The organism is Vagococcus allomyrinae, from assembly GCF_017829975.1.
Classification (GTDB): Bacteria; Bacillota; Bacilli; order Lactobacillales; family Vagococcaceae; genus Vagococcus_D; species Vagococcus_D allomyrinae.
The window spans coordinates 57,672-115,342 of record NZ_JAEEGA010000014.1 but is presented as its reverse complement, the minus strand read 5'-3'; the positions used below and the strand labels follow the sequence as shown (position 1 = coordinate 115,342).

Below are 57,671 nucleotides of genomic sequence, written 5' to 3'. Positions count from 1 at the left end.
GAAACTGGCGCTGAAGGAGACTCTCGAACAATTTTCAGGACTCTTAATCGGCAGCAGTGCTGGTGCCATGATTCAGCTAAAAAACTACCACATCACCCCAGACGCTGATTACGATTCTTTCAGTTACCAAGAAGGACTAGATTTAATTACTGAGTTTGCCATTGAAGTTCATTTTGAAAACTCAGCAGTCCAACAAGCTTCTATACAACGTGTCTTGACTGAAACAACGATTCCTTTGCTTTACGCCATTGAAGATCAAGGTGGCCTGATTGTTGATCAAAAAGTGACGGCCATCGGTAGCGTCCAGCTTTTTCAACGCTGATCTTTTCAAACTTTTTTTGAGATTCCCCTTGACCTTTACGTTGCGTCATAGTTTACAGTAAGGATGTCAGTTACGATAAATGGAGGAAACAGATATGGAATACACAATTAATAAATTGGCAACACTAGCTGGTGTCACCACCCGAACCTTACGCTATTATGATCAAATAGCTTTGTTAACACCTAGCTACACAAATCAATCAGGTTACCGCATATACGGGCAAAAGGAAGTCGACAAACTGCAGCAAATCCTTTTCTTTCGCGAACTTGACTTGAGTTTAGAGCAAATTGCCACCATTCTTAATCAACCAGATTTAGATTATCTGACATTATTAAGCAGCCATCGTGAGGCTCTCGTCATCAAAAAGCAACGACTCACAGCCTTGATCAAGACGATTGATTCAACGATTGCTGTCCAAAAAGGAGAAATAAAGATGACCGATACCCAAAAATTTGACGCATTCAAACAACAATTAGTAACTGAAAACGAAACGAAATACGGGACTGAAATTCGAGGAAAATATGGAAATGAACAAATTGACGCCTCCAATGCAGCCCTGATGAACATGACAGCAGAGGACTACCAAACCATGCAAACCAATGAACAACAACTACTGACATTACTGGCTGACCACAGCACCCTCGTGGTGCCTTCAGAAAAAGCGGCTGAAATCTTCAACTTACACAAAAAATGGCTCACTCAAGCATGGAGCAAGAAAAAATATTCAAGAGATACCCATAAAGGACTTGCTGAGATGTATGTGGCGGCCCCTGAGTTTACTGCTTACTACGATTCAAAAGCAGGCGAAGGTGCCACCCAAGTCTTAAATACAATCATTCAATACTACGCCTAAAAGTCAGTTTCCTTTGTCAAGTCCTCTCTTTTTCGTTATACTAGATTGATAGAGAAAGAGAGGGACGTTTCAATGATTAATGTTAAGTATTTTGTGACAACAGGGCCCGCAGCCGAAAACTGCTATTTAATTTACAACGAAGAAAACTTACTTGTGGTTGACCCAGGGAATGATGCTGAACTGATTAAGAAGTATATTCAAGAGCTTAATAAGAAACCTGTCGCCATCTTATTAACCCACACTCATTATGACCATATTGGAGCAGTTGAAGAGATTCGGCGCGCTTATGGGATTCCTGTTTATGTCAGCCCCTTAGAACAAGAGTGGTTAGGAAATCCTCAATTAAATTTATCTGGCATGGGAGGGCAACCCATTATTGTCTCACCAGCTGAACAAGAATTCACGATGACTCAATACACACTTGGAGGCATGACCTTTGAAGTTGTCCCAACCCCAGGGCACTCAATTGGGGGCGTCAGTTTCATCTTCCACAGCGACCGCTTTGTGGTGACCGGTGATGCCTTGTTCGCCGGTAGCATCGGCCGTACCGATTTGTTTACTGGAAACACGGCTCAGCTATTGGAAAGTGTCCAGACACAATTATTTACACTGCCAGCTGATTATACGGCCTACCCTGGCCATCGTGGCCCAACAACGATTGGGCAGGAAATCGCCACCAATCCTTTCTTCAACTAAAATTAGAAGAATACAAAGAAAAAGTGTTGCTTACAGATAACTAAGCAACACTTTTTTCATTAGGTAATAATAATGATCATAAACACTAAACGCCCTCCTTTCACTCATTTTAATTTCAGACATAAATTCATGGTTCAAAATAAGTATGACGCTTGACAAAATGATCAGGTACCTTTACAATAAAATATAGACAGGTACCTGATTATTTTTCACTATCCTGCTACTCATTTCAAAACGCGTTTGAAACGAGTAAAAGGATAAGCACAAACTAGCTTTAACATTCAAGCTAGATTTTATCTCAAATTCAAGGAGGAATTTTAATGTCCGAAGAACCTATTTTTACAAATGAAGAGTTAGTCGAGCGTTTTATAACTTTAGAAGCATTATTACACCGTCACTTCCAAAAAAATCGCCCAGGGCGTGGTCCAGCTAATAATCCCCATAGAGGACAGGGTCGCGTTTTATCTCTATTAAAACTACAACCCGTTATCACGCAAAAGGAATTGTCTTTCTTGCTAGATATGCGGCCTCAATCTCTTGGAGAGTTATTAGGAAAATTGGAGAATGCTGGATTTATCACCCGTAAACCCGCTGAAGAAGATCGTCGCATCATGACCATCACCTTAACGGAAGCAGGTAAAAAGGCCGCCGAAGAGTTAGCAGAACCTCAAGCTGAAACATCCATCTTTGATCATTTATCAGAACTGGAACAACAACAATTTGGACAAACCATGACTAAACTAATTGTTGAACTGGAGAAAGAAATGCCAAAAGGGGCTCGCCGAGGGTTTGGTGGCCATCGAGGAGGCCCAGGTCATTGTGATCCCCGCTCTATGGGTGGATTTGAAGGTCGTCGTCGTGGCAGACCTCATCCAGAAGCGCCCCTACCACCAGATTTTGAAGGACATGGTCATTTCCCTTTTGGTGGCCCAAGATTTGACGGTCCCGATTTTGACACTCAAAGACCTGATTTTCCCCAGCCTAAAGAGGAAGATTAAGCAAAAAAGCCCCACCTCCTTAGCAAATTGCTCTGCTAAAGAGGTGAGGCTTTTTCTATTTCTGTTGAACATTTTTCTCATAATAGCGATAACCAGCTAAACAAAATAAAAAACAAATCACGATAAAAATAGGGACATACGTATAATTGGACACAATCCCGCCGACAACAATGACCAGACTACCCAAAATACCAAAAACAGGCGCAATCAGTCCTTTAAAAAGGCTTTTTATCTCTCCTTGACGCTTCATTTGAATGATTTTAACGTATAAAATCGGGTAGCACATATAGCCAAAAACAATTGCTATTTCACTAATATCGCCACCTGCTAAAATACCAGTTTTTTGAGTCAAATAGTGGACAACCATCCAAAATAAAGAACAGATTAGCGATACTCTAAAAGAAGCAAAAGACAATTGTTTTTTTAAATCCATTTTAGCAATTTTTTCAGACTGAGGAATCATGCCTTTACTGGCTAAGGCTTGAGGCATTCTTAAATTTCCCAGAGTAACCCCATTAGTAACCCCTAAGACAGAAATGATCACAAACAAGGTGATAATCGTTCCGCCACTTGGCCCTAGCAACCACTCACCTACAGCGTAGACCGCCTGATCACCTGCAGCTAAAATATACTCTGAGCCCAACAGTTTGTTCATACCTAAGAAATACGTCACATAAACCGCTAGAACAATCAGCGGACCGATGGTTAAGGCTAGCGGCATCGTTCGCTTAGGGTTTTTAATTTCGTTGGTAATGCTCGTTGAAATCGGCCAACCATCGTAAGAAAATGCCACTGGTGCCAAAGCTGCCAACCAGCCCCAGCCAACATTGGTCAGAGGAACAGCCGTTAAATCTGCAGGTAGTTCAGGATGCCCTTTTGTCCAAAAGAAACCAATTACCGCAATTCCGATTAAAGGAACCAATTTGACATAGGTTGAAATCACTTGGAAATAGCCACCTAACCTCAATGAGATAAAGTTCATGCCGTAAATCAGCAACAAGTAAACCACCCCAATCAAAACTTGCCACTCTAAGCTATTGGGCAATCCTAAAACAATCAACGTATAAATCCCTGCCGCCCAGGCAACGACGACATTAATCGTTGGAAAGTATAAAAATGTTTGGAACCAGCCGAAGGCGCTGGCCATTTTGGGAGAGATAAAGGCTTCAAAATAACCGACTAAACCACCACTTTTATCTGTTCTAATCGATAGTTCTGTTAAACTAATGCTACCAAAAATAATGCTGAAGGCGCCTATACATAAGACTAAAACGCCCAGTAAGACACTGCCACCAGTCATTCGCAAGATATCATCTGCCTTAAAAAATATCCCCGACCCAATACAAATCCCCACAATCATGGTAATAGCTGTCATAAGTCCGTAATGTTGCTCTTTTTTCATCTAATTTCTTCCCTTATCCTCATTATAATATCGTCTGATTATAGCACAATTATCAAACTATATACATCCTGTTAAATAATCAAACAGATAGTTCCATTGGATAATTCGCATAAGCATCCGCCAAGAGTGGTACTTTCAGCTTTTTTCTGGCTGAAAGTTTAACGGGAAAGGATGATTATTTAATGGGAACTAGATATAAGCACACTATGATATTTTCCATCAGGTTCTCTCATCATTTATCACTAAATTAACGGTGAGTCCTTAACATTTCTCACCCATTCATAGTATACTAAGGACAAACAGCGACCACCATAAGGAGATTAACTATGACTCAACGTTATAATTCAGAAGATACCATTGACGATATTCTGACTGCCGCTAGCCATCTGTTCATCCAAAAAGGGTATGAAAAAACCAGCATCCAAGATATCGTCAATGAACTAGACGGCTTGACACGCGGCGCCATTTACCATCATTTCAATTCAAAGGATGACATTCTTGAGGCAGTTGTTAAACGGCTGGTCCTTAATCCCAAATACATTGAGCGCATCATTCAGCAAGATCTGACTGGACTAGAACAACTGCAACAGTTGCTTTTAGAAGGGATTTCCAACGACGAGTCCCTAACTAATTTTTCTGCCAGTTTCCCCTTATTGGATAATCCTAAATTTTTTATGATGCATGTAAAAAATAACAATGAAATTCTAGTCCCTTACATCGAAAAAATGATCATTAGCGGCAATCAAGACGGCTCACTCCATGTGCCCTATCCTAAACAAATGGCGGAAGTCGTCATTTTGGTCTTGGTCACTTGGTTCACTAACGCCCTTTTCCCAACAGAGGTAACCGACATTTTGCCGAAAATCAACGCCGCAAAACACGTTCTCAACTCAGTTGGTTTGAATATCCTCAGTGATGAGATAATGGCTGAAATAACACGAAAACTCGTTACTGCTCAAAAAAAATGACCCATGAATAAACAAAAAAACTGATTGACGTTGGCACAGCAGCCATCGTTAATCAGTTTTTTTGAGCAGTTCCGTCAACAGTCTTGCTTCTTTTTCACCAGCAATCGCCACTGACTGGATGTCAGCTAAAGATTCCCCCTTTAGCTAGTTCCCTTTTTACCCCTTTAATCCGTTAATTACTACGACGGAAACCTTCAATAATTGCCGCCGTTTCTTCAACGGCTTTATCATCGACCACCACCACTTGAGCGTTCAGTTTCTTGAAGACATCTTCCGCATATTGAACTTCTTCTCTAATCCGTTCGATATTAGCATATTTAGACTCACCGCTAAGGCCTAAGCCGTTTAGGCGAGACTGTCTGATGGTTAAAATTCGCTCTGGGTCGGCCGTTAAACCGATAATTTTATCCGAAGGAATCTCCAAAAGTTCATCTGGCAAAGGAACTTCTGGAATTAAAGGCAGGTTAGAAACTTTATAACTCTTGTTAGCCAAGTACATGCTTAAAGGCGTTTTGGATGTCCGAGACACGCCTAAAATAACGAAATCTGACTGTTTGAATCCGCGAGAATCCTTGCCATCATCGTACTTAATAGCAAATTCGATAGCGGCAACCCGCGTAAAATACTCTTGATTTAGCTTGTGTAGCGCACCGGGTTCTTCATTAGGAATGACCCCCGTTTTCCCTTGAATCAACGTCGTTAATGGGGTCATGTAGTCAACATAATCAAGGCCCGTTCGTTCTGAAAAGTCTTCAAGAACTTTGACTAAATCACGGCTTACCAGGGTGGCGACAACCACCGCTCGCTCTTTTAAGGCATCAGCTAGAATCCTAGTTAAATCGGCTTCATTGTTGATAAAGGGAAACCGCCGAATATCAGTTTCATCAATATCTGGAAATTGCGCCATTACAGCTGAAATAACTTTCTGGGCAGTCTCACCAACAGAGTCTGAGACAATAAATAAGTTTGCTTTGGTCATTTTTTTCATTCCTCTTTTACTCTTCTTTATTTTTTTCTACTTCGTAACCAGCTGCTACAAAGTGACTCAATAACTTACTTTTTGATACTTTGCCAATTACTTTCGCACTACCTTCTGCTTCAACAACAGGTAAGGAATCAACTTGTTGATGAATAATCAAATAACCTGCGTCAATGATCCGTTCCTTTGGTGTAATGGTAATAATATTGGGCACCCGCGTCATGATCATGGCCACCGGTGTTTGACTGATGTTGCTATTGTTCACCGTGGCACGCAATAGATCTTTACGAGATAATAACCCAACAAAATCGCCGTTCTCATCAATAACATACAGACTTCCCGTATTATGCATGAATAGATCCGTTATGGCATCTTGAACGGATGTCCCCTGTTTAATAAAGACGGGAGGAACCATGATTTCTTGAACTTTCAAGTGGAATAATTCTTCATAAAGAAGCGGTTCAATCGTTTGTCCCGAATAGATATACCCTACCCTTGGCCGAGCATCCAGTATCCCCGTCATGGTCAGTAATGATAAATCACTTCTCAAGGTCGGCTTGGTTAAACCGAGCTGCTCCGCAATTTTATCGCCACTAATCGGTTCATTGCCTTTGACTATCTTAATAATTTTTTTCTGTCTTTCTGATAGCTCCATGTCAATCCCTCGTCTTATTAGTTAATATATCCATTATATAAGACGTATCATTTAATTACAATAGGTTTTATAACAAATTTAAAAACCCTATAAAAGAGTCACAATTTTAACTAATTAGGCAATAAGTCATTTTCTCATCAAATACGACCCACAAAAATGCAACGAATTTTTGTGGGTCGCCGATCTCATGGGACTAACGCGCTTGGCGAATCGCCGCTTGAGCAACTGCCAAGCGGGCAATTGGCACGCGATAAGCTGAACATGAGACATAATTTAAACCAAGCTCTTGAAAGAAATCAATTGATTCAGGATTCCCACCAACTTCACCACAAACCCCAATTTTCAAATCGGCTTTAGTTTGTCTTCCTTTCGCTACCGCGATTTTCATCAGTTCTCCGACACCTTCCAGATCCACTTGTTGAAAAGGATCACTTGCTAAGATGCCTTCTCTTTGATAATAGGTGATAAATTTACCAGCATCATCCCTTGAATACCCATAAGCCATTTGGGTCAAATCATTGGTTCCAAAGCTAAAAAACTCGGCACTTTCTGCCAACTGATCGGCAATTAAACAGGCTCTCGGCAGCTCAATCATCGTGCCGATGGTATAATTAATAGCGACTTTTTCTTGGGCTAAAACTTGCTCAATAACGTCAATCAGCAACGCGCGCAAACGAACCAGTTCTGCTTTAACACCTACTAACGGGATCATTATTTCCGGTTCCACCTTAATCCCTTGCTTTGCCAGCTGGCAACTACTGCGGATAATCGCCTTAACCTGCATCTCGTAAATATCTGGAAACGTCACGCCCAAACGACAACCCCGATGCCCTAGCATCGGATTAACTTCATGAAGTTCAGCTATTCTTTTCTGTAACACAGCCAACTCGATATTCAGTTCTTTAGCCAATGCCTCTACTTCTTTTACTGAATGGGGTAAAAATTCGTGAAGGGGTGGATCCAATAAGCGAATCACCATTCCCCGCTCCCTAGTTACTTCAAAAATTGCATAAAAGTCAGCCGTCTGCATCTGTAGCAAGGTCTTTAACGGCATTTCTCGCTGATGACGATTCTCAGCCAAGATTAACTGACGCATGGCCTTTAAGCGCGGCCCTTCAAAAAACATGTGCTCCGTTCTGGCCAGACCAATGCCGGTCGCACCAAAATTAAGGGCAGCTCTGATTTCCTGAGGGGTCTCAGCATTGGCCCTAACCTTCATAGTGGCAACCTCATCCGCCCACCCCATCAACTCTTGAAAGACCTGACTTTCTTCATTACTTTCAGTTGCAATTTCACCAAGGTAGACAATCCCATGACTACCATCCACGGAAATAATCTCCCCTTCTTTAATAACCCCACCTTCATAGCGAATCGTTCGAACTGTTTCATTAACTTCCAAATCGCCACAACCGGCCACACAACAAGTCCCCATCCCACGGGCAACCACTGCGGCATGGGAAGTCATGCCACCGCGACTTGTCACAATCGCTTCGCTGATGCTCATCGCTTCCACATCTTCAGGGGAGGTTTCTTGACGAACTAGGATCACTTTGTGTCCCGCTTCCACCAAAGCCTTAACCCGCTGAGTATCAAAAGCCACCACACCTGTGGCTGCCCCAGGACTAGCTGGCAGTCCATGACCGATTTCCTGAGCCTTTTGCAGTCCATCCAACGTGAATACCGGATGTAATAGTTGATCAATCATAGTTGGTTGCAGCCTTAAGAGGGCCTCTTCTTTCGTAATGACACCTTCCATCACCAAATCGTGGGCCACCTGAAAGGCGGCACGAGCTGTCCGCTTGCCATTGCGGGTCTGCAGAAAATACAATGTGCCTTCTTCGATTGTAAATTCGATGTCCTGCATATCCCGGTAGTGATTCTCCAATAAACGGGCTGTTTTCTTAAATTCATGGAATACTTTTGGCAAGCCTTCAGCTAGCTGACTAATTGGTTCTGGCGTTCGAATGCCCGCTACCACATCTTCACCTTGCGCATTTAACAAAAACTCACCAAAAAGCTGGTGTTCTCCCGTGGCGGGATTGCGTGTAAAAGCGACACCTGTCCCACTTGCCTCACCACTGTTTCCAAAAACCATCGCTTGAATATTAACAGCCGTTCCTAAATCATGTGGCAAGCCATTGAGATTACGATAGACCATCGCCCGATGATTGTTCCAGGATCTAAAAACCGCCTCAATCGCCAAAAAGAGTTGATCAATCGGAGATTGAGGGAATTCTTGATGGATCGTCTCCTGATAAATGTCTTGATAAGCCTTGACAACTTGCTTTAAATCTTCTGCTGTTAATTCCGTGTCTGACTGGTAGTCGTACTGATCTTTCAAATAGTCCATGTATTGCTCAAAACGATTTTTATCAATCCCATACACCACGTCGCCAAACATCTGCAGCAACCGGCGGTAACAATCATAAGCAAATCGCGGATCACCGGTTTTTTGAGCCAAGCTTTCGACCGTTTGATCGTTAAGACCTAAATTTAAGATCGTGTCCATCATGCCTGGCATCGAAAAAACTGACCCACTGCGCACTGAGACTAACAGCGGATCAACAGCATCATTCAATCTTTTCCCATGAATTTCTTCCAAAGTTCTTAAGCCATTCAAAATTTCTTCTTTTAATTCTTGAGATAGTTGTTCTTGCTGGCCGAGATAAGTCATACAAGCCGCAGTACTAATGGTAAACCCTGGTGGAACTGGTAATCCAAGATTAACCATCTCTGCTAAATTCGCTCCTTTGCCCCCAAGAATCTCCTTCATTTCCGCATTTCCTTCATGAAATTGAAATACATGTTTGGTCATATAAGCTTCTCCATTTCTAAATAAGACGTATTATTAATAATAAATACACTATATATGACGTTCTATTAAAAATCAATAGTTTTCAACTAATTTAACTATTTTTAATCTTTTGCACCTGTTACTGCTCAGACTGTGCTATAGTGAATTTAACTAACAGATGAAGGTTGTGACTAACTATATGAGGTCAGAAGTAATTCTCTATCTAACCAGACATGGTCAAACGATGCTCAATGCCACACAGCGAGTTCAAGGCTGGGCCGATACGCCCTTAACCCCAGAAGGACGCCAAGGAATCATCTCACTCGGAAAAGGTCTTAGAGACATCCCCTTTACTACGGCCGTTTCCAGTGATAGTGGCCGAGCACAGGAAACCGCCCAGCTTATTTTAAAAGAACAACCGAATCAGATTGAACACCTCTCCGACTCGCGCATTAGAGAGTGGAGTTTCGGCAGTTTTGAAGGAGAACTAGAGTCAACTTGGTTTCAACTAATGGCTGAACATCACGGCTTTCAAACAGCTGAGGAATTGCTAGCCTTGCCGCTATCATACGAGCAGATAGCCGGAACCATTGTGGCCTTGGACGAGCGCAGCTGGGCCGAACCTTACGAAGTGATCGAAAAACGGATTCTAGACGGCATGACGACCATTGCTCAACAGACAACTGGAGAAGTTTTAGTTGTTTCCCACGGCTTGACCATCGCACATTTTCTGTCACTTATCTCAGATGACGCCATTTTCCCCTCACTCCAAAATGGCAGTGTTTCAAAAGTTCATTATGTCGATGGGAAATTTACCGTCTTAAGTGTCAATGATCTGAGTTATTTAGAACTGGGTAGCAAATAAAAGCCGGAGCGGACAACAATGAGGGGTCGTTAGTCGTCATTGTCAATAACCAAAGAACACGACAGAAATGAAGCTCTGTCGTGTTCTTTTAATATCTCTAGCCCAAGTTTTCACCATTTGAAGCGATACAGTCTTTGTACCAGTAGAAAGAATCTTTTGGTGTCCGCGCCAAGCTACCTTGGCCTTGATCGTCTTGGTCCACATAAATAAAACCATAGCGTTTGCTCATTTGAGAGGTCCCACAACTGATTAAATCAATACAGCCCCAAGTCGTATAGCCCATTAACTCAACGCCATCCATAATGGCCTCTTTCATCTGTTCCACATGCTTCTTAAGGTAATCAATCCGGTAATCATCGTGAATCTTGCCGTCTGCTGAGACCACATCTTTAGCGCCTAAACCATTCTCACACACAAAGAGCGGCAACTCATAACGATCGTACAATTTCATCAAGGAAATACGCAAGCCAATTGGGTCAATCGGCCAATCCCATTGGGTTAATTCTAAATATTCATTTTTTATCGGGCTATCGAAGGATCCTGCTAATTTTGCTGCGTCAGGACGGGCTTCTGTCACATGTGACATATAATAACTAATCGCTACAAAATCAACTTTCCCCTCTTTAAGAATAGCTGCATCCTGCTCTTCCATGACAATCTTCAAGTTATTATCTGCAAAGTAACGGGTCATATAGGTTGGATAAGCCCCTCGTGCTTGCACGTCTGGGTAGAACATGTTTAACTGATTTGATTTTAAGGCTTGCAATTGATCTTCTGGTTTCGTGGTTTTGGCATACGACTCAATTTGGTTGATCATACAGCCAATTTGCGCTTCTGGCATGATCTCATGGGCTGCTTTAACCGCCAAAGCACTGGCTAAAAATTGGTGATGAGAGGCTTGATAGGTCGCGGCTAACACGTTATCAACTTTGTCGGCTAATGTGCCAGCCCCTGTATATAAGCTATTTAAATTCATGTTCATCTCGTTAAACGTGATCCAATATCTCACTTTTTTAGCGTAGCGGGTAAAGATCACCCGAGCGTAGTTTTCAAATAAAGGAATCAACTCACGGCTAACCCAACCATTGTATTTTTTTGTCAATTCAATTGGCATTTCGTAATGAGACATGGTTACCAATGGTTCAATGCCGTACTTGGCACACTCGTCAAAGACCTTATCATAAAAAGCTAAGCCTTCTTCATTTGGCTCTGCTTCCATCCCTGTCGGAAAAATCCGCGCCCATGAAATCGAAATTCGAAAGGTTTTAAAACCCATTTCTGCAAATAGCGCAATGTCTTCTTGGTAACGGTGATAAAAATCAATGCCCCAACGTTTCGGGAATAGATACTTTTCTGGCTGCTCCGTGTACTCGGCTAATTCTTTTGAACTAACGTTAAAGGTAAAGTTGTCGACTGCCCCTTTGGCATATGGATCTTTATACGCCGCAAAGTCTGACGTTGATAACCCTTTGCCTCCTTCATCGAAGGCCCCTTCAATCTGGTTAGCGGCAGTGGCCCCTCCCCATAAAAACCCTTCTGGAAAACCTGTCTGTAAGTTGTTTAGCATGTTTCGTTCCTCCTATAAGTGATAATTTATTAGTTAATGTTTTGTTTCAAAACAAACTCCCTAGTTAATGAGCATCAGTAATTTTGTTTCACCAGCGACGACTTTGGTCTCTGCTGTGTGAATCACGTCAAGAAATTGTGAGGCATTGGTAATCACCACTGGTGTTACCAAATTGTAGCCTTGGGCCTTGATGTCGGCTAAATCAAAGCGAAGTAAAGCATCTCCCCGTTTGAATTTTTGGCCATCTTTGACCAATAATTCAAAACCTGCTCCCTTTAGTTCCACCGTTTCTAATCCGATGTGGATCAGCATTTCCACGCCTTCAGTCGAACGCAAGCCGATGGCGTGATTGGTCGATGTCAACATCATCACTTCCCCGTCGAAAGGCGCTTTAACCAGACCTTCGGCAGGAACAATCGCCACCCCTTTGCCAACTAAGCCTTCGGCAAAGGTGGCATCTGGCACCGTTTCAAGAGGCAAGACACTTCCCGTCAGCGGGCTTAGTACTTCCGCCGGCCTTTCTTTTGTCACTGTCGAAGTAAGGATTTCCCGTGGTGCCGCTTCTGAAGCAGTTTCTTCATCAAATTTCAACAACAGCGTGACGACTAATGACACGGTAAAGCTTGCGGCAATCCCAATAATGGCCATTAGGAAATTATTCGTGCCTTTTTCAATATAAGAGGGTAATGACATAATTCCCGGTACTGCAAAGGCAAAATTCTTAACATTAAACAAGCCGAAAATTGCCCCGCCGACTGCCCCCCCTGCTAAACTAGCATAAAATGGTTTCTTCAACTTCATCGTGACGCCATAAATCGCTGGCTCCGTAATCCCAAAAATGGCGGGAATTAAAGTCGAGAATGACAGCTGCTTCATCTTTTGATCTTTCGTCTTTAAAAAGACCCCTAAAACCGCACCGGATTGAGCCAAGTTAGCCACAAAGTTCATCGGCAATAACATGATGTCGTAGCCGACTTTTTCAAAACTAGCAAAGGTGCTAGGGAAGAAGGCATAGTGCATGCCTGTAATGACGATCAATGGCATTAAACCACCCATCAACATTCCGGCAAAAGGTCCTGCCACATCAAACATGACCGCAAAGAAACGTTCCAGATAGACACCGATATAATTCCCTAGTGGGGCGATAAACATCAACATTAAGGGTGCCGTAATCAGCAAGCTTAACAACGGTGTAAAAATAATTTTCAGTGATTTTGGCACTATTTGATCGACATATTTGTGGACATAACTCAGTAACAACACGCCTAAAATAATCGGTAAAACAGATGAGGCATAACTATTCATTGGGATGCTAAAGCCAATAAACTTCAAGCTACTAACCTCGCCCCCGGCAGCATATTCCATTAATTGGGGATACATCAAGATCCCAGCTAGCGTAACTGCTAGTGAAGCATCCGTTTTAAAGCGCTTCGCCGCCGAAAAGGCAATCAGGAAGGGCAAAAAATGAAATGGGGCATCTGAGATAAAACTGAGAATTTCATAATTAGAGCTAGTTTCCGACATCAGCTTGGTCGCCACTAATAGCGCCATTATCCCTTTAAGTAAGCCACCACCGGTAATTGCAGGTAATAATGGGGTAAAAATACCGGATATGGTATCTAATATCCGCTCAATTAGATTCCCCTTAGCTTGCGAATTGCCATCTTCTGTCAGTTTCCCTTCAAGCAAGGCACTTAATTCTCCATAGACACTGGCGACTTCATTGCCAATAATGATTTGAAATTGACCACTTTGAAATTGAGCGCCTAAGACGCCATCTAATTGTTTAATCGCTTCACTATTAATTTTGTCTTTTTCTTTAAAGTTAAATCGTAAACGGGTAATACAATGCCAACTTTGCTTAATATTTTCCGCGCCGCCCATCTGTGACACGATTTCTTGTGCTAATTTTTTCTTATCCATCGCTCTGCTCCTTTTTTTCGTCGAGGTCGACCGCCTTCCTAACTAGGTACCATAATTAGCAAGTAGAACGTCCCTGATTATGTGTAAAAAAATAACCTAAACAAAAATTTACATAGTAAACCACCTTGGTTACTCCTGCAAATTTTTGCTTAGGTTAATGCCTATTTTCAGTGACACGCCCGACGCAAACATTTATTTTGTTTTGTTTTCTTTAATAATTCGTTCAATATGAATGACCAAATAGACTAATTCGTCTTCTGTGATGCGCCAGCCATACTCACGTTCAAGCATCTCTTTAATCATCAAGCCACAAGCATAGCTCTTCATATAGCGCTCTTGAATGATTTCTTTAAGGGTGACATCCATCTCCACTGTGCTGCTTTCATCGCTCCGTTGACGGGCGATAAAATAACGCAAATGAGTGATAAAACGCGAGTAGTTAATCGTCGTCTTATCCAATGTCACTTCGAATAAAGACTGGATAATCTTGACAATATTTTTAGTCACCGTCGTCACTTGAATGGTCTCGCCCATGGTTTGATTGTCCATTTGTGCATTGACTAAATGCAAAGCGATAAAAGAGGCTTCAGTCGTTGGCAACACGATGCCCAACTCCTTTTCAATCAGCTCTAAGGCTTCTAATCCCACCTGATACTCTTCAAAATAAAGATGAGGAATTTCCCATTGAAAAGGGGTATCAATATCAAGTCCTTGTTCCTTGCGATCCAAGGCAAATCTCAAATGATCTGCTAAGGTAAACAAAATACCTGAATTCAATTTTGGCTTCAGCTTTTCTTCGCCTAAATCAACGATTTTTTCAGTAGTTGCTAAAATCTCAGGTGAAAGTCCTTCTAGTAACTGACCGGCTTGATGATTAAGGTCTGATAGAAAAATTTTCGTTGCCAACTTTTCATCTACCTTATCCCCTTTTTTGCGCTTAAACCCAATGCCAGTGCCAAAAGCAACTAATTCTTCATCGCTTTCTGTTACAGCTAAAATAATGTTGTTATTCAATGATTTTATTACTGTCAGCATCTGGTTTTCCCCCTAGAACATAAAAAAACACCAACATCGAATTGACATTTACAAAATAATAGCCACGGCTACTTTTGCAAAGTAATTGATTTGGTGGTGCCTGATCGTATCAGTAACACTCCTGTATCTAACTTAATAACAACTTTATCATAAGGAGTAACCGTTGTCAATCATATATTTTTTTATATTTCGATCCACATTTGAATGATTGCCTTCACCATTAACAGGCGGGGGTGATACGCCTAAAAAAAACTGACGCAAACACTTGCGTCAGTTTCTCAGATTAATTCATTTTGATTGTTTCGCCTGTTTCAGCCGCTTTAAAAATAGTTTCAATTAATACTAAACAATCGCGAACTTCCGGATTTTTAACGACTGCTTCTGCCCCTTCACGGACCACTTGATAAAAATTATCATAAAACGAATCAAACTCAGCCGTAACACTTGGTAACTCACGACACTCTGTCATTTCTTCTGATGGTGGTGCCATGGTTTTCGTCAAGCCTTGTCCTGCTTGAATCGGAGTTGGTTCATGCTTCACATCCGTCTCACGTTGTAAGACTAACTCACCTGATAAATCCCAATCGTTAATCACGCCCGTTCCTTGATAGCCTTTAACGTACCAACGAGGTAACTTAATAAAGTTACTGGTCCCTACTTCAATGTGAGCACGAACGCCATTTTCAAAGATGATGTAACTCATAAAGCCATCATCCGCATCATCGCCTAAAACAAAACTTAAGTCCGCTGAAACGCTCTTAATGGGGCTGTCGACCATAAATAGTAATTGATCCAGTAAATGGACGCCCCAATCTAATAGCATGCCGCCTCCTTGAGCTTTCAAATGACGCCAGTCACCAGGAATGCCATTCGCACCGTGAACGCGGGATTCAATTTGGAAAAGGGAGCCGATTTCTTCGCTCTTGTACAAGTCACGAATAATCAGAAAATCGGAATCCCACCGTCGATTCTGATGGGTCATAAAGACTTTACCAGCTTCTTCCGCTACGTTGACAACCTCATCGAAGTCCGCCACGGACATCATCACTGGTTTTTCACAGACCACGTGTTTGCCTGCTCTTAAGGCGTCGATGACCAGTTGTTTATGGGAGTCATTAGGGGTCGCCACTAAAATAGCTTCCACATTATCATCCGCTAAAACAGCCTCAAAAGACTCATAAACCTTAAAGCCTTCTTCTTTTGCAGCAGCTTGTCTTTTCTCGTCACTATCATAGGTTCCGTATGTCGTGACAAATTGGTTTTCGCCGATCAGGCCGCGAGCATGGTAACTTCCCATCCCGCCAAACCCGACGACAACAAAATTAATTGGTTTCACAAAAATTAGCTCCTTTTAAATGATTAGTCGGATAGTCCTCGAAGCAGACGCTTGAGGACTAATTGATTTAATGATAAACGGTTAAGCCCACCACATATCCGTTGGCATCTCGTTAATCATGATCGATTTTAAATTCGTTACGGCTCGGTTAAAGCCTTCATCAATTGACATGATTGGGTCTTCGTGCTCGATACTCAAAACATAATCGTAGCCGTAAAGACGAAGTGCACTGATCATATCGGACCAATCTTGTAAACTGTGGCCACAACCAACTGAGCGGAACGTCCACGCTCTCGTTTGGACATTGCCGTATGGCTGCATGTCGGTTAAGCCGTACATGTTGATATTATCTTGATCCAAATAAGTATCTTTGGCATGGAAATGATGAATCGCCCCGGCCTTTCCAAGGATCTTAATCGCGCCAACTGGGTCAATCCCTTGCCACCACAAATGTGATGGGTCCAAGTTACAGCCGATAGCTGGGCCGGTTGCTTCCCGTAATTTTAACATCGTATAAGGAGTGTGACACAAGAAACCACCGTGTAGTTCAATCCCAATTTTAACATCTGCGGCTACGGCGATCTCATTGATCTCTTTCCAGTAAGGAATTAACTTGTTTTCCCACTGCCATTCGTAGCTGTCGTTGTATTCCGTTGGCCAAGGTAAAACAGGCCAGTTAACAGCCGTGTCCGTTGCGTTACCGCCACTAACACCTGAGAAACAGTTAACCACAGGCACAGTCATCAATGAAGCCAATTTAATCGTTTTGCGCAATAATTCATCCGCTTCCTTGGCCACTGCTGGGTCTGGTGAAATTGGGTTATGGTGACAGCTAAAGGCGCTGACCGTCAAGCCTTTTGCCGCTAATTTAGCTGCGTACTCTTGACGCGCTTCTTGACTGGCTAACAAGGCATCAATGTCACAGTGAGCAGTACCTGGTGAACCACCTGTACCGATTTCAACTGTTTGCAAACCTGCCGCTGCTACTTTTTCAATCATCTCATCAAAATTTAAGTTGTTAAATAAAGGGGTAAATACGCCTAATTTCATCATTAAAACTCCTTTTCTATTTAGGTTGAATGTGGTTTAACGGTTGGTGATTGCCATAAACCGGATAGGTATTCGCCGTTGGATTAGCCCAGCGCACAGCATTTTTAATCACCCGTTGGACATCTTTATGGTAATAAGAGGGATACGTCTCGTGACCTGGTTGGAAATAGAAAATTTTGCCATTGCCCCGTCGGTAAGTACAGCCACCACGGAAAACTTCGCCGCCTTCATACCAGTTAATAAAAATCAGTTCATCTGGTACTGGAATGTCGAAGTGTTCACCGTACATCTCTTCGCGTTCTAATTCAATGTATTCGCCAATCCCTTCGACGATCGGGTGACTTGGGTTGACACTCCACATCCGGCAAGTCTCATCGGCTTCACGCCATTTCAAGTCACAGCTGGTGCCCATTAATTTCATGAAAATTTTCGACATATGAGCCGAATGTAAGACAATTAAGCCCATTCCTTCTAATACCCGTTGATGCACTTTAGTGACAATCTCATCACTGACTTCCTGATGGGCAATATGGCCCCACCAAACAAGCACATCGGTGTTCCCCAAAACCTCTTCAGTTAACCCGTGTTCTGGTTGGTCTAAGGTCGCTGTTTGAACAGTAAAGTCTTCTTCGAGAAATGCTTTTAATTGGCCGTGAATGCCTTCTGGATACACGGCACGAACCTCTTCACTTTCCAATTCATGACGATACTCATTCCAAACAGTTACATTTATCACTAAAATACCTCTTCGACGATTTTGCGTAAGTTTTGAACATTGATTTCAGCACTTTCAATCGGTGGGTAAGCTTGGAAGGCTTCTTGTTCCACAACTAGCCACTCAATCTCGTTCTCTTTAGCAAACTCTACAAAACTTCTAATCGGTAAAATGCCAGTACTAATTTCTGTACTTTCGGTTGTGTCGCCATCTTTGCGCATTTCTTTAATGTGTAACCATTTAATAACAGCTTGATTGCGGGTCATCCATTTAATGGCAATTTCCCCAGCAAATTCAACCCAGTAGGTATCGACTTCTAATTTGATGCCAGGAACAGCTGCCACCATCGCTTCCAACACATTAACCTCTGGCACTTGGGTAAATTCATGGGCGTGGTTATGATAGCCCAGAGTTAATCCCTCTTCTTGCAAACGCTGTTGAATCTCAGCAAATTTAGCAAAATGAGCTTGCCAATCAGCCAGTGTTTCGCCTTGTTCCCAAGGGATGATCACATTTTGATTGCCTAAGGCTTTTTCATAGGCAATCGTATTTTCTAAGTCATTCACTAATTTGTCAGCCGGTACATGGGAACCTGAGACTGCCAGACCAATTTTATCAAGATGGGCTTTTAGCTCTGCGGCCTCTGTCTCGTAATAGCCGGCAAATTCAACGCCATCATAGCCAAACTCTTTGACTTTGGTTAAAGTGCCTAAGAAATCTTTGGCACACTCTTCTTGAATACTCCATAATTGTAAACTAATTTTCGCCATTTCGTCTCACCTCGTCTTATTTATTTAGGAAAACAGGTTCGCCCGTTTCAGACGATTGGTACATCGCTTCTAGGATTTCTGTTACGACTAATGCTTGTTCTGGTAAAACAACGGGATCTGTGTCATTGATAATCGCATTGATCCATTGTTGTGCTTCTAAAACTTCTGGGCTGTTAGTTGCCCCTTCATAAAAGGCGACTCCTGCTGCTTCAGTGTCAATTTTCTTCTCATATAACAACCCGCGGTCTTCGCCGTTAATTTGGAGCCCATCTTTCATGCCGGCCCCACCTTTAGTCCCAGACAGGGTCGTCGTCGCTTCAGATACGTCCAAGGTATTTAAGGCCCAGCTCGCTTCCAAGAAGATCGTCGCACCATTTTCCATGGTCACAAAACCAAAGGCTGAATCTTCCACTGTGAATTTTTCAGGGTCCCAAGGGCCCCAAGCATTAGCTGCATTTTTCGTTTGAGATAATTTATGATAAGCATTGCCGACAACGTATTTAGGTTTGTAGTTATCCATCATCCATAAGGTTAAATCAAGAGCATGGGTGCCGATGTCGATTAGTGGGCCGCCACCTTGAGCTTCTTCATCTAAGAAAACACCCCAAGTCGGCACCGCACGACGACGAATAGCGTGGGCTTTTCCTAAGTAAATTTCGCCTAATTCGTTGGCTTCACAGACTTGATGTAAGTATTGCGAATCTGTACGGAAACGATTTTGATAGCCAATCGTTAATTTCATACCAGTCCGTTTAGAGGCTTCGATCATGGCACGAGCTTCTTCAGAGGTTTTAGCCATTGGCTTTTCACACATCACGTGTTTTTTAGCTTCCATCGCATCAATTGAAATAAATGAGTGAGAGATATTTGGTGTACAAACGTGAATCACATCAATTGACTCATCTTTTAATAGTTCTTGATAATCCGTATACGCTTTCGCGTCAGCCGTCCCAAATTCTGCTTTAGCTTGATCAGCACGTTCTTCAATAATGTCACAGAACGCCACCATTTCAACTTCCTTCACTTGTTTTAAAGCTGGCATATGTTTGCCATTGGCGATACCGCCACATCCAATAATTCCTACTTTTAATGTCATAAAAAAAATCCTCCACATCATTTTTGTATTTGTTTGATACCACTACTATACAAAATAAGGTGAAGGATTTCTTCCTTAGATTTACGGACTAATTCCCGAATATTGACTTTTGATATTTTAATGGGGACATGCCCACATTCTCTTTAAAAACATGATGAAAGGTCTTTACACTGTTAAAGCCTGCTTTCTCCGCCACCTCGATCATCGGCATTTCCTCTGTTGCCAGAATCGACTTTGCCATATTAAGCCGATATTCTGTCAAGAAGCCAACAAAGGTCGTACCAGTGTTTTTCTTAAAGAAGCGGGTGAAGTAGTGGGGACTAAAACCGACATATTTGGCCACTTCTTCTAAGGTAATCCCTTGATTATAGTTGGCTTCAATTAAAGCAAAAACTTTATCCATTCGCTCAAGTGTCTCTTTATTTTTCATGGAGTCATCGTTTAACGCTTTTTTCATCAAATGTGATTTTTCAGGAACTTTTCTTGAAAGTAACATTAATATTCCATATAGATGTTGTTGCGTAGCAAAGACATACCCTGGCTGAACGGCCAATGTTTCATCGTACAAGGATTGAAGATGCTGACACATCTCCTTTTCAACCTCTCGTGGCCAGTTTAAACTCCAGTTTTCACGGCTAGCGAAAACATCTTTTAAACTGTCGCCATTCGCCATGCTCTCAATCCCTTCATTAAACATCTTGCTGTCAAATTGGTAGACCAGCCGCTCACTTTCTGGCGTGGCTAAAAAATAATGGGTCGCCCCACTATCAAAGAAAAAAATCTGCCCTTCATTCACGGCGATTAACTCATCATTAACGCCTATTTTTATGGTTCCCTTAATCACATAAATAATTTCAATCTCTTTATGCCAATGAGGATAAACTAAGCCTTTTCCGTAATCAATAAAACACCGAAAGGGGAAACGATTATCCATTTTAGGTATTTCTAAATATTTACTGACACTCACCTTTATGACCTCCTAACACATTTGCTTTACCCACAGGCATTTTTTTCAGTACCAATGTATTTAACAATCGTCATCTCATACATTTTACCTGAAAATGGTGAAAATTGCTGTTCTTTTCTGGAAAACAACCACCTTATATGATTAATTTTTTCAATTTATCATTGGAAGTAGCACTTGAACAATAAAAAAATTAGTTGTGGCTTTTAATCAAAAAAAAACTGCAGGCACGAACTGCCTCAGTTTCAGTCGTAAACTTATTTAGTTCCAGATTTTTATGAGCCCTTATCCTAAAAAACAATTCCTCAACTGACGAGTGACGCCGTCACCCATTCGCCAATTTACTAGTTTTGATTCGTTATTTATCAAAGCTACCTCTGATCGGCCCTCTACCTTTCGCTTCGCTTTTTCCATCAACTGTTATGCTAAAAAAAGTAATTCCTCAACCGATGAGTGATGCCATCACTCATTAAATAACAAGTGTAAATAGATATAAACTAACTAAACCAATAGATTCCATCTGTTAAACTGACAGACAACCAAATGAGTGACGCCGTCACCTATTCGCCAATTTGCTAGTTTTGATTCGTTATTTATCAAAGCTACCTCTGATCGGCTCTCAACCTTTTGCTTCGCTTTTTTCATCAACTGTTCTGCTAAAAAAAGTAATTCCTCAACCGATGAGTGATGCCACCACTCATTAAATAACAAGTGTAAATAGATATAAATCAGTTATTCTAGCAGATTACATCTGTTAAAGTGACAAACAACCAAATGAGTGACGCCGTCACCTGTTCGCCAATTTGCTAGTCTTGATTCGTTATTTAGCAAAGCTACCTCTGATCGGCTCTCCACCTTTTGCTTCGCTTTTTCCATCAACTGTTCTGCTAAAAAAAGTAATTCCTCAACCGATGAGTGATGCCATCACTCATTAAATAACAAGCGTAAATCGATAGAAACTGACTAGACCAACAGATTATATCTGTTAAACTGACAGACAACCAAATGAGTGACGCCGTCACCATTCACCAATTTGCTAGTTTTGATTCGTTATTTAGCAAAGCTACCTCTGATCGGCTCTCTATCTTTTGCTTCGCTTTTTTCATCAACTGTTCTGCTAAAAAAAGTAATTCCTCAACCGATGAGTGATGCCACCACTCATTAAATAACAAGTGTAAATAGATATAAATCAGTTATCCTAATAGATTGCATCTGTTAAAGTGACAATCAACCAAATGAGTGACGTCGTCACCTGTTCGCCAATTTGCTAGTCTTGATTCGTTATTTATCAAAGCTACCTCTGATTGGCTCTCTATCTTTTATTTCGCTTTTTTCATCAACTGTTATGCTAAAAAAAGTAATTCCTCAACCGATGAGTGATGCCATCACTCATTAAATAACAAGTGTAAATCGATAGAAACTAACTAGACCAACAGATTATATCTGTTAAACTGACAGACAACCAAATGAGTGACGCCGTCACCATTCACCAATTTGCTAGTTATAGCTGGTTATTTTATCACTTATTTATTGGACTTTTCCACTAGTTAATACCAAACCCTTTAACTCTCGGATTAATCATTTTAGAAAGAGAGGCAAAGCTCCAATCGCCTTCGCTTTTCAGTGATTTAGTCTTGCCAATTGAACTAGCAGACAACACAGCGACGTTTTCTGCCCTTCGACTTTCAGCTAGCTGAAGGTAAAACCACGACTCTTTTTGGCAGAGCCCACGAATCCCCCGAACCACATATTTGATCAGTTAAATATGATAGATACTAAGCAGAAATCTTTTATGTTCCACACTTCGAACATATCACATTTTCAGATAAAAGTCAATACCTTTTTCAAAATAACGCAACACGCGTCTGACTATTCCCAGCCATTAGCTAAGAAGTCAGGCTTTTGATACTCAATTGTCGACTTCTTTTAGACGCTAATCAACAGGTAAACTCCGCTACTTTTCGCCTGTTCATTACCGATTAAGTGCATCCAGCTCATCATTCACCTCAGAGAAATGAACCATGAAACTTTTTGCCACACTCTAAACACTGATAGATCACGGCCCCTTCAATTGCACACCATACCCAAGAGAACTATTTGAGATATTTGACTTATCCTCCTTATTTTTTAAGGATATTCCTGTATACTTAGCCTATATGATTGAGACACAAATGACTGAAAGGAACTGAAATATGGAAACTGCTTTTTATGAAACTGACCTTTGCCCTGATCCCGAATTGCCGTTGCTGCTACACAAATGTTTGATCGACAGTGAAGTCCTTCCCCATTGGCATACAAATATTGAATTGCTTTATATTCAAGAAGGCGAAATGATCATTTCAATAGATGGTCAAGACCACTCGGCTTTAGCTGGAGATATCATGTTGATTAATTCCAACTGTCTCCACACATTTAGAACAATTACCCCAACCAGTCGTTATCGCTGCTTAATAATTGAGGAATCATTTATTAGCCAGCACCAATTAGATTATACATTAGTCAATTTTCAAACGAAAATCAATCAACCGGATATTCTGACCCTCTATTTAAGCATGATGGCTGAATTCGATCAGCAACGCCCTTGCTATAAAACGATGTTACAAGGGATGTGTCTTGAAATGATGTCCCTGTTGTTTCGCGAATTAAACTACTCGCCTTTGCCAATTTCCCAGCGAGCACCTAGTAATGCCAAAGTGGAATTGACCAAACTAGGCATTGATTACATCAGCCATCACTATCAAAAGACGATTGCCATTGACGATATCTGCCTGACGATCGGCGTCAGCAAATTTCATTTTTGTCGTATTTTCAAAGAAGTCACTGAATTGACTGTCAATGAATTTATCAATCACTTCCGTTGCACTCGCGCTCAAATCTTACTACAAAAAAAGGGAGCTGTCATTGCAGACTGCGGACTGGCTTGTGGCTTTAACGATCCTTCCTACTTTGCTAAAATTTATCGTAAACACTTCGGCTACCTCCCTTCTGTTGAAATTAGCAAAACACAAACCCCTTAAGTGGTTTGTGTTTTTTTGTTAACATAGCAAGATCGTCCTATCAGAGAGCAAGTTTCCATCTTATTTACTGCTAAAAAAAAGGCTACACTAGTAGCATCAACTATCAACAAAATTTAGGAGGATATGACATGTATAAATTTCCGATTGGCGTCATGTTGGAATCTTTTAGAACTGACTATGAAATCGCTTTAAAAAGAGCTGTAGAAGTTGGCGCTCAAGGCATTCAAGTTCACGCCTTAAATGGTCAACTGACGGCCCGGAACTTAACTAACCAGAAAACAGCTTTATTTTTATCCCAAGTTCGCGAGTCTGGTCTGGAAATTTCCGGATTAGTCGCAGATTTAATGCTCCATGACAAAAGCAAATACCCGGCCATCATCACTGAGGCCAAACAAGTCTTGGATTTGGCGAAAGAACTTGGCACCAACATTGTTACCACTCACATCGGGGTGATTCCCGCGGACCCAACCCACGATCGCTTTAAATTAATGCAAGAAGCTTGCTTTCAGCTGGCAGAATACGCCAACAGTCTTGACGCTCATTTTGCGATCGAAACAGGTCCTGAAATTGCCACTACCTTAAAACAATTTCTTGAGCCATTGCCTGGCCGAGGGGTAGCGGTCAACCTTGATCCCGCTAATTTTGTGATGGTGACTGGCGATGACCCGGTAAAAGCTGTCCACACACTTAAAGACTATATTGTTCACACCCACGCGAAAGATGGTCGAAAGTTACTTGACCGTGACCCTGAAGTTCTTTATGGCATGAGCGGCACTGTTGAAGATGAAATCCAAAGTGGCCAAGCCTTTATCGAGCTACCTCTAGGGAAAGGGGACGTTGATTTCCCTAATTACCTAAAAGCTTTAACCGACATTGGCTACACAGGTTATTTAACCATTGAAAGAGAAGTTGGCGAGCAACCTGAAAAAGACATTGCTGAAGCTGTCACCTTCTTGAAACAACAAACGAATCAATAGGAGAGGAACATCACAATGACAACTACTTTAAAAATCGGCATGATCGGCACTGGGTCAATTGCCCACGAACACATTCAAGCGTATCAAAAAATGGACAACGTCGAACTGGTAGCCTTTTGCGACATCAACCCCAGCCAACTTAATCACATGGCAGACAGGTATGGCATCTCTGAGACCTATTCTTCAAAAGAAGCGCTCTTAGCCAATGCAGACATTGACGCAGTCAGTGTCTGCACTTGGAATGCAGCTCATGCAGAATGCGCCATTGCGGCATTAAATGCTGGGAAACACGTGCTCTGTGAAAAACCAATGGCCACATCAGTCGCTGATGCGCTTGCCATGGAAGCCGCAGCCAAAAAGAACGGCAAACTATTGATGATTGGCTTTGTTCGCCGCTTTGGCAACGACGCCCAAATTGTCACTGATTTTCGCGATAAAGACTTTTTCGGTGAGATTTATTATGGCAAAGCCACTTATTTACGCCGTAATGGGAATCCTGGCGGCTGGTTTGGTGATAAATCACGATCTGGCGGAGGGCCGCTAATCGATCTTGGCGTTCATGTGATTGACCTTTTAAATTACTTAATGGGACAACCAAAACCTATTTCGGTCTATGGGGCTACTTTCCAAAAGCTATTTAACCGTCCTGATAGTAAAGACACAGTGGCCTATTCGTCATCCACCACTGATGAAAAAGACATCTGTGATGTGGAAGATTTGGCTAGCGCCATGATTCGTTTCGCTGACGGTTCTGTTGTGTCAATTGAAGCCAGTTTTAGCCTAAATCTTAAAGAAGACCAAGGCAAAATTGAACTGTTCGGCACAAAAGGTGGTGCCAGTTTAGCCCCACAATTGGAACTTTACACGGATATCAATGGCTATATGACCGATATCCAGCTGAAAACACCGACCGCTTTAGACATGAACGGTCTCTTTTATAATGAAGTCGCTCACTTTGTCGATTGTGTCTTAAACAACACAGAATGCTTAACGCCTGCCGCCGACGGTGTGACCATTATGCGCATTTTAGACGCCATTTACCAATCAGCCGAAACCGGCCACGAAGTTATGATTTAATCAAGCAACTCACTTAATCAGGAGGTAAGGATCACATGACAATTATTGCAGCAAGCACCTATAGTTTTAACCAGTTAATCTCAGCTGGTGAGATCTCCCAAATCGAAAGTATTGCCTTAGCAAAAGATCTTGGCTTTGATGGGATTGAAATCGTTGACTTGATCCACGACAATGCCCAATCTGATCTTGACTATGCCCAGTCTTTACGAAATGAATTGGATCGCTTGGCTTTCCCTATTACTAACTTTACCTTTGGCGCGGATTTTTTAAATGGCTCTGACCATGATTTCGAGCGTGAGGTCGCCCGTATTAAGCAGATGATCGACATTGCTGAAGTCCTCGGCGCTAAAAGTGTGCGCCATGACGCCACTAACGGTCGACCTGGCGACTCATTTGCCCAAGTTTTGCCAACGATTGTTAAAGGCTGTCTTGCTATCACGGAATACGCCGCAACCAAAGGCATTACCACCATGGTTGAAAACCACGGCTTGTTCTCCCAAGATAGCACTCGCCTTGAAAGCTTGTACACGGCAGTTAATCACCCCAATTTTAAACTGCTCGTGGATATGGGAAACTTTTTATGTGTAGATGAAGACCCAACATTGGCTGTTAGCCGCCTCGCTCCTTACGCTGGCTATGCCCATGCCAAGGATTTTCACATCAAGTCAGGCAATGACTCTCATCCAGGCGAAGGTTTCTTTCAAACTCGCGGTGGCAACTTTTTGCGCGGCGCGATCATCGGTCATGGTAACGTCGCCGTCGCACAATGCTTGCGAATTCTTAAACTGGCAGGCTATGACGGGCCAATTGCCATCGAATTTGAAGGAATCGAAAAAAATATGGAGGGATTACGCATTTCACTGGCTAACTTAAGACAGTATACCGCTTAATCTGACCAGCCAGCGAACGATAGTTAAGAACTATTGTCCGCTGGCTTTTTTCACTTATTGAGAAATTTCTTAAATATTTCTAGTTTTATTTGGTTTTTTGCTCAAACATCGGTATACTGTTTCTATATAGACAGCTATAGGGTTAACTAGGTCTATAGAATTTATTTTGGAAGGAATGAAATGATGGATTGGTATAATCTATTTAAAGCCGTTATTCTAGGGATTGTCGAAGGAATTACCGAATGGCTTCCAATCAGCAGTACTGGCCACTTAATTTTAGTCGATGAATTCATTAAATTAAATGCTTCAGCAGATTTTAAAGAAATGTTCAATGTGGTTATTCAACTTGGAGCTATTTTGGCTGTTGTGGTCATCTTTTTCCACAAACTAAATCCCTTCTCGCCACAAAAAGACACTGTCGAAAAGAGAAATACCTGGGAGTTGTGGGCAAAAGTCATCATTGCCTGTTTGCCGGCAGCGATCATTGGGATTCCTTTGGATGACACCTTTGAAAAATATTTTCACAACTTCTTCTCCGTCGCTTTAATGTTGATTATTTATGGCGTACTGTTTATCGTAGTAGAAAACTGGAACAAAGGTCGAACACCTAAATGTACTGATTTGAACCGCTTCACTTATAAAGCAGCCGTTGTTGTTGGACTTTTCCAAGTCCTTTCATTGATGCCAGGAACCTCCCGTTCCGGTGCGACCATTATCGGAGCTCTCTTGATTGGTGCTTCTCGTTTTGTGGCAACTGAATTCTCCTTTTTCTTGAGTATTCCTGTCATGTTTGGCGCTAGCTTCCTTAAAGTTGTCAAATTCTTGTTAAAAGGCAATTCATTCAAGTTTGATGAAGTCATGATTTTACTTGTCGGAAGTATCGTCGCTTTCTTCGTTTCGATCGTCGTTATCAAATTCTTATTGAGCTATATTAAAACCAATGACTTCAAACCTTTTGGCTGGTATCGCATTATTCTTGGGGCTATTTTAATCGGCTATTGGTTAATACAAATGTAAAAAGTGTAAAAAAGCTGACTGTGGTCAGCTTTTTTATTTACTTCCAGTTTATAATAATTACATTTTTAATGATAATGATTATCGTTATCCATATTCATATTTAACTTCAAAAAACTCTTTAAAACAGTATTATAAAAATAAATATGACAAAAGATAACAGTTCTCATTATCAATTAGCTATTATTCATTATCACTACTGTCTAGACTCTGATATCCTATGGGTGTAGAGGAGATGATTCAGATGAAAAAAATTAGTCATGAACATAAAGTTATTTTAGCCACGATTATCTGTGGCATATTGATGGCCGCTGGTTGGCTAATAGAAAAAAGTGGGGCCTCTTATTTTCCAATGGTTTACCTCCTTGGAATGGTGATTGGCGGATTTTATCAAACAAAAGAGGGCTTACTGGAAACCTTCAAAGACAAACATCTTAGTGTTGATTTATTAATGGCCCTAGCAGCCATCGGGGCGTGTACGATTCAGTACTGGTTTGAAGGCATTATGCTCACCTTCATTTTCTCACTTAGCGGCTCCTTAGAAGAATACACGACGAATAAAAGTAAACAGGAAATTGCCAGCTTACTGGAGATGCAGCCAGAAGACGCCCTGCTATTACTTCCCGACGGCGCAACAAAAAAAGTCGCTGTCGAAAGTTTGACAGTCGGTGACTACTTACTTGTTCCTAAAGGCGCTAATATTCCCATCGACGGGAAGGTTAGTAAAGGCTTAGCCATCTGTGATGAGGCCTCCATTACCGGCGAATCATTTCCTGTGGAAAAGCTAATTGACGAAGACATTTTTGCTGGCACGATTAATGTTGGCAATAGTTTTGAAATGATGGTGACCAAAGAAAGTAAAGATACACTCTTTAGTAAAATCATCCAACTAGTTGAAGAAGCTCAAAATACGCCTTCAAAAACAGCTAGCTTCCTTAATAGAATTGAAAATACATATGTCAAAGTGGTCCTACTGATGGTGCCATTGATGATTTTCATTCCTTACTTTTTCTTAGGGTGGTCTTGGAGTGAGAGCTTTTACCGTGGAATGGTCTTACTAGTGGTCGCTTCTCCCTGTGCCTTAGTGGCTTCTGCCACACCGGCAACATTAGCCGCCATTTCCTCTGGCGCCCGCAATGGCGTTCTGTTCAAAGGAGGGATTTTCCTAGAGCATCTCGCCGATCTCAAAGCCATTAGTTTTGATAAAACAGGGACATTAACTGAAGGAAAACCAGTGGTAACCGATGCTTGCTTTTTGGATACTGCCTTAAAGGAACAAGCTATTAATGTGATTGTTGCCATTGAGCGAACAAGCACCCACCCTTTAGCCACCGCACTTACCAGCCATTTTATTGATGAGGTCAGCGATCCCTTAACTTCTTTAGTCGTTGAAGACTTAACTGGTGCTGGCATGATTGGCCATGACACGAATCACGATTGGCGCATTGGTAAAGCCAGTTTCGTGACAACGTCAGCTTTGCCCGATGAGCTAAAAATAGCTGTCGAAACTTTACAAAACCAAGGGAAGACAGTCGTCTTCTTATCACGAAATCATGAGATTGTCGGCTACTTCGGTCTGCTAGATATCCCTAAAGAAAGTGCCCAAGCCACTATCGACTATTTCCGTCACGAAGGGATTCACACCACTATGATGACCGGCGATCATGTGCAAACTGCCCAGGCTATTGGTCAAATGCTAAAGATTGACGAGATTCATGCAGGCTGTACTCCTGAACAAAAAACCAATTTAATCAAAGAACAGTTAAACCACTACCCGATCACGGCCATGGTGGGCGATGGCATTAACGACGCTCCTGCTTTGGCTAATGCCTCCATCGGGATTGCCATGGGTCAGGGAACAGATATTGCCATTGATGTAGCAGACGTCGTCTTAATGAAAGATGATTTAGAAAAACTTCAGATGGCCCATATGTTAGCCAAAAAACTGAAACGGATTATCACTCAGAATATCGTTTTCTCCATTTCGGTCATCCTTTTACTCATTATTTCAAACTTTATGAAAGCTGTCTCCTTACCTTTAGGAGTGATTGGCCATGAAGGAAGCACCATTCTGGTTATTCTAAATGGCTTGAGACTCTTGCGGACTGTCCGTCCTCAAGAGCTGCTGACTAGCTCCCTTCATAAAGTGACTGGCAATAAAAAAATCAGCACCCAACATTAATCAGAAAAGTTCGTAACGCTAAATTGCCAAACAGACCTGTGAAAGTAACCATCACAGGTCTGTTTTTATTTCATGGTTAGCTTTTAGCTAGATAGTTCCTATTAACTAATCATCCTTTACCGTTAAACGATCTGTTTGATTAGTTAACATGATGTATATCCTAGGTATTTTTAAGCACTAAGCCTGCCAAACCATCGGCTGCTTTTTCAGACATGTCGATCGCATCTTCAAATCGTTTAAAGACTTCTTTCCATTTAACGACTTCCAAAACATCTTTCTCATTTGAAAATAAATCTTTAATCAACGAACTGTACAACTGATCCGCTTTTGCTTCAATCGTATTGACATGAACAATCATCTCGCCTAAGGTTTTCGAATTCTTAAACTTAGCAAACTCATGAGCAACAACGGCTAAGCCTTCAGTAGCTTCAACCAGATACTGAGCCATTTTTTCTGTTTTAGGTCGCATCGTTGCAATTAAATAATTATCAAATTGATATGGAATCGAATTGATGCCATCCAAAACATCATCGATCAGCTCGGTAATCACGACGATATCTTCTCGATCGATCGGGGTGATAAACGACCGATTTAACTCATCCATAATCGTATCAACAAGGACATCCCCTTCTCGTTCCAATACATGGATTTCCTCAGCTAAACGCTCAACTGTCCCAAGGTCATAATGCTCCACAATATACAATAACTTAGCGCCAGCTAGTTTCGCTTTGTCCGCTAACTCTTCCAATGCTTTAAAATAATCAAACCCTTTTCTCTTTGCCATCCAATACGTCCTCCTAGTTCTGCCTTCATTCTGAACCCAAACCATTCGTTTTTAGAATATCGCTAAAAATATTTTTGACATGATAAATGCAATGACACCACATCCTGGAAAGGTGAGAACCCAAGCGAGAATCATCTCTTTGACTATTTTCCAATCCACACTTGATAACCGTCTTGCCGCTCCAACGCCCATGATAGCCGTCGTTTTAGTATGAGTGGTCGACACTGGAATACCGAACAAAGACGCCCCTAACAAACAAATGGCTGCACTTAAATCCGCTGCAAATCCCTGATATTTTTCCAGCTTAACCATATCCATTCCAACAGACTTGATAATCCTCATGCCACCAACAGAAGTTCCCACTCCCATGGTTAAAGAGCAGAGCGCCATAACCCAAATAGGAATGGTATAAGCCCCAGAAGCGCTAGCTTCCACCAGACCGTTATATGACAATCCTAACATAAAGACACCCATAAATTTTTGGCCATCTTGAGCACCATGAAGAAAGGCCATGGCTGCTGCTCCAAACCCTTGACCTACCGTAAACACTTTATTGGCCTTTTGACGATCCATATGACTAAAAAACTTTTCGATAAACTTAACGACGAGAAAACCGCCAAAAAAACCAGCAATCGTCGAAACAACCAAGCCAACAATCACTTTCGACCACTCATTCATATTAACCGCTTCCAGTCCACCTAACGCCATGGCAGATCCTGTCAAACCAGCGATTAAGGCGTGGCTTTCACTTGTTGGTATACCAAAATACCAGGCCGCTACCGCCCAGACAACAATAGCAAACAGAGACGATGCTAGTGCGACTTGTGCTGAATTGTTGGCGCCTTCAAATGTGACAATATTACTAATAGTTTCAGCTACTTGAGAATTGATTAAGGTCATAACCAATGCACCAAAAAAGTTCATCACGACTGCCATCCGAATCGCTGTTTTTGGCCTTAACACTCGCGTTGAAATAGCCGTCGCAATGGCATTTGGTGCATCAGTCCAACCATTTACAAAGATAACGCCCATCACCAACGTGATTGTTACTAGTAGAGCAATGTTCAAAAATTCCACCCACCTATTCTGATAGTCTGTTTAAATATATAATAACATATTTTCAAGAAAGTAAACCCTTTTTTTTGAGAATGTTTTCACTATTCAATTAACAAGCCCTATTTACAACAACAATACAGAAAAAAATAACCTGTATAGAGATAAACTTATTGCAAACTGAAAAATCATTATGTATAATGGATAATGTTGAATTACGTTCAGTTTCGACTGAAGGTAAAACTAAAGTTATCGGAGGTGAAATACATGCCAAACATTGAATCTGCAATTAAACGCGTGCGTACTGCTGAAAAGTCTAACGAATTAAACTCTGGCCAAAAAGCGTCAATGCGTACTGCTATTAAAAAGTTCGAACAAGGTTTAGAAGCTGGTGCTGATAACGTTGAAGAGTTATACAAAAAAGCGAGTCGTGCAATTGATATGGCTGAAACTAAAGGTCTAATCCATAAAAACAAAGCGAGCCGTGACAAATCACGTTTACACGCAAAAATGGCTAAATAATAAACAAAACCCTAGTGACGGTTACGTCTACTAAGGTTTTTTTATTTGCCGCTATTTTCGACTATAGTTTAAAAGAAAAAGCTCAAAAATTAATTCTTTGGCCATTTGTCCCGTTTTAATTCGATAATCATTTTCCACTAATTCAGAAAAAGTCGCCTTTAAAGGGTCTAACTCAAACTTTCGAGTTTGCTGCATGGCCATCTTCACTCGGTAAGGATGAATTTTTAAGACATCGACAATATTACTTTGCTGATAGCCTAGTTTTACCATGATTTTAATTTGCAACATCAAACGAAATTGACTGATTAAAATAGCGTTGATCTTGATCGTTTCTTCGCCTTGCAGCAATAAATCCTGATAAAGGGACAATGCTTGCTCCGTGCGACCTTCCATCACATAGGTGACCATATCAAAAATATTGTGTTCCAATGATTTTGGCACGAGGCTTTCAATCATCGGTTTTAAGATTTTTTTAGTGTCTGAGGCATATAATAAAATTTTAGTCATCTCTCCCATCAGCTTAGAGAGATCCATATCCGTTAAACGTAACAACAGATCAAAAGCTTCTGGCGTAATGTCGTACCCTTCATTTTGAATATACTGTTGCAGATACTGACGAACTTCTTTTTCTTCCATGGCTTTTACATCAATTAAAACGGCTGATTTTTTTAGTAATTTTACGATTTTTTTGCGCTCATCTAGTTTTTCATAATTCGCATAGACCACCAAAATAGTCGTGGTTGAAGGGGCATTTAGATAAGCCGTCAATTCTGCAATATTATGTTCCAGCCCGCCGGTGCCTTTCTCGCCGGTTAAAAAGTAAGGATTTTCAAGATTAACTAAGCGATAATCACCAAAAAAGGGAATCGTATTCGCTTCTTCCACCGCTAAAGAAAGGTTAGTCTCGGTCATATCAAAAGAAGCGAAGTTTAACTCATCATCCTCGGTTTGGATGATCTGCTTGGTAATTTCACGTTTGAAGGTGTCACTTAAAAATCGTTCTTCACCTAAAACCAAATAAACAGGTGCTAACTGCCCGGCCTTAATTTTCTTTAACTCTTGCTGTAAGCTCATCCATCATCCACTCTTTTCAGTTCTTTTTACTCTCTCTATCCTATCATTATCAACTCATTTTTCCTAGTGACTTTCCCTAATTGTTTGAATATCCGATAATTTATCATCCCAAGGCAGCCACTGATAATAGATCATGCCTTGCTGGTTAGTTTGGTAGATCTCCATCCCGCCATCTCTCAAACGACTAAGGGTTTCCTCGTGAGGATGACCAAAGCGATTATTAACCCCACATGAAATTATCCCAGTCGCTCCTTCCAATTTCTTGATAAACGCCTCTGTTGAAGAAGTGCGACTGCCGTGATGGCCCACCTTCAAAATATCCGCTGAAAGTTCTGGGTAGTGAGTGATCAACGCCTTTTCTCCCTCGGCTTCCAAATCTCCTGTTAAGAGGATTTTTTGTCCTTTTATCTGCAGCAATAATACCAGTGAGTCATCATTCCCCCCATCCCCTAGCTCTTGGGGATACAACAGATCTAGCCGAATTTCTTGATTCTGCCACCAGTCACCAGATTGTGTGATTCTAAGTTGGGTTTGAGGGGTGATCTCTGCTAAGGTCGCTTGAAAATTTGCTTGTCGGCTACTCCCCTCTGAATAAAGCAGTTCCTTTATCTCCATCTGTTTGTTAATCTCTAGCAGATCGCCAAAATGGTCTTCATGAGCATGAGAGATAAAGACCTGGTCGATCGTTTGAATCCCCCGACTCTTTAAAAAGGGAATCAGCAGATAATTGGCCTGACTGGCTGGTTGTTCCTTTTTCTGCCAGGTTTCCCTTTCGCCAAATGACAAGCGCCCCCCTGTATCTATTAAGATCGCCTCTTGATGAAACGGTCGTTGAATAAAAATGCTATCTCCTTGCCCCACATCAACAAAGGCAATAATCCCCCTTGGATCTGTATATTTGGCTAAACTTGGCAGGCAACAGATGACGATTAACAAGACCCAGCGAATAATTTTTGTCTGATAATAACGGTAAAGCCATGCCAGACTGGCAATGACACAAGCCAAGTAGATAATAGGGGGCAGACGGCCTGTCACAACCTTTAAAGCCGAATCAGTACTGATGACTAGCAACAGTTGCTGAATAGCCTTGAGAGCTGTCTCTAGGAGCTGAGAGCACTCCTTAACTTCAAGGAAAGAACTTAGTCCTAATAATAAGCTAAGAACGGGCAACAGTAGCTTGTTAAAAATCGGCATCAATAAAAAAGTCAACCCGATGCCTAAAAGGTGCCATTCATAAAAATGAGCGCTCATAATCGGAATCGCTAAAATCGACAAGCAACCAGAAAAGAACAGATGTTGAAAGAGTGGTTTGACTTTAGCCACAAGCGGCTTTAAATAAATGATGTAAAAGGTTAAGCCAAAAGATAACTGACCGGCTGCTTGAAAAAGCACATAGGGATTCACGATCAAACTCAACAGCAGAGTGACTGACCAACAGTCTAATTCAGAAAACTGCCAATTAAATTGACGATTGATTGCACCTAGCCCCATAAAAAACACGCTGCGGCCAACACTCGTCGAAAATCCTGTTAAAAACAGAAACACGAATAGGAAAGCCAATTCTAGCCAAAAAACCGTCTCCAACGTCAGCCTCAACCGCAATAATCCCCGCCTAAAATGACCGACAAAGAAAAAGACATGCATCCCGGAAATGCTGAAGAAATGTAAGATCCCCAGCTGACTCCAAACTTCCCGTTGACTCTTAAACATCGAGTCTTTAATCCCTAAAAACAAACTTTTCATATAAGAAGCCGTCAGGGGTAAAAAGCGTTTGTCGATGTGCACAGCCAGTTTACGCCGCCAAGTTTTAATCAAATGAATTGGATTTTTTGCTGGATAGTCAGTTTTAGCCCCCATCACCGTCAACTTGCCGACACGATAAATTCCCTTTTCTAGTAAAAACTGCCGGTAGTCAAACCCAGCTAAATTTCGCTGGTCCATAGGCAGTTCCAATTCAAGATCTCCTGTCAATTCAAAGAAAGTCGTTTGCTCTAACCAGTGCTGCTTCTCCACCTCTGATTTCAGCTGATAACGTAAAACATAACTTTCCTTAGTCCTTTGATTTTTCCCTTCAAAAGTTAAGGCATCACCAGCAATTTCAACGCTATTGGGATCAACCAGCAAGACTGCTTGAATAGTATCTGCTGTCGGTGACACTGGCTGTGAACTAATGATCCATTGCCAATAGCAACCAAAGAGGGCCGATGCCAAAAAACAGCTCACTAGTAACAGGAACTGTTGGCTTTTACACAGACGAACCCAAAGAAATACCGTCGCCAAGACGGCAAACCAGCCACCTTTAAAACTCAGCAGCGCCATACTTCCCGCACTAAGAGCAATAAATATCAGGTATCCCTTTAGAGATCCCAGTTGCTTTAGCTGAAGGGGCTTCTCATTCTTTCCTTCCTTCTTCATCTTGTCCAAACTGTATTTCAGTAAAATACTGAGGAGATAGCACAACCTGATCAACAGTAGCGCCAGTCTTGGCAATCAAATTGAGGGCATACTCGTCATTTCGATAATCTTTCAAGTAGTGAATTTTACGAATTCCCGCTTGCAAAATCATTTTTGTGCACTGCAAACAAGGAAAATGAGTCACGTAAATTTCCGCATTTTCAGTGGGCACACCAAATTTTGCACATTGCAGAATCGCATTCATCTCCGCATGAATCGTCCGAACGCAGTGATCATCTACCACGTAACAGCCCTCGTCAATGCAATGGACGTCGCCACTAACTGAGCCATTGTATCCTCCAGCGATAATTCGTTTATCACGAACGATGGTCGCTCCAACTGCTAATCTAGAACACGTACTTCTTAAAGATAATAACACGCTTTGGGCCATAAAATATTGATCCCAAGGAATTCGTTCAAAGGTCACACTGATCGACTCACTTTCTTTTGCTTTTCTTTATTGTATAGGTTGACCTTGGCACAATGCAACTATTATCTGGAATAAAATCAAAAGCACTCCCTGCCTACCTCTCGTAATTAACCGAACTCTCCTTTCCTAGTCTATACCTCAATCTCATCTTTTAAATTATCAAATATTTTATCCCCAATCCCGCTGACTTTTTTTAATTCTTCGACTGAGTTAAATGAGCCATTTTCTTGACGATAAGCAATAATTGCTGCCGCCTTTTTTTCACCAATCCCATTTAATTGCTGAAGTTCACTTGAATCCGCCTTATTTAAGTTCACTTTCGTCGATGTAGTAGCTGGCCCTTCTGCCCTTACCCCCAACTGCCCTTCTTGCCACTCGCTTAAATCTTCAGCAGAGGTTGGCACGTAAATCACCATTTGATCCTCTACCATTTGCGAAAAATTCACTTGATTTTGAGCCGCTTCTGCAGTGAAGCCACCTGCCATATTGACTAAATCTAACACTCGAGCATTCTGAGGAATTTGGTACATACCCGGACGAACCACCGCCCCTTTAATATCTGCATAAATAGGCAGTAGCTCTGAACTAATTTCTGTTTGGCTCGTTTCACTCATCACCTGAATAAGAGGTTCCTCTACGTCCCTTTGCCTCAGCTGCCGAGCTACAAAAATGAGTCCCATCAATAAAACTACCCCAGCCCCCACCGTTATCATTAACCATTGGGGCTTCTCCCTGAACCACCTAGTAAGACTCTCCACTTTTATCCCTCCCTTTTATACGGCATTGATAGCCTCAGTATATAAGTACGTAAAAAAGCCGTCTTCATTTTTATTTGCTTATCTATTTTGCTAAGTCTAAACTTTAATTAAAAGAAAATAGACAAAATGGATAGAAAAAGCCGGTTTCAAACGTATATTAAGGTGAAGATAGGAGGTTAGCCCACATGACTCATGAAGAAATGGAGATGTTAGCGCTAATAAAATCTGGCGACTTTCGCGGGTTGGAACAATTAATCGATCTATATGGTGGCGACATCTTACGAACCATTCATTATATATTAAATCATCCTGCTGAACATAGTTTTATTGGAGATGTGCAAAATAAAGTTTTTTATCGCTTATGGAAAGAATTGAAACAATATGATTCAGAAAAAAGTAGTTTAAAAACCTGGATAACGGTCATCACAAGAAATCAAGCATTGGATGAAAAAAGACGGATTATTCGACAATTAAACATCATTCCTACGGCATCTCCCGATAACGACGAAAAATTCGAAGAGAGTTACTTTGAGCAGGAAAACTTTTTATCCTTAATCGTCTCTTTAACAGCCGAGGATCAGTTAATATTTTTAAAGCGTTATTATTATCAGGACAACGTGATCGAGATTGCCGAAGATCTCCACTTATCTCCAGAAATTGTTTACAATCGACTATCCCGAGGGCGCAAAAAATTACAGCAACAGTTGCAAAACAAGAAAGGACGGGAGCACTATGAATAGCAAAAACCCCTTTAAGCAAGCGGTCAATAGCTTACCTCAAACTACTGAGATCATTATTCCTAATGACACTTATGAACTAACTGGTGAGCAAAAAAGGCAACTCTTTAAACAGACACAGATGTACATTCAGTTAGAGGAGGTCATCGCTGACTTATCACAAGATTTAGAAACAGATGAGGAAATTGCTGGTTACTTGCCTTTCACCAACGAGGGAAATTCCGCAATGGCAACAAGCGGTATTATGGGCATGACTTATGTGAACAGTGCCAAAGCTCAAACATATCGAGATAACTTTCATGATTTACGCGGTAACCGGCTCTTGATTTTTACCAATCAACGAATGATTTTTACCATCATCATTGAATTTCTTGAAGAACGCCGCTACTACTCCTACCCTTACAATAAAATACAAGGGATTAGATTTGAAAAGCACGCCGTCGGCTATTTCGACTGGCAAAAAGGAGCCATTCTGCCAAAACGGCAAAGAACTCATTGGTATAGTCTTGACTTTCAATCCCAAACCAATGTCTTTACAGAAGTTTTACAACCAGCAGAGGCTAAAAAATTTCAAGAGTTAGTTGAGGCATTGCCATCATTAAAAGCCATCACCATTGATAAAAAAATGCACCGTGATAACGCCTTTGATTACCTATTTAGCCAGACAAAAATAGGTATTTGGGCCTTTAACGCCCTCTGGATCGGCATTCTTTTGCTAGTAATCGGCAGTATCATCCTTCAATTAATCCGTGGCGAAGGACGCTGGATTGAGTGGTTCGAGGAGATAAAACAACTCAGCACCGCTTTTAATTCCTCGTCATTTCTAAAAAATATTCCGATAAATTAAAATGAACGCCCTAATCCCATTCAAAATGATCAATTGTTTATGGCAAAAAACAGCTCACCTTTTTCTTAGGTCAGCTGTTTTTTATGCCATATGTCTTTGCTCTGATCGCTTCTCTTGTCTCTTAACATAGCGACGCCTAGCCAAAAAAAGCCAAGCCTTTCAGCTTGGCCGAAGAATTATTCTTCCTCTTCTTCATCCTCATCAAGATCGTAATCAATGTCATCTTCATCGATGATCGTCAATTCATCTTCCACCCCTACTGGGACTTCTTCTTCATCAATATCATCCGCACCAATTTCTGATAAGTCTTTTTTATAATTAGCGATTTCTTCTTCTTCGTCTTCTTCCTCTTCGTCGTCGATGTAATCATCATCTTCATCGTCAACCAAATCGGCATCTTCTGGATCATCATCATTGTAATCAATCGCATCTTCATCGTTCATATCTAAGAAAGCATTGACTTTTTTGCGTTTCTTGCGACGTGGCGTATCCTCGTCTTCGTCTTCTCCCAAATGAGAAACTTCTTCGTCAATTGAATCGATTGGATACCATGAGCGCAAGCCCCAACGGTTTTCCCCCAAAGAAATAAAACTACCATCCAGATTTAAATCTGTATAAAATTGTGGCAAGATTTCGCGAATATCGCTATCAGCTTTCCCTAAAAAGTTTTGGATTTGGTTAACTAAATCTGAAAATTCCATGACATCAGCCCGCTGTTCCAAAATTGCATGAGCAACTTCAATCATCGATAATTCATCTTTGTCTATACCTTCAAAAGCTTTTATTTCCAAACGGCACACGTCCTTTCACAGTCTACTCCTTATCATACAATAATATGCTTATAAAAAGCAATGAAAACATGCATTTTCTCATGAAATCAAACGGAAAAGTCAAACATTTTATTAAGCTGTAAAAGCCAGCCGTAAATGATAGACGCCTAATTTCTCCTGACCAGCATATAAATCATAGTCAATCGAGACTTGGCCTGAAGTTGGTTGATCTTTTAATGTTACCCGTAAATTGTTGGTAAACGTTCTAACCTCCATCATGCCATATGGTGTCCGATAATTAGAATGATTTTCCTTTTGATAATTAAAGCGTAAACGAGTGCGTGTCTTGCTCGCGCGAATGAGCTGCACAGTTCCATCTGCCTCAATTTTTATGGTCACAGGAATCGGTTCCTCTCCCTCTTGCCCTTCTTCTTGATAACGTAAATAAAGGGTACTGCCCATTTGGACAAGTTGTCCTGCAACATCAAAAAAGTGTTCTTGCTTATCATCATTTTGGTAAATTTCTGTTTGTAACTGAATTTGTACTGGCGTTCCATTCTTCACTGTTCATTGGCTCCTTTATGTTCTTTAGTTAGTGTTCCAGTAGGGCTTCCGCTAAAACCTGATCAATTACGATTAAGTTGGCAGATTTGCCCTGCAATAAGGCCCGAATCGCAACTGCCTTTTGAAAACCTGCCCCAATTAACAACGTATTGGGAATCCTGACTAATTCTTCGACCTTAATCCCAATCATACGCTCTGTCATTTTATTGTCAATTGTTTTGCCATTTTTGTCAAATAAAGACCCTATAGCGTCGCCGATTACGGCTCCACCACTTAAACACTCCGCTGTCATATAGCCCAATTGACGCCAAGTTGAGGAGGCCTGTGGGTCACCTACACCGATCAAAGCAAAGTCAACCGCCCTCGCTTTCGCCAACGCCTCTTGCACTAATTGACTTTTATTAAGAGTTACCGCTAACGCTTTAGTCTCTGCCAATGCTGGCGCATACAAGTAGCTACAACTGGCTCCGAGCTTTTCACTTAATCGAAAGGCTAAATGATTCGTATCATAATGAACATGTTCACTTGCCACCCCACCAACTAAGGGATGAATCTTTATCTCGGAAAAGTTCTCATAAGTCATGGCATCTACCACTTTTGCCAAAGTGGTGCCCCATGAAATACCAATTGACTGGATTTTTGGCAAATACTCACGAAGCAACATCGCCGCAGCTTGAGCCACTGCCTGTTGCGTTGTCTCATCGTTCCCCCCATGAGGCACCACGATAGCGTCTTGCAAATCATACTTCCGAATCAATTGATTGGCTTGGTCAACAACCTTGGCATTTTCATCTTTAAGATAAATCGTGACGATTCCCTGCTCTTTGGCTCGCTGTAACATTTTAGAAATAACTGGTCGAGAAATTCCCATCTGCTTACTGATGCTAGACTGGGTCAAGCCATCACGATAGTATAGACTGGCGACTTTTAGCAATTTCCGGTGATCTTCAGTTAACTTCATTTTTTCTCCTCGCTGTCTTTTTGGCACATCTGACGAAGGCACGCAACAATTGTCTCAACTTGAGGAATTGCTAATCGTTCAAGTTCTAAGGCAACTGGCATGGGCACTGCCTCACCACCTAAACGACAAATTGGCAGCTTTAATGCTGTCGCCACATGACTTTCGGCAATTTGAGCCACAATTTCTCCACCAAAACCACCTCGTTTAACCGCTTCTGTTACGACTAAAACACGACCAGTTTTTGCGACACTGGTTAAGATAGTGTTCATATCTAACGGCACCAACGTTCGGGGATCAATCACTTCTACCGAAATAGCCCCAGCGACAATTTCAGCCGCTTCAAGCGCTTTTTGGACCATAATACTGGTCGCAATCACCGTCACATCTGCACCTTTCCGCTTAATATCCGCCACTCCTAAAGGGATCTGATACGACTCTTCTGGTACATCACCTGTTTCTTGATAACACAGTTTATGCTCATAAAATATGACAGGATTATCGTCGGCAATCGCAGCTTTAAGCAGTCCTTTTGCGTCATACGGAGTGGCTGGTTGCACCACTTTGAGTCCTGGAATATGGACCAACCAGTTTTCCAAACTTTGAGAATGTTGGGCGCCTGCTCCAGTCCCTGACCCTGCTGCTGTTCTTAGTACCAAGGGAACGTTACTTTGACCGCCAGACATATAGTGAATTTTAGCCGCTTGATTAACTAACTGGTCCATGGCAATCGTGATAAAATCAGAGAACTGCAACTCGACAATCGGGCGCAGTCCCGTCATAGCTGATCCGACGGCCACACCTGTCAAGGCACTCTCAGAAATTGGCGTATCTCTGACTCTTTTTTTGCCATACTTAGCCTGCAAGCCCTGCGTAACGCCAAATCCGCCACCGTATACGCCAATGTCTTCACCGATCAAATAAACCCTCTCATCCGTTGACAACGCCTCAGCTAATGCTTCATTTAAGGCCTCCCGATAGGTCCTCTCTCTCATAACTCTCCTCCTGCATAAACATCTTTAAGTAACGCCTCAGCACTTGGTCGCGGATCTTTTTTTACACTGGCTACTATCGCGGCCAGTTCTGATTTTAGAGACGCCACCAGCTGATCCAGCTCACTTTCAGTGAGTAACTGAGCAGTCAATACCTGCTCTGTCAACCGCAGAATCGGGTCCCGCTGCTGCCAAGCCCTTTCTTCCGCTGAGGTTCGGTAAAGTCGTTTATCTGATTTGGAATGGCCGCGATGTCGATAGGTCAAGGCCTCAATCAAACTAGGCCCTTGCCCCAGACGGCATCGCTTAATCGCCTCTTGAGTTGCATCAATTACCGCCACAACATCATTGCCATCAATCGTCACGCCAGGAATTCCGTAACTGCTCCCACGCTCAGACACTCGTGAGACATTCATCATCTCAGCAATTGATGAGCTCATACCATACTGATTATTTTCGATAAAAAAGATCACAGGCAGTTGCCAAATACTGGCCAAATTAAGGGCTTCGTGGAAACTCCCTTCATTAACTGAGCCATCTCCATTATAGGCGATGACCACTTGATTCGTTCCCATCATTTGTGCTGTCAGTGCCGCACCCGTCGCCAATGGATAATTGCCTCCAACAATCCCATTAGACCCCAAATTGCCGACTGAGACGTCTGTGATGTGCATACTGCCGCCTTTTCCTTGATTAATCCCCGTCTTACGACCAAGAATTTCCGCCATCATCGCCCTCATATCGCTTCCTTTAGCTAACGAATGGCCGTGATTTCGATGAGTCGACATTATCCAGTCATCTCGTTTCAACAGATAGCTACTCCCGACTGCTGTTGCTTCCTGACCAATGCATAAATGGATGGTCCCATAGATCTCACCTTCAAAATAAAGTTTTTCGACTTCTTCTTCAAATAAACGAATCCGCCACATCTCTCTTAATAGACCAACAAATTCTTGATCTTTTAATTGAGCCTTATTCTCAATTTTCTGCTTCATCAGCCTCACATCCCCTCTTCTTTGCTTAATGGTCTCGACTTTCAATTCTTAAGGCTAAAGATCTACGTATGTCCCTTATTTTTAATAAATAACGGTCTTCAAACACAATCAGTTAACATATGTTCTGAACTCAAGCATATGTAAAATAGTGTACTGTTTTTCAAGAAGATTCGCAAGTTTTCGCTCGTCCGGCTCTCAAGCTAAGACTTTTCTGAAAATCCTTGCTTTTCCAGTTTAATTCCTCACATTTTAACGCTCAATCATATATAATGAAAAGCGAAGCAGTTTATTTTGTGCCTTTTGGCAAGTCTCCATTAGAAAGATGATGATAAAATGACCTTACTCAACACTATTTTTGACCACTCAACTCTTTATATTTTTGAACAATCTGTGTCAACAGCGGATATTTTAAGTCCCTTTGCTTATACAGATGTTTTGACAACACAAGCCAGTAGCGATCAGCAACCCTTTCTTCATTTCTGGGAAAATGATCACACGGTTATTTTAGGAATGAAAGACACGCGCATGCCCTACTTGGCGGATGGTTTGAAGGCCTTAACTAGCCATGGTTACCACTATGTCGCCCGAAATTCAGGTGGCTTGGCAGTCGTTGCTGATGCTGGAGTAGTAAATATCTCACTGATAATTCCAGTTCCAGAGGATCAAAAAATCAGTATTCCTGAGGCCTATAATCTTATGTGGGAGATTATCAAACAAGCCTTTGCTGACTTTCCTGTCACCATTGACGCCAAGGAAATCAGCGACTCTTATTGCCCAGGAGAGTATGATCTGAGCATTAACGGTCGTAAATTCGCTGGAATCGCTCAAAGGCGCATTCGTCAAGGAATAGCCGTTATGATTTATTTAAGTATTAACGGACCACAAGCTGAACGTGGCAAGCTGATTCGTCAGTTTTACCAAGAAGGATTAAAAGATCAGTTTGGACAAAATGGCTATCCACCAGTCAGACCAGACTCCATGGCGAATTTAAGCGATTTGCTGGATAGCCACTTAACGGTCAAAGAGGTCAAAGACCGAGTGAAAGAGGTTTTTCGCACCACTTTCGACAGTCAATTCAAAGACGCGACTTTCGATCAGTATATTCATGAAAAAAATTTAGAGGCGGCTTTAGCAAAAAATAGCGAAAAAATGATCCGTCGCAATGCCGATATTATCCAGATAGGAGTTGAAACACCATGAGCATCCCTTATAAAGAACAGTTACTTACCATCGAAAAAGTCTTTCGTGACCCGGTTCACGATTATATCCATGTGCAGCATCAAGTCATTCTCGACTTAATTAACGCCAAAGAGTTTCAACGTTTACGACGAATTAAACAATTGGGGACCACGTCATTCACCTTTCACGGTGGGGAGCACAGCCGTTTTGGACATTCTCTTGGCGTTTACGAGATAACGCGGCGTATTTGCGATCTTTTTCGCCGAAACTATTCCATTGAAGATGATCCTGATAATGGCTGGGATGACAGCGAACGATTAGTCGCCCTTTGCGCTGCTTTACTCCATGATGTTGGCCACGGGCCTTATTCTCACACCTTTGAAGGTATTTTTAACACGAACCATGAAGAATTTACCATGATGATCATTACATCACCAGAAACTGAGGTTTTTCAAATTTTGAATCAAGTAGAAGCTGGCTTTCCTGAAAAAGTTGCCAGTGTGATTCGCAAAGATTACCCCAATCCTCAGGTGGTTCAAATGATTTCCAGTCAAATTGATGCTGATCGGATGGACTATTTATTAAGAGACGCTTACTTTACTGGAACCGAATACGGCACCTTTGACTTAACCCGCATTCTGCGAGTGATCCGCCCATATAAAGAAGGCATTACCTTTTCAACCAACGGCATGCATGCAGTTGAAGACTATATTGTCAGTCGTTATCAAATGTATATGCAAATCTATTTTCACCCAGTCTCACGAGCAATGGAAGTCATTCTCGATCACTTACTAAAGCGAGGAACCTTTTTATATCAAGAAGATCCTCACTATTACGAAGGCCACTCCCGTTTGCTCATTCCTTTTTTTGAGAATGCCTACACCTTAGAAGATTATTTAAAATTGGATGATGGTGTTCTCAACACCTACTTTACCGTTTGGGCAGATGATAAGGATCAAATTTTAAGTGATTTGGCCGCCCGCTTCTTAAATCGCCGGCCATTTAAATCTGCCCGCTTCCAACCCGGTGAAGACGACACCTTAATAACAGAGATGACTCAGCTAATTGAACGAGTTGGCTTTAACCCAACCTTCTATACTGCTGTTAATACGAGCTACGATCTCCCTTATGATTTCTATCGACCAGATCAAAAACATCATCGTACTCAAATCGAATTGATTGAAAAAGACGGCAGTTTAATTGAATTATCCAAAGCCAGTGACCTGGTGGCAGCCCTAGCAGGACAAACACACGGGGACGAACGCTTTTTCTTTCCTAAAGAGATGATTCAAAATGATCGAACCAATTTATTTTCAGATGAATTTACAGAATTTTCCCGTTATATTCATAATGGCGCCCTAAGACGTCCATAATCTGGTACACTTAAGAGGTAATTGAGACAAAGTTACGATAACAATCTGGCCTTGTCTCAACCAACTTTTTTAGCAAAGGAGCTTATTATTTTGCCTATTAAACTAATTGCGATCGACATCGACGGCACCTTAATCGATTCCAATCACCAGCTACACCAACAAAATATTGACGCTTTACAGAAAAAAGCGGCGGAAGGAGTCAAAATAGTCCTCTGTTCCGGTCGCCCAATGATCGGCATGTTACCTTTTGTTGAACAGCTTGGCTTGATTGCAGAAAATGAATACACCATTAGTTACAATGGCGCCTTAGTTCAGCATAATGCCGATCAAAAAACGTTGATTGAGCACACCCTTAGTTATGCGGATTTCCAAAAAATTACGCAGCTTGGACAGCAATTAAAGCTAAAAATGCACATTCTTGATCGTGATTACATGTACACACCTAATCGCCAAATTAGCGAGTACACGGTCTTTGATGCCTATGCAACACAGATGCCGTTGCAATACTGTCCCTTAGCGGAAATGCCCAAGACATCCTATAGTAAAATCATGTTCGTCGATCAAGCTGAGTTATTAGAAAGGGCCATTCCTCAAATTCCAGCAGAACTGTACAACGACTATACAATGCTCCACAGCATGCCTTTCTTTTTTGAATTTTTAAATAAAGAAGCTAGCAAAGGGCGGGCGGTTCGTGATTTAGCGGAGATGCTCAACATCCAACAACATGAAATTATGGCGATTGGCGACAATGAAAATGATTTAGACATGTTGACTTATGCTGGTGTTGGCGTGGCCATGGCAAACGCTTCGGACAATGCGAAAAAAGCCGCTAACGTCATTACCAAATCAAATGATCAACAAGGTGTTGCCTACGCTGTAGAGACTTGGGCATAAACAAAGAGGGTAGGACTAGTGTCCTACCCTCTTTGTATTTCACGACTATTCAGGAACTGAGCTACTTCAAAAAGCTGCTCTCCTAGATCTAAACACTAAATACTGAAGAAGGAAGTGACGCCTTGGCACTCGCGAAGCAATCACTGTTTAGGTCTCAGCCCTTTTTACTTGGCTACTTAGCCATTCTTCAACAGCCCATTTATGGCTACCACGCTTCAACTTTTCAATCCCTTCCTCAACCGAAAACCATTCAATCACATTAAAATCTTCTAAAGGGGCGCATACTTCTTGCCAGGTTTTTGCCGAAAAAAAATAAGCTGGATTGTGAAAATAAGTGTCGCGATGACGAGAATAAAAATAATCGTCAGCTTGACCTAAATAGCTATCAATTTCAACCTCAACTCCTAATTCTTCCATCACTTCTCGATGGATCGCCTCTAATTGCGTTTCACGGCCTTCGATTTCGCCACCAGGTAAAAAATAAGCGCCGTTTGGTGCCTGAACTAAGACGATTTTTTCCTGTTGATTTTGAATAATAATATAGGCGCCATGCCTTTCGACATAATGAACTCCAGCAATTTTCTCGCCAAAAATTGGAACCTCAGTCATCTTTAGTTAGTTCCCTTCAGTTTTCTTTCTATTTTACGTTATCCCAAAGATCTACGCAACAAGAAACCCCATAAAAGCGTAAGGATGTGTAATATCTATTAAATACTTATTACCCAAAACTCCGATTCCAGTAATTTTTAACCGTTAAAGGTCATCCAATGAAAACTGTATGCACACTCTCATCAGATGATCATTCGGTTAATCCTGTGGAGCTCTGCTGATTCATTACGAGGATGATACCTCGCGAGTAATCTTTTAACTAGAATTCTCAATCCCGCCTATGCTAAAATGGAAGGGTAGACTGTTAATTTGAAAGGATGATGACTTATGAAAATGGCACACACATGTGTCCGTGTAAAAGACTTGGAAGCTTCAGTGGATTTTTATCAAAAAGCCTTTAATTTTAATGAAACTCGCCGTCGCGACTTCCCAGAAAATAAATTTACGTTGGTTTATTTAACCTTGCCGGAAGACGGCTATGAATTGGAATTAACTTACAATTATGACCACGAACCCTATGATTTAGGCAATGGCTATGGTCATATCGCCATCGCTACAGATGATTTGGAAGGTTTGCATGCACAGCACTCAGCTGCTGGTTTTAATGTCACTGATCTAAAAGCCTTGCCAGGCGTTCCGCCATCATATTATTTTATCGTTGATCCAGATGGCTATAAAATCGAAGTTATTCGCGAAAAATAACTCCTAACTAACCGACTAAGAGCTTTCTTAGTCGGTTTTGCTTGGTCTTTAACGCTCTCTCTTGTTCCTTTCGAGCTTATTTGCCTAACTTTAGTTGACTCTCACACTATGTCAGACAGTATAATAGACTTAATCACAACAAATGAGGAGGATGCAAGATGTTTAAAATTGGCGAATTTTCCCGACTGTCTAACACAAGCGTGCGAATGTTAAGGCATTACGATAAGTTGGAACTACTGACCCCACACTTAATTGACGATCAATCCGACTATCGCTATTATCAGGCAGCACAATTGGCGACGGTCAATAAAATCAAGCAACTACAAGCCTTAGGATTCTCATTAGCGCTGATCAAAGATATGCTCGTAAATCAACCAGACATCACTTTGGAGCGCTACTTTGAAATTCGCCAACAGGAAGTGACAGACGAATTGGCGCAACTAAAACGACAACAATTACTAATTGCCTCTGCTACTGATATCATTCAGCAGCACAGCACTTTACCTCAGTATCACGTCGTTGAAAAATGGATACCTGAGCGCCAAGTAATCAGCGTAAGACAAGTGATCAGCTCTTACGAAGCTGAAACCCGTCTATGGGAGATCCTCGGAGCCGAAGCAGAAAAACAACAAGTCACACTGACTAGCCCCCCTTTGGGACTAACTCTTTACCACGGCGATGAATACCAAGAACAAAATATCGACACAGAAGTTCAAAGCGCTGTTAAGGGCCGCTATCTCAATACTGACTTAGTTCATTTTAAGCGAGTTCCCGACACCCATGTGGCCTCGGTTACTTTTAACGGCAGCTACGACCAAATGCCTTCTGTTGCCGAAGCCGTTGCGACTTGGATGGAAATTAATCAGTATCAATTAGCTGGCCCCATGTTCAACATTTTTCATGTTTCACCAGCTGACAGTCAAATTCAAGAAGACTGGGTAACTGAAGCCTGTTACCAAATCACTCCCAGAAAGGATGAAGCATAATGGCACGACCAAAAAGCAAAGACGAACTTTTAGCCTATAGTGAGGACAAGTACCACACACTCTTAAACCTGATTGCCTCACTTTCTCCAGAGCAACAAATTGGCAGCTTCCCATTTGAAGATCGCGATCGTAATATCCGAGACGTTTTAGTTCATTTGCATGAATGGCAGTTGATGATGAACAACTGGTACGACTTAGGGATGAAAGGTGAGAAACCTGTAATGCCTCGAGAAGGCTACACCTGGAAAACAACAGCTGATATGAATCTGGTCATTTGGCAAGATTATCAAGAAACCAGTTTTCAGGAAGCATTGACACTTTTAGCTGAAAGTCATCAGCTGATGTTACGTTTAATTAAGTCCCATACAAATGAAGAATTATTTACTAAAAAAGTATACCCTTGGACCAATACTACTAGCTTGGGAGCTTACTTTGTTTCGGCTACATCCAGCCACTATGACTGGGCATTAAAAAAAATTCGTCGCTACCAACGAACACTAAAATAACAACCAAACTTTTCTGGTTTTACTCATTGAGCTTTTCTGTTACAATAAAGTATATAATACTTTTAATTCAACACGTAACAGAAAGGACAGATGACTCATGACTCGTTTTTCTTCGAAACAAGCAGAAAAACATTATTTTGAAACAGCCGCAAGTGAAGAAGAATTTCTAGTATGGTACTCTCAGCAGGACTTACCAAAATATGAAACACCTTCCGTAACTGTTGATAATGTCTTACTTTGTTATAATCGAGCTGAAGATCAACTTAAAATTTTATTAGTCCAGCGAAACACCCATCCTTATCAATATTCTTGGGCCCTTCCTGGTGGTTTCGTCAATCGAAATGAAGCCACAGAAGACAGTTGTATCAGGGAAACGAAGGAAGAAACTGGCGTTACCATCAACTTCCATAATATTGAACAACTTCATACTTTTAGCACACCTAATCGTGACCCTCGTGGTTGGGTTATTACTGTCAGCTACTTGGCTTTTATCGGCGAAAATCCATTAACCGCTGGCGATGATGCCAAGGCTGCCAAATGGTTTACTATTAAGCGCGAAGGCCATCTCTTAAAACTGGAAAATGGGCAACACGATGCGATTATTTTAGATTTAGCCTCGGAAACATCGATTGGCAGCGAGACTCTGGCCTTTGACCACGAGCGAATCATTTTAAAAGCCTTTAAACGCGTCCTCAATAAAATGTATCACGAACCCAAAGTCCTCCAAGTCTTAGGGGAAGATTTTTCGATTACCGAAGCACGCAAGGTTTTTGCTAAATTTTTAGGGGTAGATTATAAAAGCATCGACCATTCCAACTACAAAAAAGCCATGCTAGACTACTTTGTTGAAATCGGCGAACGTCCGACTGGCATTGGGCGCCCATCGAAGATTTATCGCTTAAAACATTTAGAAGATTAAAAAAGCTTGGATCTTCTGATCCAAGCTTTTTTATTTTTGCGCCACTTTGCGTTCTTTTTTCTTAATCTGTTTACTGCGCAATTGACCACAAGCCGCGTCGATATCAGTCCCTTGTTCTTTGCGAATGACACAGTTGACGCCATTCTTTTTTAAAATATCATAAAATGCTAGCACATCTTCTTTTGTGCTACGACTGTACTGATCATGTTCGCTGACTGGGTTATACGGAATCAAGTTAACATAAGTCAGTTTTTTCTTGTCCTTAAGCAACTCGGCCAACTGACGGGCATGTTCTGGGCGATCATTGACATTGGACAACATAATATACTCAAAAGTAATCCGACGATTGGTTTTTTCAATGTAATCATCGACTGCGGCCATTAGCTTTTCAACCGGGTTACTGCGATTTATCCGCATAATCGACGTTCTTACCTCATTATTTGGCGCATGCAACGATATAGCCAAGTTAACTTGTAAGCCGTTTTCAGCAAATTCACGAATCTTGTGAATCAACCCACTCGTTGAGACCGTTATATGGCGAGCGCCGATAGCTAGCCCTTTCGCATCGTTAACAACATGCAAAAATTTCATCACATTATCATAATTGTCAAAAGGTTCACCGATTCCCATCACAACAATATGACTAACTCGCTCATCCTGCCCCCGCTCATCTAAATAAAACTGAACTTGCATAATTTGAGCCACTATTTCGCCTGCTGTTAAATCACGTTGCTTCGTCAAGAGCCCACTGGCACAGAATGTGCACCCGATGTTGCAACCGACTTGAGTGGTAACACAGACTGACAGGCCGTATTCATGGCGCATTAAAACTGTCTCAATCATATTTTTGTCTGATAACTCAAACAAGTATTTAATCGTGCCATCTTGAGATTCTTGTACCACCACTTGATTTAAGGGACTCATATCAAAAGTTTCTGTTAAGAGATCGCTTGTTTGTTTTGAGAGATTACTCATCTCAGAAAAAGTTTTTACCCGCTTAATATATAGCCAATCCCAGACTTGGGCAGCACGGAACTTTTTATCTCCCTGCTCCTCAAACCAAGTTTGAAGATCGCTGATCGTCAAGCCATAAATTGATTGTTTCTCCACGCTATTTCCTCATTTCTCATATCTTCCTCCGAATACTATATCTTAAATTCACCTTTATTGCAATAACCGATCCCATCTCTATTGGAATAATTGTTATTGCAAAAAATTAATTCTTAAAAAAAATAACAGATATATCTTAATAAAATCAGGCTTTTATTGACCTATTTTGACTTTTATTTGCTATAATATGTGAGAGGTGATGTGTATGAATATTTTAGTAGCAAGTATCATGATGATAGTTCTTGTTATTATATCCAATATAATTAGTCATTATTTAGTAGCCGTTCCTACCGCTTTAATCGAAATTGCCGTAGGACTTATCATCGCACTAGTGTTTGATATTCAAATAGATTTAGACGCCGATTGGTTTATGCTCCTATTTGTTGCCCCATTGCTCTTTAATGATGGCAAACTTTTTCCGAAAAACGAGCTGTGGGAACTAAAAGCGCCGATCTTCGCCTATGCCATTTGGTTGGTCCTTTTAACAACACTGGTTGGCGGTTTTTTTATTCACTGGCTAATTCCAGAAGTCCCCTTAGCTCTCGCCATGGCGTTAGTAGCGGTACTATCCCCAACAGATCCCGTAGCGGTCCATGGCATCGCCGAACAGATCAAATTACCGCCTAAAATCTTAAGCTTAATCAGCGGTGAAAGTCTCATCAATGATGCCAGTGGGTTAATCGCCTTTAAATACGCCTTAGCAGCCTTTATGACTGGGCAGTTTTCGGTGACACAAGCGGCTGGAGATTTTATGTACATGGCCTTGGTTGGTGGGTTAATCGGGGTGGCATTGATTTCATTTGTCCATTTCTTACGGGTTTTCTTAGTTCAACAAGGTATTCAAGACGTAGTGCTTCATACTACCATTCAAATTTTGACCCCTTTTGTGATCTATATTTTAGCAGACGAGGTCGCCCATGCCTCTGGCGTGATTGCTGTCGTAGCTGCCGGCGTTTTATCCATCAATCAAGCACCGATTTTTAGAAGTCAGCATTCAGAAGTTCGTTTGGTCACTAATAAGATGTGGGATATCTTAGTTTATCTTTTAAATGGCTTGGTCTTTATTTTGCTCGGCATCGAATTACCGATTGCCATGCGGGGAACCATTGAAAATCCCTTAATCCACAATGGCACCTTACTTTTCTGGATTTTATGTATTTGGATTTTCTTGCTAGTCATTCGAGTCGCCTGGTCGTACATGTATATGTGGCTGACTTACTTGCGCAAAAATAATGGTAAGAATGACAAACCTTCGTTCATCACGGCCTTAATGACCGGTTTAACAGGTGTACGAGGCGCTGTGACAATGGCATCCATCATGTCGATGCCTCTTTTCTTACCTAGTGGTGAGCTTTTCTTAGAGCGACCACTGATTATCACTTTGGCTTGTGGTGTCATCTTAACCAGTCTAATCGTGGCAACTCTTGCTCTACCAATCTTAACCAAACAGAAAAAACGATTGGCCCTTGTTGGAGATGACTGCTCTGCTAACTCTGATACGTTGAATAAGCAAGTAGTGGCAGGCTCTGAAGCCAATTTAACCGAACTGGAAGCCCGAAAACTCATGATTAAACACGCAATTCTCGTGTTAAAACAAGAAACCTTAAGCAAACAGGATCACCTGATTTTAGCTGACTTGATTCAAGAATTTGAATCGCGCTTACGTTACCTTTACCGTGAACAAAATGACGATCAAACCAACCGGCTTTATGCCACGTTGGAAAAACAAGTTCAAGAGGTGGCCATAGCGGGTGAACTCCACGGCGTTGAAGAAGCAGTTAAAAATGGCGACGTTTCGGAGCGGTTTGCCCGCAACTACTTAAAAGTGGTTGCCACCAAAAAAGAAGCCCTCCAACCAGGTTTTGTTAATTCCTTTAAACGGGTGTTAACGATCTTACGCCGTCAGGGAAATCTAGTTTTTTGGCGTATCAAATCCAAGCAACAGCCTGAACAAATGCTGCTGGGGGAAACCTCCCTTCTAAAGCTGGAAATCGAAAGCACGAAAGGCGCCATCAATTTCTTACGATCGTATAAAAAAGGACTTGACGAAACAAGTGATGGCATTGAATTACATAAGCATATTGTCAATCAAAAGCATCACGAATATTTGCACAAACTCCAACGAATCAAGCAATTAAGCTCTCAAAGTAAAAAAGATTATCAAAAATTAATGCAAGAATATTATATGAAGGCACTTGATGCCGAGCGAGAAACCGTTCAGGATTTATTTCAAAATGGTCAGATCACCTTAAGTATGGCCAATCACTTGAGACAATCCTTGAACTATTACGAAAGTTCCCTCTTACAGAGTGACAGCCATTAGATAAAGAAGTTCGGACAACGAAAACAGCCTTTCGTTGTCCGAACTTCTTTTTAAACATCTAAACTTTCTTGACCTGTCGGCTCTTCCTCTGACATAAAGCTTACCAAGACTTTACGAGGCTTACTGCCTTCTGGTGGTCCAACTACACCTTGCTCTTCCATTTGGTCAACAATCCGCGCAGCCCGATTATAGCCTACTCGAAAACGTCGTTGTATCATGGAAATACTCGCAGTGTCCATTTCAATCACCATTGCAACGGCATCATCAAATAATTCATCAAGGGGTTCACCATTACCTGAACCGCCACTCGGCTCATCACTTGGCATCATGCTTTCCTGATAATCTGCCCCTTGCTGCTCCGTCACAAACCCAACAATGTCTTCCACTTCTGAGTCAGAAATAAAGGCCCCTTGAACACGAATTGGTTTATTCTCTCCCATTGGTAAAAAGAGCATATCGCCACGTCCTAGCAACTTCTCAGCACCATTACTGTCAATAATCGTTCGCGAATCTGTGCCGCTTGATACAGCGAAGGCAATTCTCGATGGCACATTGGCTTTGATTATCCCTGTAATAACATCGACACTTGGCCGTTGAGTGGCTAATATCATGTGAATTCCCGCAGCTCGAGCCATTTGAGCCAGTCGTGTAATCGCATCTTCCACTTCATTGCTGGCCACCATCATCAAATCGGCTAACTCATCAACAATCACGACAATAAAAGGCAGAACTGGTCGATTCTCACCATCTTCCATATTGTGTTGCATGACCATTTGATTATAGCCCGTAATATTTCTAACCCCACTGCCTGCGAATAACTCATAGCGGCGTTCCATCTCTGTCACCACCTTGTGTAAGGCTTGAGCCGCCTTACGAGGATTGGTCACCACGGGTGTTAACAGATGAGGAATCCCGTTATAAACATTCAATTCCACCATCTTTGGGTCAATCATCATCATTTTTACTTCGTGAGGTTTAGCTCGCATCAAAATACTGGTAATGATCCCATTGATACACACAGATTTCCCGCTCCCAGTGGAACCGGCAATCAGTAGATGAGGCATTTTGGCTAAATCGGCAGAGATAACTGAACCTGAAATATCTCGTCCCAATGGCACTTCCAGCAGATTATCATCATGTTTTGGCTGAGCTTCCACAATATCACGGAAAGAAACCGTGCTGACCGCATTGTTTGGCACTTCAATCCCAATCAGTGACTTCCCAGGAATAGGCGCCTCCATCCGAATATCTTTCGCAGCTAAGGCCAGCGCAAGATCATCCGTTAATCCGACAATTTTACTCACTTTAACGCCGACAGCTGGTTGAATTTCATACTTGGTCACTGAGGGGCCTAAGCTTGCTCGAACGACTTTAGCATCCACGCCAAAACTTTTAAACGTATTTTCCAAAACGCCAACATTTTTTTCAATCGATGAATATTCATCACTTTGATCCGTTAAAGGAATCTCATTTAAGATATCAGACGGTGGTAATAAATAATCCCGATCTTCCGTTTCTTCTGGAATTTCAAATTCTAATTCTTCATCTGAACCTTCTGTCTCTTTTTTTGAAGCCGTTCGTTTGATTGGTTCTTTTACCTCGGTTTGGTACTGATTCTGATAACTATCGATTTCAAGGGCCAGTTGCTCTGGTTCATCGTGCTTCTCAATAATCGTCTCCGCCGCTTCAGTCCGAGCCAATTGTTCCCCTGGTGACAGATCGCGAACATTATTTTTACGCGCTTCTTCCGCGGCTGCTTCATCGGCTAAGCGTTGTTTTTCAGCTGCATCAGCTTTCTGGGCGGCCTTAACCTCTCGCCTTTCCGCCAACTTGGCTTGGTGTTCACTTAGGTTTGAGCCTAATTTTGAGCCCCCAAGTTTTAAGAAATCAACAACCTGAAACCAGTGAATATCAGCGATTAAAAAGACCCCAATCAACATTAAGAGCCCCGCAATTATGTAGGTCCCTAGCTGAGACACAAGAAAATAACTAACTCCATATAAAACTGCCCCGATCATGCCACCACCGACTGACTCTTTAATCACATTACCACGAATTTCCGTGAATAATTTTTGCCAGGTGACGCTGATAATATTCACATCGCCAGCTAAAGCTTCCTTGAAAAGCCAGGCGTGTAGCAACATTAATAACCCGCAATAAAAAATAACTGCACCAACGGCCAATTTTTTCTTTTTAATTTTCAGTTCTTTCCCCATAAACACTAAAAGCAAACCATATATGATCAGTAGAACCCCCATCACAGGATACGTATTTCCAGCGATAAAGCGGAACACATTTGCAATTAAAATACCGAGAAAGCCAAGTTTTAACGTGCCGAATAAACCAAACAAGACAAAAATGATCCCAATAAACAAATAAACCATTCGCTCTCGTTGAGCTTGTTGTTTTTTAGTCATCTTCGCACGAGTATTTTTTTTCTTCGCCATCTCAAACCTCCCCTTCTATTACCGTTACTTCCTTATTATACACGAAAAGAGAGAATAAATAACTTCTTATTCTCTCTTTTCTCTTTATGACCTTATTGATCTTTCATCGCTGCCTTAAGAGCAAGAGCCAAAGGACTCTCCTCCACTTCTGTCGGCTGGCTATATTGTTTTAGCAATTTTTTTTCTTCGTGTTTCGACATTTTTTTCTTGCGCTCGTTGCCCGTAGGGATTTTTTCCGTAATGACACAGTACTTACACTTGAAAAACTCGCCCTTCTTACCTTCATGAATCTCCATCTTGCGATGGCATTGAGGACATCGCTTATTCGAAACTTTTGGATCCTTGCGACGGCGATAAGAGCAGCTTTCGCTAGTGCAAACAAAGACTTTGCCATCACGCGTATTGCGTTCTCGAAGAGCTGACCCACACTCTGGACATTCCTTAGACGTAATCGAAAAATCCGTGTATTTCTTCTCGCTAACCTTAATTTCCTTCACTAGCTTTTCAGTATCTCTCTCAATTTCCTTGATAAACTCCTGGCTTTTTCGTTTGCCGAGAGCAATTTCTTCCAAGGCGGTTTCCCATTTTTCTGTCAGATCTGGCGATACTAAAGAAGGATTGACTAATTTTAGTAATTGCTTGCCTTTGGGACTAACTGTCAGACGACTGTTGTTTCGTTCCATCAATTCGGATTTTATCAATTTTTCAATGATTTCCGCTCGAGTAGCAGGCGTTCCCAAATTATGCTTTTCCATCCCTCCTAATAAAGTTCCTTCGTTTAAAGGACTTGGCGGTGTCGTGACTTCTTTATTAATATTAAACTTAGCTGGAATAACCATGCCTTCTTTAAATTCAACCTGCTTCTCAACCTCATCCTTGGTACTCAGTTTCCAACCAGCCGTTTCAATCTTACTTTGTCTAAAAATAAAGTGTTCCTGATCAATCTTGACTTCAATCGTCTGTTGATTCGCAACGTGATTCTCAGCAAATAGACCTAGGAAACGCAAGGTGATCATTTGATAGATCTTCTGCTCATCATTATCCATCTTCTCTGGTCGTGCCACTTGTTCCGTCGGGATTAACGCGTGGTGATCCGTTACCTTACTATCTTGAAAAACTTTTGTTGCCTTTACTTGAGCGCCTGTGCGAAGGTATTTTTTGGCTTCTTCTGGATAATAACTAGCGACCGCTTGAAGTCGTTCTTTCATCGTCCCCTTCATGTCCACCGTTAAATACTTAGAGTCCGTCCGCGGATAGGTCACTACCTTGTGAATCTCATATAAACTTTGAACCAAGGACAACGTCTTTTTAGCTGAAAAGCCGTAACGCTGATTAGCCTCTCGCTGAATTTCAGTCAAATCGTAAGGTAAAGGGGCCGGCTCTGTTTTCGTTTTGTTTTTAATGCTGGTGACTTTACCACTTTTGGTAGTAAGTCGCGCTAAACGTTCGTCCGCTTGCGCCCGCTCTTTTAATTGACGGGGATTTTGTAACTGTAACCGCCCTTTTGCCCCTTGGTAGATTAAATCGATAGTAAAAAAGT

At 41.6% G+C, this 57,671-nt stretch carries 53 protein-coding genes (2 of these 53 cut by a window edge); 23 read left to right on the top strand and 30 right to left on the bottom strand.

Annotated elements, in window-relative coordinates:
- The 4 genes from I6N95_RS19235 to I6N95_RS19220 all read left to right on the top strand — a co-directional run.
- Nucleotides 1-322, top strand: partial view of a Type 1 glutamine amidotransferase-like domain-containing protein gene (locus tag I6N95_RS19235; protein ID WP_209530964.1) — the end only. 338 nt of this gene lie to the left of the window's left edge; the window shows 322 of its 660 coding nt (coding positions 339-660); the start codon falls outside the window, past its left edge; the stop codon is at nt 320-322.
- Between the two features lie 94 nt (nt 323-416).
- Nucleotides 417-1,175, top strand: a complete 759-nt coding sequence (locus tag I6N95_RS19230; protein ID WP_209530963.1) for a MerR family transcriptional regulator — start codon at nt 417-419, stop codon at nt 1,173-1,175.
- A 72-nt stretch (nt 1,176-1,247) separates the two neighbouring features.
- The gene (locus tag I6N95_RS19225) at nt 1,248-1,871 is read left to right on the top strand and encodes an MBL fold metallo-hydrolase (RefSeq protein WP_209530962.1); all 624 of its coding nucleotides are present in this window, start codon (nt 1,248-1,250) and stop codon (nt 1,869-1,871) included.
- Between the two features lie 320 nt (nt 1,872-2,191).
- Nucleotides 2,192-2,869 (top strand): MarR family winged helix-turn-helix transcriptional regulator, encoded by a 678-nt coding sequence (locus I6N95_RS19220; RefSeq protein WP_209530961.1) that lies wholly within the window; start codon nt 2,192-2,194, stop codon nt 2,867-2,869.
- A gap of 55 nt (nt 2,870-2,924) precedes the next feature.
- On the opposite strand, the gene I6N95_RS19215 is transcribed toward I6N95_RS19220, so the two are convergent.
- Complete coding sequence (locus I6N95_RS19215) at nt 2,925-4,271, bottom strand: APC family permease (RefSeq protein ID WP_209530960.1); 1,347 nt, start codon at nt 4,269-4,271, stop codon at nt 2,925-2,927.
- Between the two features lie 326 nt (nt 4,272-4,597).
- On the opposite strand from I6N95_RS19215, the gene I6N95_RS19210 reads away from it, so the two are divergent.
- Nucleotides 4,598-5,239 (top strand): TetR/AcrR family transcriptional regulator, encoded by a 642-nt coding sequence (locus I6N95_RS19210; protein ID WP_209530959.1) that lies wholly within the window; start codon nt 4,598-4,600, stop codon nt 5,237-5,239.
- Between the two features lie 172 nt (nt 5,240-5,411).
- Here the strand turns inward: I6N95_RS19210 and I6N95_RS19205 are convergent, their stop codons facing one another.
- The 3 genes from I6N95_RS19205 to ppdK form a co-directional block, all read right to left on the bottom strand.
- The gene (locus I6N95_RS19205; RefSeq protein ID WP_430727551.1) at nt 5,412-6,218 is read right to left on the bottom strand and encodes a pyruvate, water dikinase regulatory protein; all 807 of its coding nucleotides are present in this window, start codon (nt 6,216-6,218) and stop codon (nt 5,412-5,414) included.
- A gap of 16 nt (nt 6,219-6,234) precedes the next feature.
- Complete coding sequence (locus tag I6N95_RS19200) at nt 6,235-6,873, bottom strand: helix-turn-helix transcriptional regulator (RefSeq protein ID WP_209530957.1); 639 nt, start codon at nt 6,871-6,873, stop codon at nt 6,235-6,237.
- Between the two features lie 193 nt (nt 6,874-7,066).
- Complete coding sequence (ppdK, locus tag I6N95_RS19195; RefSeq protein ID WP_209530956.1) at nt 7,067-9,688, bottom strand: pyruvate, phosphate dikinase; 2,622 nt, start codon at nt 9,686-9,688, stop codon at nt 7,067-7,069.
- Between the two features lie 178 nt (nt 9,689-9,866).
- On the opposite strand from ppdK, the gene I6N95_RS19190 reads away from it, so the two are divergent.
- Nucleotides 9,867-10,532 (top strand): histidine phosphatase family protein, encoded by a 666-nt coding sequence (locus I6N95_RS19190; protein WP_209530955.1) that lies wholly within the window; start codon nt 9,867-9,869, stop codon nt 10,530-10,532.
- A gap of 97 nt (nt 10,533-10,629) precedes the next feature.
- Here I6N95_RS19190 and I6N95_RS19185 read toward each other — a convergent pair whose 3' ends face one another.
- The 11 genes from I6N95_RS19185 to I6N95_RS19135 form a co-directional block, all read right to left on the bottom strand.
- On the bottom strand, nt 10,630-12,099 hold the full coding sequence (locus tag I6N95_RS19185) for a glycoside hydrolase family 1 protein (RefSeq protein ID WP_209530954.1): 1,470 nt from the start codon (nt 12,097-12,099) through the stop codon (nt 10,630-10,632).
- Between the two features lie 60 nt (nt 12,100-12,159).
- Nucleotides 12,160-14,022, bottom strand: coding sequence for a beta-glucoside-specific PTS transporter subunit IIABC (locus I6N95_RS19180; protein WP_209530953.1), 1,863 nt, complete (start codon nt 14,020-14,022; stop codon nt 12,160-12,162).
- A gap of 192 nt (nt 14,023-14,214) precedes the next feature.
- Nucleotides 14,215-15,057 carry a PRD domain-containing protein gene (locus I6N95_RS19175; RefSeq protein ID WP_209530952.1) on the bottom strand — a complete coding sequence of 281 codons (843 nt, stop codon included), beginning with the start codon at nt 15,055-15,057 and terminating at the stop codon, nt 14,215-14,217.
- Between the two features lie 283 nt (nt 15,058-15,340).
- Complete coding sequence (locus tag I6N95_RS19170) at nt 15,341-16,393, bottom strand: Gfo/Idh/MocA family oxidoreductase (protein ID WP_209530951.1); 1,053 nt, start codon at nt 16,391-16,393, stop codon at nt 15,341-15,343.
- Nucleotides 16,394-16,474: 81 nt separating this feature from the next.
- Nucleotides 16,475-17,443 carry a sugar phosphate isomerase/epimerase family protein gene (locus I6N95_RS19165; RefSeq protein WP_209530950.1) on the bottom strand — a complete coding sequence of 323 codons (969 nt, stop codon included), beginning with the start codon at nt 17,441-17,443 and terminating at the stop codon, nt 16,475-16,477.
- Between the two features lie 16 nt (nt 17,444-17,459).
- Entirely contained in the window at nt 17,460-18,179 is a 720-nt protein-coding gene (locus I6N95_RS19160) for a ThuA domain-containing protein (protein WP_209530949.1), read from the bottom strand.
- The gene (locus I6N95_RS19155) at nt 18,179-18,928 is read right to left on the bottom strand and encodes a sugar phosphate isomerase/epimerase family protein (RefSeq protein WP_209530948.1); all 750 of its coding nucleotides are present in this window, start codon (nt 18,926-18,928) and stop codon (nt 18,179-18,181) included. Before I6N95_RS19155 ends, I6N95_RS19160 begins: the two co-directional genes overlap by 1 nt.
- Nucleotides 18,929-18,944: 16 nt before the next feature.
- Nucleotides 18,945-20,024 carry a Gfo/Idh/MocA family protein gene (locus tag I6N95_RS19150; RefSeq protein ID WP_209530947.1) on the bottom strand — a complete coding sequence of 360 codons (1,080 nt, stop codon included), beginning with the start codon at nt 20,022-20,024 and terminating at the stop codon, nt 18,945-18,947.
- Nucleotides 20,025-20,112: 88 nt separating this feature from the next.
- A complete protein-coding gene (locus I6N95_RS19145; protein WP_347340580.1) occupies nt 20,113-20,991 on the bottom strand; it encodes an AraC family transcriptional regulator in 879 nt (292 codons plus the stop codon).
- A gap of 498 nt (nt 20,992-21,489) precedes the next feature.
- Nucleotides 21,490-21,633, bottom strand: a complete 144-nt coding sequence (locus tag I6N95_RS19140) for a hypothetical protein (protein WP_209530946.1) — start codon at nt 21,631-21,633, stop codon at nt 21,490-21,492.
- Nucleotides 21,634-21,720: 87 nt separating this feature from the next.
- On the bottom strand, nt 21,721-21,864 hold the full coding sequence (locus I6N95_RS19135; protein ID WP_209530945.1) for a hypothetical protein: 144 nt from the start codon (nt 21,862-21,864) through the stop codon (nt 21,721-21,723).
- A 1,316-nt stretch (nt 21,865-23,180) separates the two neighbouring features.
- Between I6N95_RS19135 and I6N95_RS19130 the strand changes: the two genes are divergently transcribed.
- The 6 genes from I6N95_RS19130 to I6N95_RS19105 all read left to right on the top strand — a co-directional run bounded on the left by I6N95_RS19130 (nt 23,181) and on the right by I6N95_RS19105 (nt 30,145).
- Nucleotides 23,181-24,005, top strand: coding sequence for a helix-turn-helix domain-containing protein (locus I6N95_RS19130; RefSeq protein ID WP_209530944.1), 825 nt, complete (start codon nt 23,181-23,183; stop codon nt 24,003-24,005).
- Between the two features lie 128 nt (nt 24,006-24,133).
- Nucleotides 24,134-24,982, top strand: coding sequence for a sugar phosphate isomerase/epimerase family protein (locus tag I6N95_RS19125; RefSeq protein ID WP_209530943.1), 849 nt, complete (start codon nt 24,134-24,136; stop codon nt 24,980-24,982).
- A 15-nt stretch (nt 24,983-24,997) separates the two neighbouring features.
- A complete protein-coding gene (locus I6N95_RS19120) occupies nt 24,998-26,059 on the top strand; it encodes a Gfo/Idh/MocA family protein (RefSeq protein WP_209530942.1) in 1,062 nt (353 codons plus the stop codon).
- A gap of 35 nt (nt 26,060-26,094) precedes the next feature.
- Nucleotides 26,095-26,949 (top strand): sugar phosphate isomerase/epimerase family protein, encoded by an 855-nt coding sequence (locus I6N95_RS19115; protein ID WP_209530941.1) that lies wholly within the window; start codon nt 26,095-26,097, stop codon nt 26,947-26,949.
- Between the two features lie 183 nt (nt 26,950-27,132).
- Nucleotides 27,133-27,966: an undecaprenyl-diphosphate phosphatase gene (locus tag I6N95_RS19110; RefSeq protein ID WP_209531024.1), complete on the top strand. Its 834-nt coding sequence runs from the start codon at nt 27,133-27,135 to the stop codon at nt 27,964-27,966.
- Between the two features lie 241 nt (nt 27,967-28,207).
- Nucleotides 28,208-30,145, top strand: coding sequence for a heavy metal translocating P-type ATPase (locus I6N95_RS19105; protein WP_209530940.1), 1,938 nt, complete (start codon nt 28,208-28,210; stop codon nt 30,143-30,145).
- A gap of 160 nt (nt 30,146-30,305) precedes the next feature.
- On the opposite strand, the gene I6N95_RS19100 is transcribed toward I6N95_RS19105, so the two are convergent.
- Together I6N95_RS19100 and I6N95_RS19095 are read right to left on the bottom strand one after the other, a co-directional pair.
- Entirely contained in the window at nt 30,306-30,929 is a 624-nt protein-coding gene (locus tag I6N95_RS19100) for a DUF47 domain-containing protein (protein ID WP_209530939.1), read from the bottom strand.
- Between the two features lie 51 nt (nt 30,930-30,980).
- On the bottom strand, nt 30,981-31,961 hold the full coding sequence (locus tag I6N95_RS19095; RefSeq protein ID WP_209531023.1) for an inorganic phosphate transporter: 981 nt from the start codon (nt 31,959-31,961) through the stop codon (nt 30,981-30,983).
- A 288-nt stretch (nt 31,962-32,249) separates the two neighbouring features.
- Here I6N95_RS19095 and rpsT point away from each other — a divergent pair, with 288 nt between their 5' ends.
- Nucleotides 32,250-32,504, top strand: coding sequence for a 30S ribosomal protein S20 (rpsT, locus tag I6N95_RS19090; protein ID WP_209530938.1), 255 nt, complete (start codon nt 32,250-32,252; stop codon nt 32,502-32,504).
- Between the two features lie 51 nt (nt 32,505-32,555).
- Here the strand turns inward: rpsT and holA are convergent, their stop codons facing one another.
- The 4 genes from holA to I6N95_RS19070 form a co-directional block, all read right to left on the bottom strand.
- Nucleotides 32,556-33,578 carry a DNA polymerase III subunit delta gene (holA, locus tag I6N95_RS19085; protein ID WP_209530937.1) on the bottom strand — a complete coding sequence of 341 codons (1,023 nt, stop codon included), beginning with the start codon at nt 33,576-33,578 and terminating at the stop codon, nt 32,556-32,558.
- A gap of 63 nt (nt 33,579-33,641) precedes the next feature.
- The gene (locus I6N95_RS19080) at nt 33,642-35,993 is read right to left on the bottom strand and encodes a DNA internalization-related competence protein ComEC/Rec2 (RefSeq protein WP_209530936.1); all 2,352 of its coding nucleotides are present in this window, start codon (nt 35,991-35,993) and stop codon (nt 33,642-33,644) included.
- Nucleotides 35,971-36,459 (bottom strand): ComE operon protein 2, encoded by a 489-nt coding sequence (locus I6N95_RS19075; protein WP_209530935.1) that lies wholly within the window; start codon nt 36,457-36,459, stop codon nt 35,971-35,973. The genes I6N95_RS19080 and I6N95_RS19075 overlap by 23 nt, the downstream gene beginning before the upstream one ends.
- Before the next feature lie 134 nt (nt 36,460-36,593).
- Nucleotides 36,594-37,076, bottom strand: coding sequence for a helix-hairpin-helix domain-containing protein (locus I6N95_RS19070; RefSeq protein ID WP_245249715.1), 483 nt, complete (start codon nt 37,074-37,076; stop codon nt 36,594-36,596).
- Nucleotides 37,077-37,405: 329 nt separating this feature from the next.
- Between I6N95_RS19070 and I6N95_RS19065 the strand changes: the two genes are divergently transcribed.
- Both I6N95_RS19065 and I6N95_RS19060 read left to right on the top strand, forming a co-directional pair.
- On the top strand, nt 37,406-37,960 hold the full coding sequence (locus I6N95_RS19065) for a sigma-70 family RNA polymerase sigma factor (protein WP_209530933.1): 555 nt from the start codon (nt 37,406-37,408) through the stop codon (nt 37,958-37,960).
- The gene (locus I6N95_RS19060; protein WP_209530932.1) at nt 37,953-38,804 is read left to right on the top strand and encodes a PH domain-containing protein; all 852 of its coding nucleotides are present in this window, start codon (nt 37,953-37,955) and stop codon (nt 38,802-38,804) included. The genes I6N95_RS19065 and I6N95_RS19060 overlap by 8 nt, the downstream gene beginning before the upstream one ends.
- A 176-nt stretch (nt 38,805-38,980) precedes the next feature.
- Here I6N95_RS19060 and rpoE read toward each other — a convergent pair whose 3' ends face one another.
- The 5 genes from rpoE to I6N95_RS19035 form a co-directional block, all read right to left on the bottom strand.
- Nucleotides 38,981-39,595 (bottom strand): DNA-directed RNA polymerase subunit delta, encoded by a 615-nt coding sequence (rpoE, locus tag I6N95_RS19055; protein ID WP_209530931.1) that lies wholly within the window; start codon nt 39,593-39,595, stop codon nt 38,981-38,983.
- A 111-nt stretch (nt 39,596-39,706) separates the two neighbouring features.
- Nucleotides 39,707-40,138 (bottom strand): YwiB family protein, encoded by a 432-nt coding sequence (locus I6N95_RS19050; protein WP_209530930.1) that lies wholly within the window; start codon nt 40,136-40,138, stop codon nt 39,707-39,709.
- Between the two features lie 28 nt (nt 40,139-40,166).
- Nucleotides 40,167-41,099 (bottom strand): sugar-binding transcriptional regulator, encoded by a 933-nt coding sequence (locus I6N95_RS19045; RefSeq protein ID WP_209530929.1) that lies wholly within the window; start codon nt 41,097-41,099, stop codon nt 40,167-40,169.
- On the bottom strand, nt 41,096-42,091 hold the full coding sequence (locus I6N95_RS19040; protein ID WP_209530928.1) for an alpha-ketoacid dehydrogenase subunit beta: 996 nt from the start codon (nt 42,089-42,091) through the stop codon (nt 41,096-41,098). Before I6N95_RS19040 ends, I6N95_RS19045 begins: the two co-directional genes overlap by 4 nt.
- Nucleotides 42,088-43,083 (bottom strand): thiamine pyrophosphate-dependent dehydrogenase E1 component subunit alpha, encoded by a 996-nt coding sequence (locus tag I6N95_RS19035; protein WP_209530927.1) that lies wholly within the window; start codon nt 43,081-43,083, stop codon nt 42,088-42,090. The genes I6N95_RS19040 and I6N95_RS19035 overlap by 4 nt, the downstream gene beginning before the upstream one ends.
- A gap of 333 nt (nt 43,084-43,416) precedes the next feature.
- Between I6N95_RS19035 and I6N95_RS19030 the strand changes: the two genes are divergently transcribed.
- From I6N95_RS19030 to yidA, 3 genes are all read left to right on the top strand, one after another.
- A complete protein-coding gene (locus I6N95_RS19030) occupies nt 43,417-44,283 on the top strand; it encodes a lipoate--protein ligase family protein (protein WP_209530926.1) in 867 nt (288 codons plus the stop codon).
- A complete protein-coding gene (locus I6N95_RS19025) occupies nt 44,280-45,635 on the top strand; it encodes an HD domain-containing protein (RefSeq protein WP_209530925.1) in 1,356 nt (451 codons plus the stop codon). The genes I6N95_RS19030 and I6N95_RS19025 overlap by 4 nt, the downstream gene beginning before the upstream one ends.
- Nucleotides 45,636-45,725: 90 nt before the next feature.
- Nucleotides 45,726-46,529 (top strand): sugar-phosphatase, encoded by an 804-nt coding sequence (yidA, locus tag I6N95_RS19020; RefSeq protein WP_245249705.1) that lies wholly within the window; start codon nt 45,726-45,728, stop codon nt 46,527-46,529.
- A gap of 147 nt (nt 46,530-46,676) precedes the next feature.
- Here the strand turns inward: yidA and I6N95_RS19015 are convergent, their stop codons facing one another.
- Nucleotides 46,677-47,138, bottom strand: coding sequence for an NUDIX hydrolase (locus I6N95_RS19015; RefSeq protein WP_209530924.1), 462 nt, complete (start codon nt 47,136-47,138; stop codon nt 46,677-46,679).
- 327 nt (nt 47,139-47,465) lie between these two features.
- On the opposite strand from I6N95_RS19015, the gene gloA reads away from it, so the two are divergent.
- From gloA to I6N95_RS18995, 4 genes are all read left to right on the top strand, one after another.
- Entirely contained in the window at nt 47,466-47,840 is a 375-nt protein-coding gene (gene gloA, locus I6N95_RS19010; protein WP_209530923.1) for a lactoylglutathione lyase, read from the top strand.
- 158 nt (nt 47,841-47,998) lie between these two features.
- Nucleotides 47,999-48,826, top strand: a complete 828-nt coding sequence (locus I6N95_RS19005) for a MerR family transcriptional regulator (protein ID WP_209530922.1) — start codon at nt 47,999-48,001, stop codon at nt 48,824-48,826.
- Nucleotides 48,826-49,332, top strand: coding sequence for a ClbS/DfsB family four-helix bundle protein (locus I6N95_RS19000; protein ID WP_209530921.1), 507 nt, complete (start codon nt 48,826-48,828; stop codon nt 49,330-49,332). Before I6N95_RS19005 ends, I6N95_RS19000 begins: the two co-directional genes overlap by 1 nt.
- 97 nt (nt 49,333-49,429) lie before the next feature.
- Entirely contained in the window at nt 49,430-50,251 is an 822-nt protein-coding gene (locus tag I6N95_RS18995; protein ID WP_209530920.1) for an NUDIX domain-containing protein, read from the top strand.
- A gap of 30 nt (nt 50,252-50,281) precedes the next feature.
- Here the strand turns inward: I6N95_RS18995 and rlmN are convergent, their stop codons facing one another.
- Nucleotides 50,282-51,361: a dual-specificity RNA methyltransferase RlmN gene (gene rlmN / locus I6N95_RS18990; RefSeq protein WP_209530919.1), complete on the bottom strand. Its 1,080-nt coding sequence runs from the start codon at nt 51,359-51,361 to the stop codon at nt 50,282-50,284.
- 205 nt (nt 51,362-51,566) lie between these two features.
- Between rlmN and I6N95_RS18985 the strand changes: the two genes are divergently transcribed.
- Nucleotides 51,567-53,684 carry a cation:proton antiporter gene (locus tag I6N95_RS18985; protein ID WP_209530918.1) on the top strand — a complete coding sequence of 706 codons (2,118 nt, stop codon included), beginning with the start codon at nt 51,567-51,569 and terminating at the stop codon, nt 53,682-53,684.
- A 50-nt stretch (nt 53,685-53,734) separates the two neighbouring features.
- Here I6N95_RS18985 and I6N95_RS18980 read toward each other — a convergent pair whose 3' ends face one another.
- Both I6N95_RS18980 and I6N95_RS18975 read right to left on the bottom strand, forming a co-directional pair.
- Nucleotides 53,735-56,131, bottom strand: a complete 2,397-nt coding sequence (locus tag I6N95_RS18980; protein WP_209530917.1) for a DNA translocase FtsK — start codon at nt 56,129-56,131, stop codon at nt 53,735-53,737.
- A 92-nt stretch (nt 56,132-56,223) separates the two neighbouring features.
- Nucleotides 56,224-57,671: the 3' portion of a DNA topoisomerase 3 gene (locus I6N95_RS18975; RefSeq protein ID WP_209530916.1), read on the bottom strand. The gene runs 634 nt beyond the window's last position; the window shows 1,448 of its 2,082 coding nt (coding positions 635-2,082); its start codon lies beyond the right edge, outside the window; it ends in the stop codon at nt 56,224-56,226.

What these genes read in the sequence shown, in the direction of transcription:
- I6N95_RS19230 (WP_209530963.1), top strand. Translation starts at nt 417, where the DNA reads ATGGAATACACAATTAATAAATTGGCAACACTAGCTGGTGTCACCACC.
- I6N95_RS19225 (WP_209530962.1), top strand. Translation starts at nt 1,248, where the DNA reads ATGATTAATGTTAAGTATTTTGTGACAACAGGGCCCGCAGCCGAAAAC.
- I6N95_RS19220 (WP_209530961.1), top strand. Translation starts at nt 2,192, where the DNA reads ATGTCCGAAGAACCTATTTTTACAAATGAAGAGTTAGTCGAGCGTTTT.
- I6N95_RS19215 (WP_209530960.1), bottom strand. Translation starts at nt 4,271, where the DNA reads ATGAAAAAAGAGCAACATTACGGACTTATGACAGCTATTACCATGATT.
- I6N95_RS19210 (WP_209530959.1), top strand. Translation starts at nt 4,598, where the DNA reads ATGACTCAACGTTATAATTCAGAAGATACCATTGACGATATTCTGACT.
- I6N95_RS19205 (WP_430727551.1), bottom strand. Translation starts at nt 6,218, where the DNA reads ATGACCAAAGCAAACTTATTTATTGTCTCAGACTCTGTTGGTGAGACT.
- I6N95_RS19200 (WP_209530957.1), bottom strand. Translation starts at nt 6,873, where the DNA reads ATGGAGCTATCAGAAAGACAGAAAAAAATTATTAAGATAGTCAAAGGC.
- ppdK (WP_209530956.1), bottom strand. Translation starts at nt 9,688, where the DNA reads ATGACCAAACATGTATTTCAATTTCATGAAGGAAATGCGGAAATGAAG.
- I6N95_RS19190 (WP_209530955.1), top strand. Translation starts at nt 9,867, where the DNA reads ATGAGGTCAGAAGTAATTCTCTATCTAACCAGACATGGTCAAACGATG.
- I6N95_RS19185 (WP_209530954.1), bottom strand. Translation starts at nt 12,099, where the DNA reads ATGCTAAACAACTTACAGACAGGTTTTCCAGAAGGGTTTTTATGGGGA.
- I6N95_RS19180 (WP_209530953.1), bottom strand. Translation starts at nt 14,022, where the DNA reads ATGGATAAGAAAAAATTAGCACAAGAAATCGTGTCACAGATGGGCGGC.
- I6N95_RS19175 (WP_209530952.1), bottom strand. Translation starts at nt 15,057, where the DNA reads ATGCTGACAGTAATAAAATCATTGAATAACAACATTATTTTAGCTGTA.
- I6N95_RS19165 (WP_209530950.1), bottom strand. Translation starts at nt 17,443, where the DNA reads ATGAAATTAGGCGTATTTACCCCTTTATTTAACAACTTAAATTTTGAT.
- I6N95_RS19155 (WP_209530948.1), bottom strand. Translation starts at nt 18,928, where the DNA reads ATGGCGAAAATTAGTTTACAATTATGGAGTATTCAAGAAGAGTGTGCC.
- I6N95_RS19150 (WP_209530947.1), bottom strand. Translation starts at nt 20,024, where the DNA reads ATGACATTAAAAGTAGGAATTATTGGATGTGGCGGTATCGCCAATGGC.
- I6N95_RS19140 (WP_209530946.1), bottom strand. Translation starts at nt 21,633, where the DNA reads ATGAAAAAAGCGAAGCAAAAGGTTGAGAGCCGATCAGAGGTAGCTTTG.
- I6N95_RS19135 (WP_209530945.1), bottom strand. Translation starts at nt 21,864, where the DNA reads ATGGAAAAAGCGAAGCAAAAGGTGGAGAGCCGATCAGAGGTAGCTTTG.
- I6N95_RS19130 (WP_209530944.1), top strand. Translation starts at nt 23,181, where the DNA reads ATGGAAACTGCTTTTTATGAAACTGACCTTTGCCCTGATCCCGAATTG.
- I6N95_RS19125 (WP_209530943.1), top strand. Translation starts at nt 24,134, where the DNA reads ATGTATAAATTTCCGATTGGCGTCATGTTGGAATCTTTTAGAACTGAC.
- I6N95_RS19120 (WP_209530942.1), top strand. Translation starts at nt 24,998, where the DNA reads ATGACAACTACTTTAAAAATCGGCATGATCGGCACTGGGTCAATTGCC.
- I6N95_RS19115 (WP_209530941.1), top strand. Translation starts at nt 26,095, where the DNA reads ATGACAATTATTGCAGCAAGCACCTATAGTTTTAACCAGTTAATCTCA.
- I6N95_RS19110 (WP_209531024.1), top strand. Translation starts at nt 27,133, where the DNA reads ATGGATTGGTATAATCTATTTAAAGCCGTTATTCTAGGGATTGTCGAA.
- I6N95_RS19105 (WP_209530940.1), top strand. Translation starts at nt 28,208, where the DNA reads ATGAAAAAAATTAGTCATGAACATAAAGTTATTTTAGCCACGATTATC.
- I6N95_RS19100 (WP_209530939.1), bottom strand. Translation starts at nt 30,929, where the DNA reads ATGGCAAAGAGAAAAGGGTTTGATTATTTTAAAGCATTGGAAGAGTTA.
- I6N95_RS19095 (WP_209531023.1), bottom strand. Translation starts at nt 31,961, where the DNA reads ATGGGCGTTATCTTTGTAAATGGTTGGACTGATGCACCAAATGCCATT.
- rpsT (WP_209530938.1), top strand. Translation starts at nt 32,250, where the DNA reads ATGCCAAACATTGAATCTGCAATTAAACGCGTGCGTACTGCTGAAAAG.
- holA (WP_209530937.1), bottom strand. Translation starts at nt 33,578, where the DNA reads ATGAGCTTACAGCAAGAGTTAAAGAAAATTAAGGCCGGGCAGTTAGCA.
- I6N95_RS19080 (WP_209530936.1), bottom strand. Translation starts at nt 35,993, where the DNA reads ATGAAGAAGGAAGGAAAGAATGAGAAGCCCCTTCAGCTAAAGCAACTG.
- I6N95_RS19070 (WP_245249715.1), bottom strand. Translation starts at nt 37,076, where the DNA reads ATGAGTGAAACGAGCCAAACAGAAATTAGTTCAGAGCTACTGCCTATT.
- I6N95_RS19065 (WP_209530933.1), top strand. Translation starts at nt 37,406, where the DNA reads ATGACTCATGAAGAAATGGAGATGTTAGCGCTAATAAAATCTGGCGAC.
- I6N95_RS19060 (WP_209530932.1), top strand. Translation starts at nt 37,953, where the DNA reads ATGAATAGCAAAAACCCCTTTAAGCAAGCGGTCAATAGCTTACCTCAA.
- I6N95_RS19045 (WP_209530929.1), bottom strand. Translation starts at nt 41,099, where the DNA reads ATGAAGTTAACTGAAGATCACCGGAAATTGCTAAAAGTCGCCAGTCTA.
- I6N95_RS19040 (WP_209530928.1), bottom strand. Translation starts at nt 42,091, where the DNA reads ATGAGAGAGAGGACCTATCGGGAGGCCTTAAATGAAGCATTAGCTGAG.
- I6N95_RS19035 (WP_209530927.1), bottom strand. Translation starts at nt 43,083, where the DNA reads ATGAAGCAGAAAATTGAGAATAAGGCTCAATTAAAAGATCAAGAATTT.
- I6N95_RS19030 (WP_209530926.1), top strand. Translation starts at nt 43,417, where the DNA reads ATGACCTTACTCAACACTATTTTTGACCACTCAACTCTTTATATTTTT.
- I6N95_RS19025 (WP_209530925.1), top strand. Translation starts at nt 44,280, where the DNA reads ATGAGCATCCCTTATAAAGAACAGTTACTTACCATCGAAAAAGTCTTT.
- I6N95_RS19015 (WP_209530924.1), bottom strand. Translation starts at nt 47,138, where the DNA reads ATGACTGAGGTTCCAATTTTTGGCGAGAAAATTGCTGGAGTTCATTAT.
- gloA (WP_209530923.1), top strand. Translation starts at nt 47,466, where the DNA reads ATGAAAATGGCACACACATGTGTCCGTGTAAAAGACTTGGAAGCTTCA.
- I6N95_RS19005 (WP_209530922.1), top strand. Translation starts at nt 47,999, where the DNA reads ATGTTTAAAATTGGCGAATTTTCCCGACTGTCTAACACAAGCGTGCGA.
- I6N95_RS19000 (WP_209530921.1), top strand. Translation starts at nt 48,826, where the DNA reads ATGGCACGACCAAAAAGCAAAGACGAACTTTTAGCCTATAGTGAGGAC.
- I6N95_RS18995 (WP_209530920.1), top strand. Translation starts at nt 49,430, where the DNA reads ATGACTCGTTTTTCTTCGAAACAAGCAGAAAAACATTATTTTGAAACA.
- I6N95_RS18985 (WP_209530918.1), top strand. Translation starts at nt 51,567, where the DNA reads ATGAATATTTTAGTAGCAAGTATCATGATGATAGTTCTTGTTATTATA.
- I6N95_RS18980 (WP_209530917.1), bottom strand. Translation starts at nt 56,131, where the DNA reads ATGGCGAAGAAAAAAAATACTCGTGCGAAGATGACTAAAAAACAACAA.